Origin of the sequence: Pantoea sp. ICBG 985, assembly GCF_002928365.1 — a bacterium.
GTDB classification, from domain to species: Bacteria; Pseudomonadota; Gammaproteobacteria; order Enterobacterales; family Enterobacteriaceae; genus Pantoea; species Pantoea dispersa.
The window spans coordinates 516,986-572,748 of the sequence record NZ_POWM01000002.1 but is presented as its reverse complement, the minus strand read 5'-3'; the positions used below and the strand labels follow the sequence as shown (position 1 = coordinate 572,748).

The 55,763-nt window shown below is 56.4% G+C and carries 56 protein-coding genes and 1 tRNA gene (2 of these 57 running past the window's edge); 26 read left to right on the top strand and 31 right to left on the bottom strand.

Annotated features, from left to right (window positions below; translation table 11 throughout):
- The 4 genes from C1Y42_RS08685 to gap form a co-directional block, all read left to right on the top strand.
- Positions 1-1,168, top strand: partial view of a TIM-barrel domain-containing protein gene (locus tag C1Y42_RS08685; RefSeq protein WP_104093202.1) — the 3' portion only. Its footprint begins 1,226 nt before the window's first position; only the last 1,168 of its 2,394 coding nucleotides appear in the window; the start codon falls outside the window, past its left edge; the stop codon is at positions 1,166-1,168.
- 419 nt (positions 1,169-1,587) lie between these two features.
- Complete coding sequence (locus tag C1Y42_RS08680) at positions 1,588-1,839, top strand: hypothetical protein (protein ID WP_146068790.1); 252 nt, start codon at positions 1,588-1,590, stop codon at positions 1,837-1,839.
- Positions 1,840-2,217: 378 nt separating this feature from the next.
- Positions 2,218-3,198 carry a GlxA family transcriptional regulator gene (locus C1Y42_RS08675; RefSeq protein WP_104093201.1) on the top strand — a complete coding sequence of 327 codons (981 nt, stop codon included), beginning with the start codon at positions 2,218-2,220 and terminating at the stop codon, positions 3,196-3,198.
- 77 nt (positions 3,199-3,275) lie between these two features.
- Entirely contained in the window at positions 3,276-4,286 is a 1,011-nt protein-coding gene (gap, locus tag C1Y42_RS08670) for a type I glyceraldehyde-3-phosphate dehydrogenase (RefSeq protein WP_058757433.1), read from the top strand.
- A gap of 38 nt (positions 4,287-4,324) precedes the next feature.
- Here gap and C1Y42_RS08665 read toward each other — a convergent pair whose 3' ends face one another.
- Entirely contained in the window at positions 4,325-5,119 is a 795-nt protein-coding gene (locus C1Y42_RS08665) for a helix-turn-helix transcriptional regulator (RefSeq protein ID WP_104093200.1), read from the bottom strand.
- Positions 5,120-5,256: 137 nt separating this feature from the next.
- On the opposite strand from C1Y42_RS08665, the gene C1Y42_RS08660 reads away from it, so the two are divergent.
- Positions 5,257-6,381, top strand: coding sequence for a YbfB/YjiJ family MFS transporter (locus tag C1Y42_RS08660; RefSeq protein ID WP_233210693.1), 1,125 nt, complete (start codon positions 5,257-5,259; stop codon positions 6,379-6,381).
- Positions 6,382-6,386: 5 nt separating this feature from the next.
- Here the strand turns inward: C1Y42_RS08660 and phoA are convergent, their stop codons facing one another.
- A complete protein-coding gene (gene phoA / locus C1Y42_RS08655) occupies positions 6,387-7,793 on the bottom strand; it encodes an alkaline phosphatase (RefSeq protein WP_104093198.1) in 1,407 nt (468 codons plus the stop codon).
- 245 nt (positions 7,794-8,038) lie between these two features.
- Here phoA and C1Y42_RS08650 point away from each other — a divergent pair.
- Both C1Y42_RS08650 and hxlB read left to right on the top strand, forming a co-directional pair.
- A tRNA-Ser gene (locus tag C1Y42_RS08650) sits at positions 8,039-8,126 on the top strand.
- Positions 8,127-8,676: 550 nt separating this feature from the next.
- Entirely contained in the window at positions 8,677-9,237 is a 561-nt protein-coding gene (gene hxlB / locus C1Y42_RS08645) for a 6-phospho-3-hexuloisomerase (RefSeq protein WP_104093197.1), read from the top strand.
- A gap of 160 nt (positions 9,238-9,397) precedes the next feature.
- Here hxlB and C1Y42_RS23705 read toward each other — a convergent pair whose 3' ends face one another.
- The 7 genes from C1Y42_RS23705 to putP all read right to left on the bottom strand — a co-directional run bounded on the left by C1Y42_RS23705 (position 9,398) and on the right by putP (position 17,228).
- Entirely contained in the window at positions 9,398-9,535 is a 138-nt protein-coding gene (locus tag C1Y42_RS23705) for a hypothetical protein (RefSeq protein ID WP_021509915.1), read from the bottom strand.
- A gap of 196 nt (positions 9,536-9,731) precedes the next feature.
- A complete protein-coding gene (locus tag C1Y42_RS08640; RefSeq protein ID WP_199188972.1) occupies positions 9,732-10,739 on the bottom strand; it encodes an XdhC family protein in 1,008 nt (335 codons plus the stop codon).
- A 98-nt stretch (positions 10,740-10,837) separates the two neighbouring features.
- Entirely contained in the window at positions 10,838-11,626 is a 789-nt protein-coding gene (gene phoH, locus C1Y42_RS08635) for a phosphate starvation-inducible protein PhoH (protein ID WP_021509913.1), read from the bottom strand.
- A 574-nt stretch (positions 11,627-12,200) separates the two neighbouring features.
- Positions 12,201-13,481: an iron uptake transporter deferrochelatase/peroxidase subunit gene (gene efeB / locus C1Y42_RS08625; protein WP_104093195.1), complete on the bottom strand. Its 1,281-nt coding sequence runs from the start codon at positions 13,479-13,481 to the stop codon at positions 12,201-12,203.
- Positions 13,482-13,483: 2 nt separating this feature from the next.
- The gene (gene efeO / locus C1Y42_RS08620) at positions 13,484-14,602 is read right to left on the bottom strand and encodes an iron uptake system protein EfeO (protein WP_104093194.1); all 1,119 of its coding nucleotides are present in this window, start codon (positions 14,600-14,602) and stop codon (positions 13,484-13,486) included.
- Positions 14,603-14,653: 51 nt separating this feature from the next.
- The gene (efeU, locus tag C1Y42_RS08615; RefSeq protein ID WP_104093193.1) at positions 14,654-15,487 is read right to left on the bottom strand and encodes an iron uptake transporter permease EfeU; all 834 of its coding nucleotides are present in this window, start codon (positions 15,485-15,487) and stop codon (positions 14,654-14,656) included.
- 256 nt (positions 15,488-15,743) lie between these two features.
- A complete protein-coding gene (gene putP / locus C1Y42_RS08610; RefSeq protein WP_058780697.1) occupies positions 15,744-17,228 on the bottom strand; it encodes a sodium/proline symporter PutP in 1,485 nt (494 codons plus the stop codon).
- A gap of 446 nt (positions 17,229-17,674) precedes the next feature.
- Between putP and putA the strand changes: the two genes are divergently transcribed.
- On the top strand, positions 17,675-21,619 hold the full coding sequence (gene putA, locus C1Y42_RS08605; RefSeq protein WP_104093192.1) for a trifunctional transcriptional regulator/proline dehydrogenase/L-glutamate gamma-semialdehyde dehydrogenase: 3,945 nt from the start codon (positions 17,675-17,677) through the stop codon (positions 21,617-21,619).
- Positions 21,620-21,772: 153 nt separating this feature from the next.
- On the opposite strand, the gene C1Y42_RS08600 is transcribed toward putA, so the two are convergent.
- The 8 genes from C1Y42_RS08600 to C1Y42_RS08565 form a co-directional block, all read right to left on the bottom strand.
- Positions 21,773-22,855 (bottom strand): acyltransferase family protein, encoded by a 1,083-nt coding sequence (locus tag C1Y42_RS08600; RefSeq protein WP_058774543.1) that lies wholly within the window; start codon positions 22,853-22,855, stop codon positions 21,773-21,775.
- A gap of 412 nt (positions 22,856-23,267) precedes the next feature.
- Entirely contained in the window at positions 23,268-24,020 is a 753-nt protein-coding gene (gene tcyN, locus C1Y42_RS08595; RefSeq protein WP_058780700.1) for an L-cystine ABC transporter ATP-binding protein TcyN, read from the bottom strand.
- The gene (gene tcyL, locus C1Y42_RS08590) at positions 24,017-24,685 is read right to left on the bottom strand and encodes a cystine ABC transporter permease (RefSeq protein WP_058757420.1); all 669 of its coding nucleotides are present in this window, start codon (positions 24,683-24,685) and stop codon (positions 24,017-24,019) included. The genes tcyN and tcyL overlap by 4 nt, the downstream gene beginning before the upstream one ends.
- Positions 24,685-25,485, bottom strand: coding sequence for a cystine ABC transporter substrate-binding protein (tcyJ, locus tag C1Y42_RS08585; protein WP_021509903.1), 801 nt, complete (start codon positions 25,483-25,485; stop codon positions 24,685-24,687). The genes tcyL and tcyJ overlap by 1 nt, the downstream gene beginning before the upstream one ends.
- Before the next feature lie 148 nt (positions 25,486-25,633).
- Positions 25,634-26,620, bottom strand: coding sequence for a D-cysteine desulfhydrase (locus C1Y42_RS08580; RefSeq protein ID WP_104093191.1), 987 nt, complete (start codon positions 26,618-26,620; stop codon positions 25,634-25,636).
- A gap of 131 nt (positions 26,621-26,751) precedes the next feature.
- A complete protein-coding gene (fliZ, locus tag C1Y42_RS08575) occupies positions 26,752-27,255 on the bottom strand; it encodes a flagella biosynthesis regulatory protein FliZ (protein WP_031280184.1) in 504 nt (167 codons plus the stop codon).
- A 49-nt stretch (positions 27,256-27,304) separates the two neighbouring features.
- Positions 27,305-28,027 (bottom strand): RNA polymerase sigma factor FliA, encoded by a 723-nt coding sequence (locus C1Y42_RS08570; protein WP_021509900.1) that lies wholly within the window; start codon positions 28,025-28,027, stop codon positions 27,305-27,307.
- 143 nt (positions 28,028-28,170) lie between these two features.
- Positions 28,171-29,139, bottom strand: a complete 969-nt coding sequence (locus C1Y42_RS08565; RefSeq protein ID WP_104093190.1) for an HNH endonuclease signature motif containing protein — start codon at positions 29,137-29,139, stop codon at positions 28,171-28,173.
- Between the two features lie 320 nt (positions 29,140-29,459).
- On the opposite strand from C1Y42_RS08565, the gene rfbA reads away from it, so the two are divergent.
- Genes rfbA through rfbD form a run of 3 tightly spaced genes read left to right on the top strand, consistent with a single transcriptional unit; the run spans position 29,460 to position 31,742 of the window.
- Positions 29,460-30,326, top strand: coding sequence for a glucose-1-phosphate thymidylyltransferase RfbA (gene rfbA / locus C1Y42_RS08560; RefSeq protein WP_021509898.1), 867 nt, complete (start codon positions 29,460-29,462; stop codon positions 30,324-30,326).
- Between the two features lies 1 nt (position 30,327).
- A complete protein-coding gene (rfbC, locus tag C1Y42_RS08555) occupies positions 30,328-30,876 on the top strand; it encodes a dTDP-4-dehydrorhamnose 3,5-epimerase (RefSeq protein WP_021509897.1) in 549 nt (182 codons plus the stop codon).
- Positions 30,861-31,742: a dTDP-4-dehydrorhamnose reductase gene (rfbD, locus tag C1Y42_RS08550; RefSeq protein ID WP_104093189.1), complete on the top strand. Its 882-nt coding sequence runs from the start codon at positions 30,861-30,863 to the stop codon at positions 31,740-31,742. Before rfbC ends, rfbD begins: the two co-directional genes overlap by 16 nt.
- 32 nt (positions 31,743-31,774) lie before the next feature.
- Here the strand turns inward: rfbD and C1Y42_RS08545 are convergent, their stop codons facing one another.
- The 5 genes from C1Y42_RS08545 to C1Y42_RS08525 form a co-directional block, all read right to left on the bottom strand.
- Positions 31,775-32,926, bottom strand: a complete 1,152-nt coding sequence (locus tag C1Y42_RS08545; RefSeq protein ID WP_058757416.1) for a DegT/DnrJ/EryC1/StrS aminotransferase family protein — start codon at positions 32,924-32,926, stop codon at positions 31,775-31,777.
- A gap of 184 nt (positions 32,927-33,110) precedes the next feature.
- Entirely contained in the window at positions 33,111-36,623 is a 3,513-nt protein-coding gene (locus tag C1Y42_RS08540; RefSeq protein WP_104093188.1) for a glycosyltransferase, read from the bottom strand.
- A gap of 170 nt (positions 36,624-36,793) precedes the next feature.
- The gene (locus C1Y42_RS08535) at positions 36,794-37,726 is read right to left on the bottom strand and encodes a flagellin (protein ID WP_058757414.1); all 933 of its coding nucleotides are present in this window, start codon (positions 37,724-37,726) and stop codon (positions 36,794-36,796) included.
- Between the two features lie 240 nt (positions 37,727-37,966).
- Positions 37,967-38,899: a flagellin gene (locus C1Y42_RS08530; protein ID WP_058771165.1), complete on the bottom strand. Its 933-nt coding sequence runs from the start codon at positions 38,897-38,899 to the stop codon at positions 37,967-37,969.
- 199 nt (positions 38,900-39,098) lie between these two features.
- Positions 39,099-40,031: a flagellin gene (locus C1Y42_RS08525; protein ID WP_058757414.1), complete on the bottom strand. Its 933-nt coding sequence runs from the start codon at positions 40,029-40,031 to the stop codon at positions 39,099-39,101.
- Between the two features lie 235 nt (positions 40,032-40,266).
- Here C1Y42_RS08525 and fliD point away from each other — a divergent pair, with 235 nt between their 5' ends.
- The 4 genes from fliD to C1Y42_RS08505 all read left to right on the top strand — a co-directional run bounded on the left by fliD (position 40,267) and on the right by C1Y42_RS08505 (position 43,302).
- Positions 40,267-41,673 (top strand): flagellar filament capping protein FliD, encoded by a 1,407-nt coding sequence (gene fliD, locus C1Y42_RS08520; RefSeq protein WP_021509890.1) that lies wholly within the window; start codon positions 40,267-40,269, stop codon positions 41,671-41,673.
- Between the two features lie 12 nt (positions 41,674-41,685).
- The gene (fliS, locus tag C1Y42_RS08515; protein ID WP_021509889.1) at positions 41,686-42,087 is read left to right on the top strand and encodes a flagellar export chaperone FliS; all 402 of its coding nucleotides are present in this window, start codon (positions 41,686-41,688) and stop codon (positions 42,085-42,087) included.
- Between the two features lie 2 nt (positions 42,088-42,089).
- Positions 42,090-42,449 carry a flagella biosynthesis regulatory protein FliT gene (gene fliT / locus C1Y42_RS08510; RefSeq protein WP_104093187.1) on the top strand — a complete coding sequence of 120 codons (360 nt, stop codon included), beginning with the start codon at positions 42,090-42,092 and terminating at the stop codon, positions 42,447-42,449.
- A 178-nt stretch (positions 42,450-42,627) separates the two neighbouring features.
- A complete protein-coding gene (locus C1Y42_RS08505) occupies positions 42,628-43,302 on the top strand; it encodes a class I SAM-dependent methyltransferase (RefSeq protein WP_058757411.1) in 675 nt (224 codons plus the stop codon).
- 69 nt (positions 43,303-43,371) lie between these two features.
- On the opposite strand, the gene yedD is transcribed toward C1Y42_RS08505, so the two are convergent.
- On the bottom strand, positions 43,372-43,833 hold the full coding sequence (yedD, locus tag C1Y42_RS08500) for a lipoprotein YedD (protein ID WP_104093186.1): 462 nt from the start codon (positions 43,831-43,833) through the stop codon (positions 43,372-43,374).
- A gap of 207 nt (positions 43,834-44,040) precedes the next feature.
- Here yedD and C1Y42_RS08495 point away from each other — a divergent pair, with 207 nt between their 5' ends.
- The 4 genes from C1Y42_RS08495 to C1Y42_RS08480 all read left to right on the top strand — a co-directional run bounded on the left by C1Y42_RS08495 (position 44,041) and on the right by C1Y42_RS08480 (position 47,861).
- A complete protein-coding gene (locus C1Y42_RS08495; protein WP_058771162.1) occupies positions 44,041-45,585 on the top strand; it encodes a methyl-accepting chemotaxis protein in 1,545 nt (514 codons plus the stop codon).
- Between the two features lie 9 nt (positions 45,586-45,594).
- A complete protein-coding gene (locus C1Y42_RS08490) occupies positions 45,595-46,887 on the top strand; it encodes a sugar ABC transporter substrate-binding protein (protein ID WP_058780709.1) in 1,293 nt (430 codons plus the stop codon).
- A gap of 73 nt (positions 46,888-46,960) precedes the next feature.
- Complete coding sequence (locus C1Y42_RS08485) at positions 46,961-47,284, top strand: DUF6388 family protein (protein ID WP_058776037.1); 324 nt, start codon at positions 46,961-46,963, stop codon at positions 47,282-47,284.
- Positions 47,285-47,621: 337 nt separating this feature from the next.
- Positions 47,622-47,861 carry a DinI-like family protein gene (locus C1Y42_RS08480; RefSeq protein ID WP_021509882.1) on the top strand — a complete coding sequence of 80 codons (240 nt, stop codon included), beginning with the start codon at positions 47,622-47,624 and terminating at the stop codon, positions 47,859-47,861.
- Positions 47,862-47,878: 17 nt separating this feature from the next.
- On the opposite strand, the gene C1Y42_RS08475 is transcribed toward C1Y42_RS08480, so the two are convergent.
- Positions 47,879-48,145, bottom strand: coding sequence for a hypothetical protein (locus C1Y42_RS08475; protein ID WP_021509881.1), 267 nt, complete (start codon positions 48,143-48,145; stop codon positions 47,879-47,881).
- A gap of 219 nt (positions 48,146-48,364) precedes the next feature.
- On the opposite strand from C1Y42_RS08475, the gene C1Y42_RS08470 reads away from it, so the two are divergent.
- Positions 48,365-48,955 (top strand): acyltransferase, encoded by a 591-nt coding sequence (locus C1Y42_RS08470; RefSeq protein WP_233210692.1) that lies wholly within the window; start codon positions 48,365-48,367, stop codon positions 48,953-48,955.
- A gap of 24 nt (positions 48,956-48,979) precedes the next feature.
- Here C1Y42_RS08470 and C1Y42_RS08465 read toward each other — a convergent pair whose 3' ends face one another.
- The 3 genes from C1Y42_RS08465 to C1Y42_RS08455 form a co-directional block, all read right to left on the bottom strand.
- Positions 48,980-49,489 carry a hypothetical protein gene (locus tag C1Y42_RS08465; RefSeq protein WP_059009610.1) on the bottom strand — a complete coding sequence of 170 codons (510 nt, stop codon included), beginning with the start codon at positions 49,487-49,489 and terminating at the stop codon, positions 48,980-48,982.
- Between the two features lie 82 nt (positions 49,490-49,571).
- Positions 49,572-49,901, bottom strand: a complete 330-nt coding sequence (locus C1Y42_RS08460) for a hypothetical protein (RefSeq protein WP_104093185.1) — start codon at positions 49,899-49,901, stop codon at positions 49,572-49,574.
- Positions 49,882-50,271, bottom strand: a complete 390-nt coding sequence (locus C1Y42_RS08455; RefSeq protein ID WP_031280179.1) for a hypothetical protein — start codon at positions 50,269-50,271, stop codon at positions 49,882-49,884. Before C1Y42_RS08455 ends, C1Y42_RS08460 begins: the two co-directional genes overlap by 20 nt.
- 141 nt (positions 50,272-50,412) lie before the next feature.
- On the opposite strand from C1Y42_RS08455, the gene C1Y42_RS08450 reads away from it, so the two are divergent.
- The gene (locus C1Y42_RS08450; protein WP_104093184.1) at positions 50,413-51,048 is read left to right on the top strand and encodes a S24 family peptidase; all 636 of its coding nucleotides are present in this window, start codon (positions 50,413-50,415) and stop codon (positions 51,046-51,048) included.
- A 57-nt stretch (positions 51,049-51,105) separates the two neighbouring features.
- Here C1Y42_RS08450 and C1Y42_RS08445 read toward each other — a convergent pair whose 3' ends face one another.
- Entirely contained in the window at positions 51,106-51,354 is a 249-nt protein-coding gene (locus C1Y42_RS08445; RefSeq protein WP_021509875.1) for a hypothetical protein, read from the bottom strand.
- A 243-nt stretch (positions 51,355-51,597) separates the two neighbouring features.
- Between C1Y42_RS08445 and C1Y42_RS08440 the strand changes: the two genes are divergently transcribed.
- Positions 51,598-52,809 (top strand): diguanylate phosphodiesterase, encoded by a 1,212-nt coding sequence (locus C1Y42_RS08440; RefSeq protein WP_058776032.1) that lies wholly within the window; start codon positions 51,598-51,600, stop codon positions 52,807-52,809.
- A gap of 36 nt (positions 52,810-52,845) precedes the next feature.
- On the opposite strand, the gene C1Y42_RS08435 is transcribed toward C1Y42_RS08440, so the two are convergent.
- Both C1Y42_RS08435 and C1Y42_RS08430 read right to left on the bottom strand, forming a co-directional pair.
- On the bottom strand, positions 52,846-53,067 hold the full coding sequence (locus C1Y42_RS08435; RefSeq protein ID WP_058771156.1) for a hypothetical protein: 222 nt from the start codon (positions 53,065-53,067) through the stop codon (positions 52,846-52,848).
- Positions 53,068-53,308: 241 nt separating this feature from the next.
- Positions 53,309-53,536 carry a biofilm/acid-resistance regulator YmgB/AriR gene (locus tag C1Y42_RS08430; RefSeq protein WP_010618634.1) on the bottom strand — a complete coding sequence of 76 codons (228 nt, stop codon included), beginning with the start codon at positions 53,534-53,536 and terminating at the stop codon, positions 53,309-53,311.
- A 574-nt stretch (positions 53,537-54,110) separates the two neighbouring features.
- Here C1Y42_RS08430 and C1Y42_RS08425 point away from each other — a divergent pair.
- From C1Y42_RS08425 to C1Y42_RS23565, 3 genes are all read left to right on the top strand, one after another.
- Positions 54,111-54,311, top strand: coding sequence for a hypothetical protein (locus tag C1Y42_RS08425; RefSeq protein WP_058757398.1), 201 nt, complete (start codon positions 54,111-54,113; stop codon positions 54,309-54,311).
- A 169-nt stretch (positions 54,312-54,480) separates the two neighbouring features.
- Complete coding sequence (locus tag C1Y42_RS23405; protein WP_058785645.1) at positions 54,481-54,666, top strand: hypothetical protein; 186 nt, start codon at positions 54,481-54,483, stop codon at positions 54,664-54,666.
- An 85-nt stretch (positions 54,667-54,751) separates the two neighbouring features.
- Positions 54,752-54,925, top strand: coding sequence for a hypothetical protein (locus tag C1Y42_RS23565; RefSeq protein WP_158251397.1), 174 nt, complete (start codon positions 54,752-54,754; stop codon positions 54,923-54,925).
- 45 nt (positions 54,926-54,970) lie between these two features.
- On the opposite strand, the gene fliE is transcribed toward C1Y42_RS23565, so the two are convergent.
- On the bottom strand, positions 54,971-55,282 hold the full coding sequence (gene fliE, locus C1Y42_RS08420; protein WP_021509871.1) for a flagellar hook-basal body complex protein FliE: 312 nt from the start codon (positions 55,280-55,282) through the stop codon (positions 54,971-54,973).
- A 277-nt stretch (positions 55,283-55,559) separates the two neighbouring features.
- On the opposite strand from fliE, the gene fliF reads away from it, so the two are divergent.
- Positions 55,560-55,763, top strand: the start of a protein-coding gene (gene fliF / locus C1Y42_RS08415; RefSeq protein ID WP_104093183.1) for a flagellar basal-body MS-ring/collar protein FliF. Its footprint extends 1,515 nt past the window's final position; only the first 204 of its 1,719 coding nucleotides appear in the window; the start codon lies at positions 55,560-55,562; its stop codon lies off the right edge, out of view.

Genomic DNA, 55,763 nt, shown 5'->3' with positions numbered 1-55,763 from the left:
GGAAAAAGGCATCGACGCCACCTGGAATGATAACAACGAGTATGAAGTCTGGGACGGCGAAGCGCGCTGCCACGGCTTCGGTACGCCGATTGCCATCAAGCATATTCGCCCGGTGATGCCGCTGCTGATGATGCGCGCCTCGATGGAGGCGCAACAGCGCTTTGCCCCCGAACAGCGACCGTTCCTGATTTCGCGCTCCGGCTGCGCCGGGATGCAGCGCTACGTGCAAACCTGGAGCGGCGATAACCGCACCAACTGGACCTCGCTGCGCTACAACATTCGCATGGGCCTCGGCATGAGCCTGTCCGGCTTGTATAACGTCGGTCACGACGTCGGCGGCTTCTCGGGGGATAAACCCGACGCAGAGCTGTTTGTGCGCTGGGTGCAGAATGGCGTCATGCATCCGCGCTTCACCATTCATTCGTGGAATGACGATCACACCGTGAATGAGCCGTGGATGTATCCTTCGGTCACACCCGCGATTCGGGCGGCCATTGCGCTGCGCTATCGCCTGCTGCCGTATCTCTACACGCTGCTGTGGCAGGCGCATGCGGACGATGAACCGATGCTGCGCCCGACGTTCCTCGATCATGAACACGATGCCCAGACCTTTGCTGAGTGTGATGAATTCCTGCTCGGCCGCGATCTGCTGGTCGCCAGCGTAGTGGAACCTGGCCTGCGTGAACGCCGCCTGTGGCTGCCCGACAACCAGACCGGCTGGTATGATTTCGCCACGCAGCAGTGGTACAGCGGGGGTCAGTGGATCACCTTGCCTGCGCCCCTGGAAACGCAGCCGCTGCTGGTGCGCGCGGGTGCGGCACTGCCACTCAGCGAGCGTATTGCTCACGTCGACGCCGCCGCAGACGATCGTCGCACGCTGCAGCTCTACCCGTTGCAGGGCAAAGGCGTTAGCCACGGCGAACTGTTCGAAGATGATGGCGAATCCTGGGGTTATCAGCACGGCAATGCGCTGTGGCTGCAGTGGGAAATGCGCTGCGAAGCCACAGCCATTCACCTTACGTTGCGGCGCAAGGGTGATTATGAGCCGGCATGGCAAACGTTGCAGATTGCCCTGCCCGCCGGTGAACAGCGTGCGCTGTTTATCGATGGTGTCGCCGCAGGCGCTGCGTCAGCCGACGTGACGCTGGCGCAGATTTCCCGCAGCTGATAAAAGCAAGAGCGCACCGATGTCGGGTGCGCCTGCTTAACTTCACCACAGCCCGCTTTTCTCTCCCTCAGCGGCTTACACCAACACGCTATCTGCCCGTTTTCTGTCCTGACGTTATCGCGCTAATAAATCTATCCGGTTTAATACGCTTATTTCACCGCCCTGCTCACCCGATTAATCCTGGTTGCTTACTAATATAATAGCTGCGCTTAATGCAGGCATAAGCGTTTATTGCTGAGGCGATTGCGTAAAACATGACGACGCACTGGCTAAGCCATCGTAATAATATGCCTTAACACGGAAACGCCGCGGTTTAAGCAATATTCAACTGTGGCGCGCTATTAGTCATTAAGACGACATTAACCGGGTAATTCCCGACTTCTCAAAGGGCCTCTGTGATGAAAAGATTGCTGTTACCGATGATAGCTTTACTTACCAGCCACGCTACCCTTGCCGCCGACGGTCAAATCACGTTCGTCGGCGCGATCGTTGAACCCTCCTGTGATTATGCCGTGACGCGCAGCGTCTCGCTGAACTGCACGCGCGAAGGGATTAAAAAGAGCGAAACCCTGCAGGTTAATGGTGCCGCGCGTGAATTACCTTACGCGCTGGGCACCGCGCGCATTATCCGTGAGCGTGGTTTGACTTTTCTGCAGGTAGAATATAATTGATGGTTTTAAGCCTGATTTACTCAGCTGCTCATTATCGTAGTCATTATCACTGCATGGCAAAGGAATGCTTTATAAAACAGTGTTTCTCTTAACCTATCCTGGCATTTCACTTCCAAAATAACAGGCACCTGATTAATCTGGCATCCAACGCTTCAGTCTGCAGATATTTTTAACTGCACGATGAGGGAAATAAGCATCATTTGCGACATCATGATTTTATATAAATATAGCGCCTGAACCAACAGGCCCGAGCCGATCAGCGCCTGTACGGTGCCGCCGGAAATGCCCAGTCTGATGGCCGCGGCCGGGTATTCAGCTCGCGCGCCTGATAGCCCTTGCTACATTGACTTCTTTCGTGGCGCAGGTACATTTTACGCCATGAAAACCTTTCTGATTATTGTCCCGGACGGCGGCATGCTGTTCGAAGCGGCGGGTATCGCCGACATCCTCATGCACGCCAACCTGCACCTGCCGGTGGGCGTGGCTGGCGCACGCTATCGTATCAGCATTGCAACCACGCAGCCGCACCAGGTGATCCACGGCCAGTCCGGCCTCAATCTGCTCGCCGACCTCAAACTGGCTGAACTCGATCCGCGCGAACGCTGGGACACCATCATGATTACCGGCCGCGGTGATAACCCCGAAGAACGCAACATGGTGGTGGACTGGATTAAGCTGGCTGCCCCACAGGCGCGCCGCGTGGTGTCGATTTGCGGGGCGGCAATGCTGCTGGCGGAGGCGGGATTGCTGGATGGCCGGCGCGCCACCAGCCACTGGCGTCTGCTGGACACGCTGCAGGCCAGCTATCCGCGCGTGCAGGTTGAAGGCGGCCCGCTGTATATTCAGGACGGCCCAATCTGGACCTCCGGCGGCGTCAGCTCCGGCTTCGATCTGACGCTGGCGCTGGTAGAGGAAGATTTTGGTTTCAGCGTGGCGCGCGATATCGCGCAGGATATGGTGATGTATCTGCGTCGTCCCGGCGGCCAGATGCAGTTCAGCCGCTTTCACCCGCAGTCCGTCAGCGAGTCGGGGCCGATTGCTCAGTTGCAGAGCTGGATCGCCGCCCATCTGGCGGAAGACCTGTCGGTGGAGAAACTGGCGGCCCAGGTGGCGATGAGCCCGCGTAACTTTACCCGCGTGTTCAGCCGCGAAACCGGCGTTTCACCGGCGCGCTATGTGGCAGAAGCGCGGCTGGCGGCGGCGCGCGAGCGGCTGGAGCAGACGCGCGAGACGCTGGAACGCATCGCCATCGCCACCGGCTTTGGCAGCAGCATTAACCTGCGGCGCAGCTTCGAGCGCCAGCTGCATCTCACGCCTAACGCATATCGCCAGCGCTTTCACAGCCGCAAAATGGCGTAAAGTGATCCTTTTTTGTCGTTTACGCCAGCGCGCCTCCGGCCTACAGTGACTGCAGTAACTTCACTAAGGAGTCAGTCATGATCAAGGTAGGCATTAACGGTTTTGGCCGTATCGGACGTAACGTATTCCGCGCCGCGCTGGGCAGCAGCGACATCGATATTGTGGCGATTAACGATCTCACCGACAGCAAAACGCTGGCGCATCTGCTGAAGCACGACTCCCTGCTGGGTCGGCTGCCGGCAGAAGTCAGCGCTGGCGACGGCGAGCTGCGCATTGATGGCAAACCAGTGCGGGTGTTCAGCGAGCGCGATCCGGCCAATATTCGCTGGCGTGACGTGGGCGTGGATATCGTTATCGAAGCCACCGGCTTTTTTACCGAGCGTGACAAGGCCGCGGTGCATATCACGCACGGCGGCGCCAAACGCGTGATCATCTCTGCGCCGGGCAAAAATGATGATTTGACGATTGTGATGGGCGTCAACGACCAGCGCTACGATCCGCAGCAGCACTTTGTGGTGAGCAACGGCAGCTGCACTACCAACGGCTTGGCGCCCGCCGCGCAGGTGCTGCATCAGGCGTTTGGTATTGAGCACGGTCTGATGAACACCACCCATGCCTATACCAACAGCCAGGCGCTGCATGACCAGCCAGAGAAAGATCTGCGCGGCGCGCGTGCGGCGGCGCTGTCGATTGTGCCGTACTCCAGCGGCGCAGCTAAAGCGCTTGGCCGGGTGATTCCGGAACTGGAAGGCCGCTTAACCGGTTACTCGCTGCGTGTGCCGGTGCCGGTGGTCTCGGTGGTGGATCTGACGGTGACGCTGAAACGCGACGTGACGGCCGAAGAGGTGAATGACGCTTTTAAAGCCGCTGCTGCTGCGGGTCCGCTGCAGGGTATCCTCGGCTACAGCGATGAGCCGCTGGTCTCCAGCGATTATCAGGGCGATGCGCGTTCATCGATCATCGACGGCTTATCCACGCTGGTGATTGGTGGCAACCTGGTGAAGATCCTTGCCTGGTACGATAACGAATGGGGCTTCTCCAACCGTCTGGTTGACCTCGCGCGCCTGATGGCACAGCGCGGTCTGTAATCTCCCCGGCGGCGTGCGCCCGACCTGCGCACGCCGCGCTAATGCGCCAGATAGAAAATCAGATGCATACCCGGAGCCTGCTCAATTTGCAGTGAGGTAAAGGTATATGTCTGCATCCTGCCTTCGACATCAATCAGGGTTTTATTGCCCGCGCCAATTTTCCCCACATCATGGTCATTCCACAGCGTGCGAAACCCGGCGCTGCGCGCCAGCAAATCTTCGATCACCACCTCGAATTCCTGCGCCTGATTGCTGGCGGCATAACCGGCGCGAAACGCCGACAGCGTATGGCGCGCCGCCTCTTCCCAGCCATGAATGCGCTGCTGGTAGGCTTCACTGATGAACATCAGCTTGAGCGAGTTGCGATCCGCCGGTGGCAGGGCCGCCCAGTCGACAATCAGCGACTGCGCTGCCGGATTCCAGTAGACAATATCCATGTTGGCGCGGCGCACAAATGCCGGATGCGGGTCCAGCGCATCCACCATCGCCCTCACCTCAGGCGGCAATTCATGGCTGAAGGGTTGCGAATGCGCATTACCAAACACCAGCGCTTCAAGATACTCCTGCTCGGTGACCGAGAGTTGTAGCACTTTGCCGATGCGCTGCAGCGCGGCGGGCGAAATACTGATGTCGCGACCCTGCTCGAGCCAGGTGTACCAGCTGACGCTGACCGCCGCCAGCTGTGCCACTTCTTCGCGCCGCAGTCCGCTGACGCGCCGGTTTTGCCGGCTGAAGCCATAGATCTGCGGATCAATACGCGCGCGATGGCGGGTAAGGAAGTTTTTCACATCTTCACCACGCGATTTTACGGCCTGGGTATGACCTGTAGTCATAGAATAAACCACCCCATTTTTAACTGACTGATTGACATTTACTATCACCGGACAGAGTAAGGTATCTCAGCGGAGTAAAGCAAAGTATGTCAGCAGATTCAGTTTCCGCCGGACGGCAAGCAGTCCGGCACCCCCGAGTGAGCCTGATCACCATGCTCACCGGCATGGTGACCCTGATTGTGGTAATGGGTATCGGCCGCTTTTCACTCACGCCGCAGATCCCGCTGATGATCGCCAACGGTCACCTGACGCTATCCAGCGCTGGCGTGCTGGCGGCGATGAATTACATCGGCTACCTGCTGGGCGCACTGCACGTGAGCCGGATCACCGCCCATCACGCGCGCTACCTGAAGGCCGGTTTGCTGGCCACCGCGCTGGTGACTCTGCTCTCCGGCTTTAGTCATGCCTGGGTGCTGCAGTGCCTGTTCCGTATGGTGGCGGGTATCGGTGGTGCCTGGGCCCTGATTATCGTCACCTCCTGGACGCAGATGGTGCTGGCACAGCAGCAGGCCCCGCGCATGTCCGCCGCGGTATTTGCCGGCCCGGGAGCCGGCATCACCCTGAGCGGCGTGCTGGCGTGGCTTATCACCCGGTTAGACCTGAATGACGATCGTGCCTGGCAACTCTACGGCGTGGTAGCGCTGGCTGGCGTGCTGCTGGTGTGGCGCGCGCTGCCCGCGTCGCTCCCAGCCCGGCAGCGGGAAAGTGCGTCGGCGGCTCCGGGTCACGAGGTGAAACGGCTATGGCTGGCCTATACGCTGGCCGGTTTCGGCTACATTTTGCCCGCGACGTTTCTGTCACAAATGGCGCATAGCCTGTTTGCTCAGGGTCAGCTGGCAGCGCTTTTCTGGCCGCTGTTTGGACTTTGCGCAGTGGCTGGTGTGGTGCTAATTATGCTGTTTTCAGCGCGCCTGAATACGCGCCTCAGCCTGGCGTGGATTATGATCCTGCAGGGGCTGGGCGTGGCCAGCGGCGTGCTCATCCCGGGCGTGAACGGGCTGCTGATCTCAACGGTGATGGTCGGGCTGGGGTTTCTTTCGATTATGCAGCTGTCGATGCAGCTGGCGCGCGCCGTCTCCAATATCAGCGTGGCAAAAACCGTGGCGATATTGACGTCAGGCTATGCCACTGGCCAGCTAATAGGGCCGCTGATCTCCGCTGCCAGCGTGCAGATTTTTGCTTCACTGCACCCCGCGCTGCTGCTGGCCGCTGGCGGACTGGTGCTGGGCGGACTGCTGGTGCTCCGCATCCGCCCGCACTGACGCGCTTACTTCAGTGCCATCGCCTGCTTCAGCGTGAAGAACAGGTCGGTCTGATCGGTCAGGCCGACCACATTCGCCGCGTGCGGACCATAGGCCGCGATGCGCAACTGGGTGCCGGTGTGCTCCTGGGAATCCTCTTCCGAGTTACCGTAGCTGATGGTCATCACCGCGCCATCTTTGGTGTTGAGCGCCTGAGTCAGACCCGGCGCTTTGGTACCGTTTTCGACGATCTGGCTGCTGTGCGCGTGATCGGCGGTTACCACCACCAGCGTATCGCCGTGCTCGCGCGCATACGCCAGCGCCACCTGCACCGCCTCATCTAAATCGACGGTTTCACCAATCTGACCGCACGGGTTAGCGGCGTGATCCTGCTTATCAATCGACGCGCCCTCCACCTGCAGGAAGAAGCCGTTGTCGTTGTGGCTGAGCAGGTCGATGGCTTTTTGCGTCATCTGCGCCAGGGTTGGCATTGATGCCGGACGATCTTTGTTGACCTCACAGGTCACCACCGGTTTATCCAGATTACCGTGATAGCTGGCTTTCGGCCCCTGCCAGCGCACCGGCATGTTGCCCTCCGAGAACAGCCCCAGCAGTGGCGTCTGTTGATTCGCCTGCTGTACCGCGTTCAGCGCGGCGAGATTATCGACCAGCTGGAACCCCCGTATTTCGGCCTGCTCGCGCAGGGTTTTGCCCTGATAGTCGCCCGCTTTAGCCCGCTCAGCGAAAGATTTGGCACCGCCGCCCAGCGTGACGTCGGGACGGGTTTGCAGCAGCTGCTCGCTAATCGATCCTTTCCCGCCCTGCTCCAGCGTGTTACCCGGACACAGCTCGCTGGTTTTTTCCGGGCCGTAGCATTTGCGCGAGGTAACGTGCGCCATCAGCGCGGCCGGCGTGGCATCCTGCAGTTCTGCGGTCGAGACGTTGCCGGTGGCTTTACCGGCTGCTTTGGCCAGTTCAAGCAGCGTGACCTGATCTGTGCCGTTGACATCGACGCCAATCGCGCCGTTATAAGTTTTCGTGCCGGTGGCCCAGGCGGTGGCCGACGCGGCAGAATCCGTTACGTAGTTTGGCTTATGCGTTTTCTTGTCCAGCGAGTAATGGGTGTACTGGCCGGTGAGCGGCAGCGCATCAATACCGGGAAAGAAGCCGCCAGCCCCCATGGCCTGATTGCGCGCCGCGGTGATTTCGGAATCGCCCATGCCATCGCCAATCAGCAGGATGACATTCTTCGCCGTGCTATTGCTCAATGAGGCTTTCAGCGCCTCGGTCTGGTCGCCGCTCAGGCGACGCGCGCCGCCGTGCTGGGTAATATCGCCAATGGCGGCGCGTTGATAGCTGGCGCTCTCTGCCAGCGCGGACATGGTGGTGAGTGAAGCCAGCAGAGAGAGGGTGAAAAGAGGTAAGCGTTTCATTTATCAGCATCCTTATCCGTAGATATAACCAAATGTTTCCGCCGACAAGTCTGCGACAGTGCGGTGACACTTTTGTGTCAGTTAAGGAATATTTTGATGACAAAACCGGCAAAGTGGAGAGGCTTAGGGCAATCTGCGCAGAGGTTAAGCGAATAGAAAAAAAGGAGAAAATAGCCCTTGACCCTTATCGCTGAACTCCCTATAGTAGCGCCCCGTTGACCCAGTGCGGTCAGCAAACAAAATGTGGTGAGGTGTCCGAGTGGCTGAAGGAGCACGCCTGGAAAGTGTGTATACGGCAACGTATCGGGGGTTCGAATCCCCCCCTCACCGCCATCATTCAGAGAAGAGCCTGTACGCAAGTACGGGCTTTTTTCATTTATATTCTCCAGGCGTGGGGGGATGAGAATCCCCGATTGGAGGTTCGACAACTGGCGCATGCCAGTTGGACAGCGGAGCATGCGACGCTGCCCGCAGGGTGAGCGAAGTGACAAAACGGCAGGATAGCCGTTTTGCATGGCTGCAAGCCACCCGGAGGGCGAGGCACAGGGATGTGCCGAGTGATATCAATCCCCCCCTCACCGCCATCATTTATATAAAAGTGCCCGGTTAACAGCTGGGCATTTTTATTTGTCTGTTCTCCAGGTGCTTTTGTGCCACAGGACGCATAATCGAAAGATCCCCTTTCGCTGCAATATCGCGTGGGCAGCGGACCGTGTACTCTTACCGGAAATTCTGCAGGGTATCCTTTTCATCCACTGATGATGTCTTTGAATTAAGAGGGAATGCGCGATGACCAGACTGAAAAAGCACCGGCCCTGTTTCGGCCACTCTTTTCGCTGTTTAATGAGTCGGACGAACCATTGCCTGACGGGAGAGCGTTAACATGGCCGTTCAGTCAAACGTATCCCATATTCTTACCGAACTCGCGCACAACGCCCGGCAGATAGACGAGAGCCAGGCGCAGGCATTGATCGCACAGATTCGCAGCGCCAAACACATTTTCCTGCAAGGCGCCGGGCGCAGCGGCATTGCTATCCGCGCGTTCGCTAACCGTCTGTTGCATTTGGGTTTCTCTGTCAGCATGGTGGGTGAAATCTCGTCACCCCACTCCAGACCTGGCGATTTATTGATTATTGGTTCTGGCAGTGGCGAAACCGCGAGCCTGAAAGCGCTGGCGCTGAACGCCGTTGAGCGCGGTGTCGATGTGGCGCTGATTACCCTGAAAGCAGATTCAAACATCGGCAGACTGGCCAAATGCGTGTTGGTGTTACCCGGCAACGTTAAAACCGATAACGCACGCAGCGCCGGACGATTCTCGCAGCCAATGGGCTCGGCCTTTGAGCAACTCTGCTTCATTGCCTGTGACGCCATGGTGCTTGAAATCATGCATCAGTGCGGTGAAACCAGCGAGAGCATGTTCAGCCGCCATGCGGATTTCGAATAACAGCATAACGCGTTCCCGAACGTCGCTGATTTATACGCGGCAAATCTGACACCAAAACCCTGTGTGCTGACACGGTGTCGCCGCTGATACGGGTGTGCAGGTTAGATAATTTATTCTGTTTATATTTAAGCGTAATTGATTTCCCTGGTGCCGGACTCAGTTATTGATGTGGATAAGGCCACGCATGATCGAGGCCGGTTGAAGACAGGATGCCCGTGACGGCCAGCCAGGCGATCACCAGCGCGAAGACAATAATTGCTGTAATTTCAATTGATTTAATCCAATGACGCTTAGCCATAAATACCCCTTCTCAGTTCAGGTGTTTGTACACGCTTCTCTGAAGATAAGATGTTACCGGTAAAGCGCAAGCGTTGATCACATCATGAAACATAAAGCACAGCTTATTGATTATTTGCGGCGCGAAAATTTGGCATAGCCGATTACCCGTCTGCTGGCGTCCTGGTGCATCCGGGTTTTTCGTGGGGTGAGTGATGTTATCCTTCAGACGCTGCGTGCACCGGGCTAAGCGCATCCGTTGCCGCTAACCCATTTTTGTGACGCACAATATCCGCCATGATTGCCAGCGCGATTTCCGCCGGGGTTTTGCTGCCGATATCCAGCCCAACCGGAGCGTGGATGCGCTGCAACTGCGCCGGCGTCAGCTCCGCAATCGCGCTCAGGCGCGCTTTGCGTTTTGCGCTGTTACGCTGCGAGCCCATCGCACCGAGATAAAATGCCGGCAGATTGACCGCTTCCATCATGGTGAGATCATCAATACGCGCATCATGCGTCAGCGAGAGGATCGCCGTGGCGGCATGACAGCCCTCGCGTTCCAGATACACCGCCGGAAACTGCTGCACCAGTTTGACGTCCGGTGCCAGTTCGGCCGCCATATTGCTCAGCACCTCTTCACGGTGTTCACAGACGATGGTTTCGAATCCCAGCGCCAGCGCGAAGTTGGCACAGTAAACGGCGACGCTGGAGAGTCCGGCAAGGATCAGGCGCGGCGCGGCACTCAGGGTCAGAGCGATTTCACCGTCAGTGACCTGGGTGCGGGTGCGGTGGGTATAAGGCGCCGGTTCGAGCGCGTGACACGGCTGCGGCAGCGTCAGGCGTTTGGTGATGGCACGCGCGCCGGTCAGCGCATCCTCCAGCTGCTGTAAATAGCGCAGCGTAGCGGCACCTGCAGGCAACCGTTCGACCAGAATATCCAGTACGCCGCCGCACGGCAGCGCGCGATCAGGCGTATCGCCCCCCTCGCCGTAGCGCACCAGTTGACTGGCGGCAGAGAACGCCTGCTGCTGAACGCGGGTGATAAAATTCTCCTCGACGCAGCCGCCGGAAAGGGAACCGCTGTAGCGCCCATCGGCGCGAATCACCATCATCGCGCCCGGCGGGCGCGGCGATGATCCGTACGTGCTGAGCACGGTACACAGCCACACCGGCTGCGCTTCCGCCCACTGCTGCGCCATCCTTACCACCTGCACATCAAGAGAGTGCATGACTTTCTCCGCTCATCGTTTCCGCCCTTTTTCGTCCCGTAAGCATAGCAATGAAAAACCCGGCCGCAGCCGGGTTGAGATTAGCTATTTTTTTAAGGTTAACTGTAAGCATGCAGCGTGCGCTGGCACAGTGCCGAGCGAACGCAGTCGTCTTTACCGAAACGCACCACGCCAATCATCTCATCCTCTTCGAAGCGCGCCAGCGCATCGGCAAGGCCAGATTTGACGCTGGCGGGCAGGTCGCACTGGGTGACATCACCGTTGACAATCACGGTGACGTTTTCGCCCAGGCGGGTCAGGAACATCTTCATCTGCGCAGCGGTGACGTTTTGCGCCTCATCCAGAATCACCACCGCATTCTCAAAGGTACGTCCGCGCATATAAGCGAAGGGCGCGATCTCTACCTTGGCGATTTCGGGTCGCAGGCAGTACTGCATAAAGGAAGCGCCGAGACGTTTAACCAGAACGTCGTAAACCGGTCGGAAATAGGGAGCGAATTTCTCGGAGATGTCTCCTGGCAGGAAACCGAGATCTTCATCCGCCTGTAAAACCGGGCGCGTCACAATGATCCTTTCGATGTCCTTATTGATCAGGGCCTCGGCTGCTTTCGCAGCGCTGATCCAGGTTTTACCGCAGCCGGCTTCACCGGTCGCGAATATCAGCTGTTTCGTTTCTATGGCGTTAAGATAGTGCGCCTGAGCATCGTTTCTGGCCTCAATTGGTGACCGGTCACGCACATCGCGCGCCATGCCAATTGCATCCAGCCCACCCATCTGCACCAGCGAAGTGACCGATTCTTCTTCACGCTGACGATGACTGCGAGAGTCACTGCGAAGCACTCGGCGGGCTTCACGACGCGCTTTGATCACTGCTTTCTGTCTTCCCATAGTGGCACCTTACAGTTGGTTTCATTTATCGCGGCGGATCACCCGCGGCGATGATTTGAACGCTTTAGAGGTTTTGTTGGCTTCCTTGTAAGCCGTATCGAGCCAGTGAGAAAAGTGTGCAACAACGCCGAAACGCTGCCGCGCACCGGTAAACATCGGAAAAGAATTCGAAGGCGATAAAAGAAAAGTGAAGAGGATTCTCACGCGGGAGGCAATCCCCCGCAGCGTACTGCGCTAGCTGAAGTGTATTTAACTGTCCGTATAAGGACCGGGCCATGCGCGAACTCCAGTGGACTTAGCCACACAACTGACGACGCTATGACTAAAGTTCATCATATTTCCGCCGATTTGCAACACTATTTTTACTTTACGGCAAAGAAAACCCGCGTGGCGCTGCATCAGCCCGGTGCGCTTAAATTAAATTAATATTAATATTCAGCAGGATAGGTAATTCAGCACTTAACAAACTGTTTCAGAAAATTCGGACATCACAGCGAGACAGGAGAAATTTAAGACGGGCTTAACAGCAGCGCCTGGCACCGCGAACGGCGGACAAGCGCTGTACATTAATTAATCAGGCTTCGAGCAACGGCTGCCCCAGATAATGATTTTTGTCCGCCACGCCGGGCAAAACAAAAAAGTATCCGCCGCCGATGGGACGAATATATTCTTCCAGCGCTTCGCCGTTGAGTCGTTTCTGCACGGTAATAAAGCCTTTGCTTAAATCGTGCTGATAACAGACGAACAGCAGCCCCATATCCAGCTGCCCTGCCCCGGTAATCCCCGAGGAATAGCTGTAGCCGCGCCGCAGCATCAGGCTGCTGTCGGTTTGCGGCGTGCGCGGATTGGCGAGCCGGATATGCGCATCCAGTGCGATAATCTCGCCGTCCGGATCGCGGGCGTAATCCGGCACGTCGTGCTCGTGCTGCATCCCCAGCGGCGCGCCGGACAACTTCTCACGACCAAAAATGGTTTGCTGCTCGCCCAGCGGCGTACGGTCCCACATTTCAACGTGAAAACGGATGATGCGTACCGCCTGATAGCTGCCGCCGTGCGTCCACGCCGGTTCCTGCTGTTCTGGTGTCACCCACAGCAGTTGGTCCATCAACTGAGTATTGTGGGTATCCGGATTGGCGGTGCCATCCTTGAAACCCAGCAGGTTGATCGGCGTTTCGCGCCCTTTGCTGCGTGCAGCGTGATCGGCGATAAAGCCGTCGCGCCGCCAGCGCACCGCCAGCAGATCCGGCGTGTGCTTGATGATATCGCGCAGCGCGTGAATCACCGTATCCTGGGTATTGGCGCAGATCTGAATCAGCAGGTCGCCATGACACTGGGCGGCGTCGAGCGAATCGTTGGGAAAGCGTGTCATCGTCTGCAGCTGGCTGGGTTTATGCGCGGCCAGCCCGAAGCGCTCGTCGAACAGTGAATGCCCCACCGACAGCGTCAGGGTCAGGTTATCGGGCGCGATGTCCGCACCCAGGATGCCGGAGTCGAGCGGCGGCAGCTGCGGATTGGGCACCGCCGGCGCCGGTCCGCCCTGGGTGAGAAAGGCAAAGCGCTGCGTCAGCAGCCGCAGCAGGCGTTCCAGTTCGGCTTTATCACCGGCCAGCACATCAAACGCCACCAGCATCATAGATGCCTGCTGCGGCGTCAGGATGCCGGCCTGATGAGCGCCGTAAAACGGTTGCGCCTGCTGGCGCGCGTCGGGTGCTACCGTACCGGGTGAGAAACTCTCTGCCGCGCTGGCGGCATGGAACGGACAGCCGCCGCCCAGTGCCGCCGCGCCACCCAGCATGCCCAATCCCTGTAACAGACGACGACGCGACGGTTGCGCCGCGTCATTTTTTTTACTCATGATTAATCAAGACCTAAAGTGCCGCGCAGCAGGGAGAGATCTTCCGCCAGCGTGGTGATGGGCCCTTTCAGCGCATTACGGTCGCTGGTGGTCAGCTTTTCATAGGAAGCAAAACCGTCTTTGGTGCGGTATTTGCTGAGAATGCCATCCACCTTCTTAAAGTTCGCGTCCACTTTCGCCAGCAGCTGCGGATTGGCTTTTTGCAGCAGAGGACGCAGCAGATCAACGATTTTCTGTGCGCCGTCGATGTTGGCCTGAAAATCGGACAGATCGGTACGGCTGTAGCGATCTTCCTCACCGGAGATTTTGCTGGACGCTACCTCTTCAATCAGGCCTGCCGCGCCACCGACCACTTTCGCCGGCGGGAAGGCCAGCTCGCTGACGCGGGTTTGCAGATCCTGCACATCCTTATACAGCTGGTCAGCGAACGCGTCCGCGCCTTTGGTGGTGTTGTCGGCGAACAGCAGTTTTTCCAGCCGGTGGAAGCCGGTAAATTTCGGATCTTCCGCTTTTTTCTCGAAGTCATCTTCACGCGCGTCAATACTGCCGTCGAGGTCAGAGAACAGTTCGGCAATCGGCTCGATGCGCTCATAATGCACACGCGTCGGCGCATACAGCGCTTTGGCTTTTTCCACGTCACCGGCTTTTACCGCGTCGGTAAAGGCTTTGGTGCCGGCCACCAGCGCGCTCACTTCTGCCATCACGTAGACTTTGTAATCGGCAATCGGCCCGACCAGCTGCAGCACATCTGGCTTGCCGCTGCTGGCGGTTTTGCTGTCACCGCTGACCACCAGCTTGCCTTTCGGATTAGTGAGCAGACCGCAGGTCATGTCATATTCACCCGCTTCCAGGTTGGCGGTGAGCTTCTGGCTGAAGCCGGGCGCGATGTTTTCGCGCTCTTCCACCACCATCACGCCTTTGAGGATTTCCCACTCCAGCGCTTTCTGGCTGTTGTTTTTGATAATGAACTGGGTTTTACCGGCCTGCACGTTGAGCGACATCGGCTCGCACTGCTTGTCAGTGACCGTCACCGTGACCTGCGGTACGGCAGCGGCAGAAGCGGCACCGGACAGCGCCAGCATGGAGAGCAACAGCGCCTTACGGCGGAAGCGAATCGTCATAGTCATATCCCTGTTACATGAAGGTACAGGCGCACGCGCGCCTGCGAAAAGTTAGCGCACCGACCGTGCGGCGCTGGGTGCCGGACGCGCCGGGAAGAAAAACAGCAGCAGCGCCGGGATCAGGTAAATCAGCCATACCGCGACTTCGCTGACGCTCGGCGCTTCCTGATAACCCAGAATGCCTTCCAGCAGCGTGCCAAAGATCGAATGGGTCGAGAGCGTGTTGCTGAAGTCAAACGCGGTCGCCTGGAAGTGGTTCCACAGTCCCGCCTCATGGAAGGCGCGGATCGCCCCCGCCGCCAGACCTGCCGCCACCATCAGGATGAACAGGCTGGTCCAGCGGAAGAAGTGCGCCATGTTAAGCCGCACGCCGCCGTAGTAAATCAGCATGCCGAGCACGATGGCGGTCGCCAGACCCAGCACCGCGCCAATCGGCGGCGCATAACCGACATCCTGGGTGAAGGCCGCCAGCAGAAAGAACACCGACTCCAGCCCTTCACGCGCCACGGCGAGAAACACCATCAGCACCAGCGGCAACCCGCTGCCGCCCGGCTTCTGCAGCGCCTGATCGACGGATTTTTCCAGCGTGGCTTTGATATTGCGCGACACCTTGCGCATCCAGAACACCATCGAGGTGAGGATCACCACGGCAATGACCGCCACGATGCCCTCGAACAGCTCCTGCTGTTTCTGCGGGAACTCACCGGTGGTTTCGTTGATGAAAATACCGAGCGCGAGACACAGCGCCGCAGCGATAAACACGCCGGCCCACATCGCGGGGAACCACTGGCTGCGCTGGGTGCGTTTGAGATAGCTGGCAATCAGGCTGACGATGAGTGCTGCCTCGAGACCTTCGCGCAGCATAATGAGAAAGGGAACGAACATCACCAACCTCTTGAATGTTAAGGAGGGTAAACCTTAGGTAAAAATACGTAAAGTGCGAACGATATCGATTATCATTATCGCGGATAAAAATACAAGTCACCGCGCGAAATTAATTTTGCTTTTGCGGGTCAGGGTGCGATGCGGGAAAGTCAGGGTGGAGTGACAAATTAGGCTATGAATCGTGCGCAGAGGACGTGACACTAACAGTGCGGGGAGCACGGCACTCGCGCTCCCCGCTTTACTCAGGCCATCACCGTTATTTGGTGTTGTATTCCGCTTCGGCAGCAATAAAACGCTGCTGCGCTTCAGCCGACGGTTCGCGACCGGCCAGGCTCACCACGACAATCGCGATGCTGGCAAACAGGAAGCCCGGGATGATTTCATACAGATTGAGCCAGGCGTACTGCTTCCAGATCAGCACCGTGGCGGCACCGATAATCATGCCAGCCAGCGCGCCGTTGCGCGTCATGCGCTTCCAGCACACGCCGAACAGCACCACCGGACCGAATGCAGCACCAAAGCCTGCCCAGGCGTAGCTCACCAGGCCGAGCACGCGGTTCTCCGGGTTAGAGGCCAGCGCAATCGACACCAGCGCAATCACCAGCACCATCAAACGGCCAACCCATACCAGCTCTTTCTGGCTGGCATTTTTACGCAGGAAACCTTTGTACAGGTCTTCGGTCAGCGCGCTCGAGCACACCAGCAGCTGACAGCTCAGGGTCGACATCACCGCCGCCAGAATGGCTGAGAGCAGAATACCGGCGATCCACGGATTGAACAGAATACGTGCCAGTTCGATAAACACGCGCTCGCCGTTTTCGCTCACGCCCGCCGCCTGATCCGGATGGTTCTGGAAATAGGCGATGCCGAAGAAGCCCACCGCGACGGCGCCGGCCAGGCACAGGATCATCCAGGCCATGCCGATGCGGCGTGCGGTACGAATAGAACGGTGCGAGTCTGCCGCCATGAAGCGCGCCAGAATATGCGGCTGGCCGAAGTAGCCGAGCCCCCAGCCGAGCAGTGAAATCACCGCCACGAAGTTGAGGCCCTTCAGCATATCGAGGTTTTCCAGGCTTTTCGCTTCAATCACCGCCAGCGAATCATCCAGTCCGCCGACAGCGATAATCACAATCACCGGCGTCAGGATCAGCGCAAAAATCATCAGGCTGGCCTGCACGGTATCGGTCCAGCTCACCGCAAGGAAGCCGCCCACCAGGGTATAAAGAATGGTTGCTGCCGCGCCGGCCCACAGCGCGGTTTCATAACTCATGCCGAAGGTGCTTTCAAACAGGCGCGCGCCGGCAACGACGCCCGAGGCACAGTAAATAGTGAAGAAGATCAGGATTACCAGTGCCGAGATGACACGCAGAATTTTGCTGTGGTCTTCGAAGCGGCTGGTGAAAAAGTCTGGCAGGGTTAAGGCATTATTGTGATGCTCGGTCTGCACGCGCAGGCGACCCGCAACAATTTTCCAGTTCAGCCACGCGCCAATGGTCAGGCCGATGGCAATCCAGCTCTCAGAGATCCCTGAGAGAAAAATCGCGCCCGGCAGTCCCATCAGCAGCCAGCCGCTCATGTCCGAGGCCCCGGCTGACAGCGCGGTCACCACGCTGCCCAGGCTGCGACCGCCCAGAATATAGTCGTCAAAGTTTTTGGTTGAGCGGTACGCGATAAAACCAATCAACACCATCCCGAGGATGTAAATGATAAATGTCACCAGCATCGGTGTACTTACTGTCATCTGTCTCTCCACTTATTATTTGATCTCTTAAGAGAAATCTTTTTTCCTGCGTTACCGGAACGGGATAACGTCAGGGCTTTACCGCATCCAGAGAAAGCGATTTCTCATAAGGCGCGGTATCCTGCCGCAAAGGTGCGACGCGCACAATGCATTTAACACAGCTGTTACCTGGGTTTCACCTGACTTTGCATTTTTCATGCTCACAGGTTGCGCCTGTTCACATTTTAAGTTGCACCTGATGTCAGCCAGGACGCGTCCTGTTGCGGTGGGTTGCAACTCTGGCGAGATTCTTGCAGCAAGTTCTGTGCCGCTTTTGCTGCGTTAACAAAAAAGCCGGTTAAAAACGTGCAACCGAGGTCACATTTAACACGGTTGCACAAAGTTGCAACATGAGTGATAGTGCAGCCCACGCTGAAGTTGATTCACACTTTGAGGACGAGGAAATCATGGGAACCACCACCATGGGGGTGAAGCTGGATGAAGCCACCCGCGATCGCATTAAACTGGCGGCGCAAAAGATTGACCGCACGCCGCACTGGCTGATCAAGCAGGCAATTTTTAACTATCTCGGCCAGCTGGAAGCGGGAGAAACGCTGGCGGAGATCCCGCTGCAGCTGAATGATGCCGCAGACGATGAGCGTGTGCCGGAAGAGAGCTTCCAGCCTTTCCTCGACTTCGCCGAACACATTTTGCCGCAGTCGGTCAGCCGCTCGGCCATCACCGCCGCGTGGCGTCGTCCGGAGACCGATGCGGTGCCGATGCTGCTGGAGCAGGCGCGTCTCCCTGCCCCGCTGGCAGAGAAAACCCACCAGCTGGCATACAGCCTGGCGGACAAGCTACGGCACCAAAAAGGGGCAACCGGACGCGCCGGTATGGTGCAAAGCCTGCTGCAGGAGTTCTCGCTCTCGTCTCAGGAAGGCGTGGCGCTGATGTGTCTGGCGGAAGCGCTGCTGCGTATTCCTGACAAGCCCACCCGCGATGCGCTGATCCGCGATAAAATCAGCAACGGCAACTGGCAGTCCCATCTGGGCCGCAGCCCGTCGATGTTCGTCAACGCCGCCACCTGGGGCCTGCTGTTTACCGGTCGTCTGGTCTCCACGCACAATGAAGCCAACCTGTCTAAATCGCTCAACCGCATCATCGGCAAGAGCGGCGAACCGCTGATCCGCAAAGGCGTGGATATGGCGATGCGCCTGATGGGCGAACAGTTCGTCACCGGCGAAACCATCGCCGAGGCGCTGGCCAACGCGCGCAAGCTGGAAGAGAAAGGCTTCCGCTACTCGTATGACATGCTGGGCGAAGCGGCACTCACCGCCAGCGATGCCAAAGCCTATCTGATCTCCTATCAGCAGGCGATTCATGCCATAGGTAAAGCCTCCAACGGGCGCGGCATTTATGAAGGTCCGGGCATTTCCATCAAGTTGTCGGCGCTGCATCCGCGCTACAGCCGCGCGCAGTATGAGCGGGTGATGGAAGAGCTTTACCCGATCCTGAAATCGCTGACGCTGCTGGCGCGCTCGTATGACATCGGCATCAACATCGATGCCGAAGAAGCCGATCGCCTGGAGCTGTCGCTCGATCTGCTGGAAAAACTCTGTTTTGAGCCGGAGCTGGAAGGCTGGAACGGCATCGGTTTCGTGATTCAGGCTTATCAGAAGCGCTGTCCGTTTGTGATTGATGCGCTGGTGGATCTGGCGCAGCGCAGCCGCCGTCGTCTGATGATCCGTCTGGTGAAAGGCGCTTACTGGGATAGCGAAATCAAGCGCGCGCAGATGGAAGGCCTTGAAGGCTATCCGGTTTACACCCGCAAGGTGTACACCGACATCTCCTACCTCGCCTGTGCGCGTAAATTGCTGGCGGTGCCTAACCTGATTTATCCGCAGTTTGCCACCCACAACGCCCACACGCTGGCGGCGATCTACCAGCTGGCGGGCAACAACTACTATCCTGGCCAGTACGAATTCCAGTGCCTGCACGGCATGGGCGAACCGCTGTACGAGCAGGTGGTGGGCAAAGTGGCCGATGGCAAGCTGAACCGGCCGTGCCGGATTTATGCGCCGGTCGGTACCCACGAAACGCTGCTGGCCTACCTGGTGCGTCGCCTGCTGGAAAACGGCGCCAATACCTCGTTCGTCAACCGCATCGCTGACAACACGCTGCCGATTGACGAGCTGGTGGCCGATCCGGTGGCTGCAGTGGAAAAAATGGGTGTCGCAGAAGGCGCCATTGGCCTGCCGCATCCGAAGATTCCGCTACCGCGCGATCTGTATGGCGACAAGCGTGTTAACTCTGCCGGTCTGGATCTGGCCAACGAACACCGCCTGGCGTCGCTCTCCAGCGCCCTGCTCTCCAGCGCCAGCCAGCCGTGGCAGGCTCAGCCGATTATTGATGGCGAGCTGGGTAGCGGCAGCAGCCGCGCGGTGATCAACCCGGCCACGCCGGCGGATATCGTCGGCAGCGTGCGGGAAGCCACCCCTGAAGAGGTCTCCTGTGCGCTGGATGCCGCGGTGAATGCCGGACCGATCTGGTTCGCCACGCCGCCGCAGGAGCGCGCCGCGATCCTTGAGCGTGCCGCCCAAGCGATGGAAGACCAGATGCAGCAGTTGATCGGTTTGCTGGTGCGTGAGGCGGGTAAAACCTACAACAACGCCATCGCCGAAGTGCGTGAAGCGGTCGACTTCCTCTACTACTACGCCGGCATGGTGCGTGACGATTTCGATAACGAAACCCATCGCCCGCTCGGTCCGGTAGTGTGCATCAGCCCGTGGAACTTCCCGCTGGCGATCTTCACCGGTCAGATTGCCGCCGCCCTGGCAGCAGGCAACAGCGTGCTGGCAAAACCCGCCGAGCAGACGCCGCTGATTGCCGCGCAGGCGGTGCAGATCATGCTGGATGCCGGCGTACCGGCCGGCGTGCTGCAACTGCTGCCCGGCCAGGGCGAAACGGTGGGTGCGCAGCTGACCGGCGACGAGCGGGTGCGCGGCGTGATGTTCACCGGCTCAACCGCAGTCGCCACCCTGCTGCAGCGCAACCTGGCTGGCCGCCTCGATCCGCAGGGTCGCCCGACGCCGCTGATCGCCGAAACCGGCGGCATGAACGCCATGATCGTTGACTCTTCAGCACTCACCGAACAGGTGGTGGTGGATATCGTGGCGTCCGCGTTTGACAGCGCCGGCCAGCGCTGCTCGGCGCTGCGTCTGCTGTGCATCCAGGACGATGTGGCTGACCACACGCTGAAGATGCTGCGTGGTGCCATGGCCGAATGCCGCATGGGCAATCCGGAGCGTCTGTCGACCGACGTCGGTCCGGTGATCGATGCTGAAGCCAAAGCCAACATCGAGCGCCATATCCAGGCGATGCGCAATAAAGGCTTTACCGTGTATCAGGCGGTGCAGGAGCATCCGCAGGACAGCAAAGAGTGGCACAGCGGTACCTTTATCAAACCGACGCTGATTGAGCTCGATCATGTCAGCGATCTGGATAAAGAGGTGTTCGGTCCGGTGCTGCACGTGGTGCGCTTTGCGCGCAACAACCTGCCGCAGCTGATTGAGCAGATCAACGCCTCGGGCTATGGCCTGACGCTTGGCGTGCATACCCGTATCGATGAAACCATTGCGCAGGTGACGGCCGGAGCGAAAGTCGGCAACCTGTACGTTAACCGTAACATGGTGGGCGCGGTGGTCGGCGTGCAGCCGTTCGGTGGCGAAGGCCTGTCGGGCACCGGTCCGAAAGCCGGCGGTCCGCTCTATCTCTACCGCCTGCTGGCCCATCGTCCGGACGGTGCCCTGCGCATCACCTTTGATCGTCAGGATGCCGAACGGCCGGTGGACAGCAGCGTGCGCACCACGCTGCTGAGCGCGCATCAGGCATTGCAGAGCTGGGCACAGGATAAGCCGGAGCTGCTGGCGCTGTGTCAGCGTTACGATGCGCTGAGCCAGGCCGGGACCGTGCGACTGCTGCCGGGCCCGACCGGTGAGCGCAACACCTTTACGTTGCTGCCGCGCGATCGGGTACTGTGTATCGCGGACAATCAGCAGGATGCGCTGATTCAGCTGGCGGCGGTCACCAGCGTCGGTAGCCAGGCACTGTGGCAGGATGACGAGCTGCATCGGACGCTGCGCCAGTCGCTGCCGGCCGCGGTGCAGGCGCGCATCACGCTGGCGAAAGATGTGCTGGCGGCGGAGTTTGATGCGGTGATCTATCACGGCGATGCCGATCAGCTGCGCAGCCTGTGCGAACAGATTGCCGCCCGCGAAGGCGCGATTGTGTCAGTGCAGGGCTTTGCCCGCGGCGAGACCAATCTGCTGCTGGAACGTCTGCTGATTGAGCGCTCGCTGAGCGTCAATACCGCGGCCGCCGGCGGCAACGCCAGCCTGATGACCATTGGTTAAGTAAAGCAGGATCGCCATGGATGGCGTAATGGAGATCGATGAAGGACACCGCAAGTTGCAACAAGGCCGTAGCGGCGCCATTCATTGTGCGATGAATCGCGCTGCTACGAAACGTGCCCTCGTTTATACCAATTTAAAGCTTACCAGCGAACATCACGCCACCGACTTACTGCGTTTCAAACCAATCAGCGTCGGGAACACAAACAGCGACTGCCCCAGCCCGCGGTTGGTCAGCGACCACACCGCCACCGAACACAGCGAACAGATGCCGACAATTGCCAGCGGATAGAAGCACGCCCACAGCAGCGCGAACCACGCCTGCTCAAACAGATGATGGCGCTGCGCAAACAGAATCGCCGACATGCCGAAGAACTCAATAAAAATGCGGTGGATAACGTAGATCTGCAGCGTGTTGCGGCCAATCCAGTTGAAGTAACGCATGCTGAAGTGCGCGTTGAGCCAGCGGCACGCCGCCACGCTCACCAGCACCGCGATGATGCACATGAACAGGCTCTTATCGAGGCCAAAAATCACGTGCAGGCCGGACAGCGCGGCCAGCGCGGCCCACGGCAGAAGGTTCTCGCGGCGCAGCTGACTCAGGCGCAACATCAGCGGGCTCCAGAACGCGCCCAGCAGGAAGAACAGGAAATACTGCGCCACGCTCTGCGGTCCCCAGTAGGGAATGATCTTCTCCACCGCCAGATAATTCAGCACCACCGCCGCCACCAGCAGCGCCACTTTGTGCTGACGGAAGATTTTGGCGCACAGGAAGTAGATCGCCAGACCGTACAGGTACCACGAGGTGCTCATCGCCAGGAAAGTCAGCTTAAGGAACTCCAGCAGCGAACCGGCGTAAGCCGCGTTGAGGTTCTGCGAGATACGCTGGCCGGTGATTTCAGTCGAAATGCCGACAATCGACCACCACTGAATAAAGCCCCACAGCACATAGAGATAGAACAGATTGGTAATGCGGCTGGTAAATACCTGTTTCCACGGCCGGTTGAGAATGCCGTTGGTGGCAAGCAGGCCGGAGACGAAGAAAAAGGCGGGCATACGCAACGGTGATAACACCGTATTAAACTGCACCCATATTTCCGCCGGGATCCAGCCGGCGCTGAGATATTTAACCGTGCCTTCAAAGCCGGGTAATACGGTGTGATACAGTACCACCAGCAATATGCACACTCCTTTCAGGGTATTCACCCATGCAATATCTTCTTTCCTGGCGTTATTCATATTTTTGACTCCTGCTGCGGTGTAGGTCTTAAAGGAGAAGAATGAAGAATCAGGCAGTGAAGCCTTTATGGTTATTCAACGATTATTCAACAAGCAGCAGGGACTGACTCTAGCGAAACTCCTAAAACTTTTTCGCTGGTCCTGATATAACAATACTTTACAGTACCAGAGATAAATTGACCGCCCGGATTTTCGCCCGTGAACGACTGTTATTTAAGCATTCATGGCGTAATTTGACGGTGCGCCGCGCACGTATTGCCGCACGGAAATTAAGAACATTCCGCAGCGGAGTAAACCAGCATTAATTATATCGCCGGAAAATAAATTTATTAATGCGTCAAAAAGGTAAGCGCGGTATTTAATATTTTGCTAGATGGAAAATAATTCGGGCCAGCGAACCGGCCCGGAGAGATTATTGATTGAGAAACTTGTCGAGAAATTGCCGGGTGCGTGCCTGCTGCGGATTGCTGAACAGCGCTTTAGCCGGGCCCTGCTCCACGATACGCCCCTGATCCATAAAGATGGCGCGATCGGCGACGTCGCGCGCGAAGCTCATCTCATGCGTGACGATCACCATAGTGCGTTTCTCCTGCGCCAGCGCGCGGATGGTGCTGAGCACCTCGCCCACCAGTTCAGGATCCAGCGCCGAGGTTGGCTCATCGAACAGAATCACCTGCGGACGCATCGCCAGCGCCCGGGCAATTGCGACGCGCTGCTGCTGACCGCCGGAAAGCCGGCGCGGGAAACTCTCTTCCTTACCGTGCAGACCGACCTTCTCCAGCAGCGTGCGCGCGCGCGCAATGGCTTCCGCCTTCGCTTCGCCTTTGACGATCACCGGCCCTTCAATGATGTTCTCCAGCACCGAACGGTGCGGGAACAGATTGAAGTTCTGGAACACAAAGCCGACCTGCTGGCGCAGCTGCCGCACTTTATCCTTCTGCTTGTGCAGGCCGAGGCTGGCGTCGATGCTGATGTCACCGACTTTGACCAGGCCGCTTTCCGGCACTTCCAGCAGATTAATACTGCGCAGCAGCGTGGTTTTGCCCGAACCGCTCGGACCGATGATCGCCACCACTTCGCCGGGCGCGACATCGAGATCGATACCGTGCAGCACCGTCTGGCCGTGAAACTGTTTCACCAGCTGACGGACTTCAATTGCACTCATCTTGCCTCCCGATCCTGACGATTGACGTGCGCTTCCAGCCGGTTTTGCAGCGCCGACAGCACCGTAGCCATCACCCAGTAAATCAGCGAAGCCGCCAGATACATGGTGAACACTTCCAGCGTGCGCGAAGTGATCAGCTGCGCCTGCCGGAACAGCTCCGGCACCTGAATGGTGGCCGCCAGCGAGGTATCTTTCACCAGGCTGATAAAGCTGTTACCGAGCGGCGGCAGCGCGGTGCGCGCCGCCTGCGGCAGAATAACGCGACGCAGCGTCTGCCACGGCGTCATGCCGATGCTGGCGGCCGCTTCCCACTGACCGCGCTCAATAGCCGCAATCGCGCCACGCAGCGATTCCGAGGCATAGGCCGCGGTGTTGAGCGACAAACCAATCATCGCCGACGGAATCGGGTCGAGCTCAATGCCAAACTGCGGCAGACCGTAGTAGATCATAAACAGCTGGGCGATCAGCGGCGTGCCGCGAAAGATCGACACATAGAAACGCGCCAGCCAGTTGACCGGCCAGAAGCGTGACAGGCGCATCAGCGCCAGCACGAAGCCGAGTATCAGGCCGAAGAACATCCCGCCGATACTCAGCTGCAGCGTGAACAGCGCGCCTTTCAGCAGAAAAGGTGCTGAATCCAGCACCAGCTGTAAACTTTCCTGCATTATTTCGTGACGTCCGCGCCGAACCACTTCTCAGACAGCTTGCTCAGCGAGCCATCTTTCTGCATGTCGGCAATCGCACCATCAATCGCTTTCAGCAGCGATTCATTGCCTTTGCGCAGCGCCACGCCCGCTTCCAGACGGGAGAACGCCGGGCCAGCCACCGCCATGGTATTGCCGGTTTTTTTCACCAGATCCAGCGCGGCTAAGCGGTCGACCAGAATGGCATCAACGCGGCCTGAACGCAGATCCTGATACTTGGTTGGGTCATCATCATAGGTACGGATATCCACGCCTTTGACGTTGTCGCGCAGCCACTGCTCATAGTTAGAACCGAGACCCACGCCGACTTTCTTGCCGGACAGATCTTCCGGTTTGGTGATGGAGCCCGCGTTCTTCTTCAGCGTCAGCGCCTGCACGCCGGAGATGGTGTACGGCGTGGAGAAGTCATACTTCTTCTTGCGCTCGTCGGAGATGGTCACCTGGTTGATCACCACGTCGATACGTTTGGAATCCAGCGAGGCCAGCATACCGTCCCATTTGGTCGGTTTGAGATCCGCCTTAACGCCGAGGTGTTTTGCCAGCTCCTGAGCAAACTCGACTTCAAAACCGGTCAGCTTGCCGTTTTCATCCTGGAAGCTGAACGGCGGATAGGTGCCTTCCAGCCCGACGCGCAGCTCACCTTTGCTCTTGACCTGCGCCAGCAAATCTTCTGCCGCAAAGCTTTTTACGTTCACGCCCGCCACCAGTGCGACCGCCATCATTCCCATCACCAGCTGGCGACGAATCGGAGAGAAAGCCATGTTTACCCCATTATTGTGATGTGTTGTGTGCTTATGGTTAATTAACGCTCATTTTGGGCGCGGCGCTTTATCTCGCAATAAAGGGTGCCGCTCCGGCATGTGCTCTTTGTAATAACCGCTGGATTATAAACCTTTTTTTGCTGCTGTCTCATACCGAAGGATGATAAGCAAATAACGCCGGTGCGCCGCCGGTATGCACAAACAGCAGCGGCCCTTCCCGGCGGAAACGGTTCTGGCTGATGCCATCGATCAGACCCGCCATCGCTTTGCCGGTGTAGACCGGGTCGAGCATAATGCCCTCCAGCCGCGCCAGCAGGCGCACTGCTTCCATGCCTTCGTCATTGGGTTCGCCGTAGCGCGGCGCAAAATAGTCATCCCACAGGGTTACCGGCGCACGCGCTTCCAGCTCCAGCTGCTGTGCCAGCGCGCTGCGAATGCGCTCCACCACCGGCAGCTGCGCCTCGACCTTGCGCGACACCGTCACGCCCACCAGCTCGCTATTCGGCAGCAGTTGTTCCAGACCGACCGCCAGCCCGGCATGCGTCCCGGCACTGCCCGACGCCACCACCACCGCAGCGAAATCCACCACGCCTTCGCTTTGATGGGCAATCTCCTGCGCGCATTCGACGTAGCCGAGCGCGCCAAGCGCATTCGAGCCGCCCACCGGCACAATGTAAGGCCGGAAGCCCTGCGCTTCCAGCAGTTCCGCCTGCTCTGCCAGCTGCTGCGGTGGATTGTGCAGCGCATCAACCATCACGACCTCAACATCCATCAGGTCCAGCAGCAGGCGGTTGCCGTTGCTCAGGTAGTTGGCGGCGTCGGTGCCAATCGGGTTCTCCAGCAGCGCCACGCACTTCAGGCCCAGACGCGCCGCCACGGCTGCCGTCTGGCGCACGTGGTTGGACTGAATCGCGCCGGCGGTCAGCAGCACATCGGCGCCTTCCCGCAGCGCATCGGCAGCGAGAAACTCCAGTTTACGCAGCTTGTTACCGCCCAGCGCCACCGGCGTGACGTCATCACGTTTAATAAAGATATCGCGTCCGAGGTAATCAGACAGGCGTGGCAAATGTTCTAACGGCGTCGGTGCGCCAAGCAGTTCAAGACGGGGAAACTGGTGCAGAAGATGTAAGGACAATGCAGCCTCCATTCGGGCAATGTGCAGTTATCCCTACAGTGTTGCAGAAGATGAGAAAAGTCGCATCCGGAATTGATCGCGACGCACCCCGGTTGCTGGCATGCTCACCAGTAACCGGGGTTGAATCACCCTTAGCCGCGCTGCCAGCCTAAGAACTGGTCATATTTGCGCAGTGCAATACGGTAGTTATTGTTGCCCGCATCGGGCAGATCGTTTTGCAGACACTCATGCCAGCTGTTGCCCCGTAACCTTTCTGCCGGGAAATTTTTCGCTTTCAGCATGTCATCAAGACGACGCAGACGCACCACATATTCACGAATGGTACTGTGACTCATCTCGGTCTGCTCAAACAGATATTGTTTGAACGCCATGATATCGAAGTAATTCGGATGGGTATTACAAAAAATATCGCTGCAGAAACGGCACAGCGCCGTCAGTTCCGGCTGGAGTTTCATCCATACCTGATCGTCAATCATCTGGTCCATGCGTGCGATGGCCTCTTTATTGATGATCTGGCCGCGGAACACTAACGCCATACGGTCTAAAACTTTGCCACAGTGTGAACAGTTGCTTTGGCTGTGTTTGTAGTCTTTAAGGTAGCGACTTAACGGTCTGGCTTTAACTTTGGCTCCCATTGCTGAGTCCCCGGTTTTTTTATTTTTGGTTCCCCAGGAACTGAGTCTGTTAGCGCGCTCCCGTCAAACGGGCCCGCAGGCGTTTGATCGCCTGACTGTGCAACTGGCTGACGCGGGATTCCCCCACTTCCAGCACCGCGCCAATCTCTTTCAGGTTCAGTTCTTCCTGGTAGTACAGTGTGAGCACCAATTTTTCGCGTTCAGGCAACGCCTCAATCGCTTCAATCACGCGTTCACGCAGGTTTCCTTCCATTAACTGATGCAACGGGTTGGCTTCCTCATGCCCCTCCGTGACCAGTTCCGCACTGTCGCCGTGTTCTTCCCGATACTCGTCGTACGAGAAAAGCTGGCTGTTATTGGTATCCAGCAGAATCTGCCGGTACTCTTCCAGCGAAACATTCAACCGCTCAGCCACTTCCTGCTCGGTAGCCGCGCGCCCCAACGCTTGCTCTACCTGATGCATAGCGCCGGCCACCTCGCGCGCATTACGACGTACGCTGCGTGGTGCCCAGTCGCGGCTGCGCAGCTCATCCAGCATTGCGCCCCGGATACGCTGCACGGCGTAGGTGGTAAAGGCGGTGCCCTGCAGCGCGTCATAGCGCTCCACGGCATTCAGTAAGCCAATACCACCGGCCTGCAGCAGATCGTCAAGCTCAACGCTGGCTGGCAAACGCACCTGCAGGCGCAGCGCTTCATGCCGCACCAGAGGAACGTAGCGCTGCCAGAGCGAATGTTTATCCATCACGCCATCGGCGGTATAGAGATCGTTCACGTTGACTACCCTGCGTTAATAAAGTTATCGGCATGATTATCCAATTCTGTAGCGGTTTCGATTGGCAGAATAGGCAGGCAAAAGCGAGGTTATTTCAAATTTGTTATGGATGGCGGTGGATCGCACCGCCATTGTGCGCAGGTTCAGCGCAGATTACGCAGCCGCTGCCTTGTGCCAGGCGGGACGGCGTCCCACAGCGCACAGGTTTTGCCCTCAAGCGCCTGATAAAAAGGGCTAATGGACTCGTCGCATTCCAGCGCGGAATTAAACAGCACCTGCCCGGTTTCTGCGTCAATGCTAATCATTTTGTTGATAAACAGCCGCTGCAGGTCGCTGCGCAGGAACAGGCCATTGTCGACGCTGTTATCCGCCAGAAAGCCCTCTTCATTCTCCTGGGTGTCGATATGGCAGGCTTCCACCCACGGCCAGCTGTGGCGCTCGGTTAAGCGCGTGCCGGTAATAATGCAGGCACCATAGCGCGCTTTCACCGCCGCGCTGAACTCCGCCTGGCTGGCGCGCTGGAACACTTTCGCCTTGACGCGCCGCCCCACTTCAGTACCCGGCATCACCGCGCTGGGCATTTTCTGCTGCGGCGTGCTGAGCACCACCAAAAACTGGATCTTGCGCGACAGCGGGAAACAGGGATGCGCCTGCGGATCAAACAGCTGCCAGTACTCATCCTCTTCGGTCTGACGCATCAGTACCAGCTTAAAACCGCGGCTGTTGAGCAGGTTTTGCGCTTCTGCCGAGCGGGGATCGAGCATCGCGTACACCCGGGTTTCGCCGATCACTTTCCAGCGTCCGCTTTTACGCGCTTCATCGTTACGACGAAAATAGAGAAACGCCTGCTGGTTTTTAAGGTAATGCTCGAAGCGGCGCAGGTAGTTTTTGCGCTCGTTATCGTCGGAGACGAACAGCAGATCCTCCAGCGGACTGTTCAGCTCCTTCTGCGCAAACAGTGCGCGGATCACCAGGTTGCGGTAGCTGGTTGACGGGCTGAGCAACCCGCGGGCGGTGAGCTCCTTCTCATCAGGATGCTGCTGCGCATAGCGCAGCGCGATCTCATCGAAGGTCAGTTGCTCACCCGGTAACAAGTCATAATTGAAGCGCATAGACACCCCAGAAACAGGAAAAATAGAGCTTAAAAATTGGAATGATTCTGAAGAGGGTTATCGGCAGTTCTCACCCAGGCTGTAACAGGATGGTTACTTTTTTGAGGTTATGATGCGCAAGGGGAAATCGTCTGCCGTGCAAGAGCCCAATTTGATTTAGCTCAGCAGGAATGCCCACGCGCTGCTTTTCTCTCCTTCCGCTTATCCCCGGCAATGCCCGCTTTTTTATCGGTTATTCGCGCCATCAATTATTCCTGCGCGCTCGTATGCTCACAGCATGACTCTGTGGAGAGCAGAGACGCGTAATAAGGAAGGCAATGATGAAAGGTATAGTGCTGGCGGGCGGGACAGGTTCCCGCCTGCATCCTGTAACCTGCGGCGTATCGAAGCAGTTGTTACCGGTTTATGACAAACCGATGATTTACTATCCACTTTCGGTGCTGATGCTGGCAGGCATTCGTGACATCCTGGTGATTACTACCGCTGAAGATCTGGCGGGATTCCAGCGTTTGCTGGGCGACGGCAGCCATTTCGGCGTTAATCTGCAGTTCGCGGTGCAGCCATCGCCCGATGGCCTGGCGCAGGCGTTTATCATCGGTGAGTCTTTTATTGCCGGTGAGCGCTGCGCATTAGTGCTGGGCGATAACATTTTCTTTGGGCAAAGCTTTGGTAAAAAGCTCGAAGACGTTGTTGCGCGGCCGCAGGGCGCTACGGTATTTGGCTATCAGGTGATGGACCCCGAGCGCTTCGGCGTGGTGGAGTTTGATAAGCAATTCCGCGCGCTGTCCATTGAAGAAAAACCGCCACAGCCAAAATCGAACTATGCCGTCACCGGCCTCTATTTTTACGATAAAAACGTCTGCGCCATGGCGCGGGAAGTTCGCCCTTCTCCCCGCGGCGAGCTGGAAATTACCACCCTCAATCAGATGTATCTCGACGATGGGTTGCTCAACGTCGAAGTGCTGGGACGTGGCTTTGCCTGGCTCGACACCGGTACCCACGAGAGCTTACTCGAAGCGTCACACTTCATTCATACCATTGAAAAGCGCCAGGGCTTCAAAATTGCCTGTCTGGAAGAGATCGCCTGGCGCAAGCGCTGGATCGGCAGCGAATCGCTGCTGCAGCGCGCCGCCTATCTCGGCAAAACGCAGTATGGTCACTATCTGAAGATGCTGGTGGAGGAGTGAGATGGAGGTCATCACCACGAAAATTGCTGATGTAAAAATTATCCAGCCTAAAGTGTTTGGCGATGCCCGCGGCTTCTTCCTCGAAACCTTTGAGAAGCGGCGTTATCAGCAACTGCTGGATATCGACCTGGATTTTGTGCAGGACAACTACTCCCGTTCGGCGCGTAACGTGCTGCGCGGGCTGCATTTTCAGAAAACCCAGCCGCAAGGCAAACTGGTGCGCGTGGTACGCGGCGCGGTGTTTGACGTTGCCGTCGATATCCGTGCGGATTCGCCCACCTTTGGCCAATGGACCGGGCTGGAGCTGTCTGAAGAGAACAAAACCCAGCTGTGGATCCCACCGGGTCTGGCACATGGTTTTGTGGTGCTCTCCGAGGTCGCTGACTTCGAATACAAATGTACTGATTACTACAACCCACAGGATGAAGCCTGCCTGATGTGGAATGACGCTGAAATTGCGGTGCAATGGCCGGTAGCGACGCCTCTGCTATCGGTAAAAGATCAACAAGGACTCTCCCTGCAGGAGTTAGTGCAATGCGCGTTTTGTTAACCGGTGCTTATGGCCAGCTTGGCCGTTGTTTACTGGATCGGGTGCCGGCAGAGTGGGTGCTGCTGGCCTGTGGCTCTGCCGAGTTAGATATTACCGACCGCCCGGCGGTGGAACGGGTGGTGAAGAAATTCCGTCCCGATGTGATCATCAATGCCGCCGCGTATACCGCGGTCGATAAGGCAGAAACCGACCGTATCCGCGCCATGAAGGTCAACGCCATCGGCCCGGAAAATCTCGCCATCGCCGCTCACCAGCAGGGCACCCGCTTGATTCATCTCTCCACCGATTATGTGTTTGATGGCAGTAAAAAAACGCCTTATACCGAAAGCGATCTGCCCTGCCCGATTAATTTCTACGGACTGAGCAAATGGGAGGGTGAGAAACGTGTATTCTCCGTGCTGCCGGACGCCGTAGTGATTCGCACCTCATGGGTGTTCAGTGAGTACGGTGCAAACTTTTTCAAAACCATGCTGCGGCTGGCAGAAACCCGCAGCGAAATCAGCGTGGTGAACGATCAGTCCGGCTGCCCGACCTATGCCGGCGATCTGGCACAGGCGATTATCACCCTGGCATCCCGCGCGGAAACCGCCGGCGTTTATCACTACTGTGGCGATGTGGCGGTCAGCTGGTGCGAATTCGCCCAGGCGATTTTTGTGGCCGCGCAGCGGGATGTGCTGGTGAAAGGGATTGGCAGCGCGCAATATCCGATGGCTGCCGCAAGGCCGGTCAACAGCGTAATGAATACCGCGCGGATAGCGGCGCTGGGGGTTGAGGCATCGGACTGGCAAAATCGCGTGCAATCCGCCTGCTTAGCCGGTGATTCAGCCACCGTTCAGCCCGTTCCTGATATCACCGCCCTGCAATAAATATAAAACAAGGCGTCTCAGACGCCTTGTTATTATCCCACCAGAGGTAACGCGCGGCTTGTTAGCTTTTGCTCAGCCAGGCGGTGAATGATTTGCACAATATTGTCAACTTCGGTCAATGCTAAGCCAGGATAGACCGGCAAACATAACACGCGCTGAGACATTTGTTGTGCAATCGGTAAGGCCGCTTCATCAGCACTGGGTAATCCACGATACATCGGGAAACTGGTAATCAGCGGATAGAAATAACGACGGGCAATAATGTTGTGCTCACGCAGATGCGCATAAAGCTCATCACGACTCAGCGGAAAATCTTCCGTTACCATCACCGGCAGATAAGAGTAGTTCCATTCAACATCAGCCGGAATATGCGGCAGCGTAATGCCATCGATTTCCGCGAGCAAATCATAATAGTGCGCCTGAATACGCGCCCGCTCCGCTAATGCCTGGTCGATGTGCTTTAACTGCAGCAGGCCAAAGGCCGATTGCACCTCGTTCATTTTGCCGTTAATGCCGGTCGCCACAATGGTGGTTTCATCTGCAAAGCCAAAATTCTTCAGGTAATCGATGCGCTTTTTGGTTTTAGCATCCGGGCAGATAATTGCGCCACCTTCAATGGTATTGAAAACCTTCGTTGCGTGAAAACTTAAAATCGACAAGTCACCATAATTCAATATGCTGTTGCCGTTTTTACGTACGCCAAAGGCGTGAGCAGCATCGTAAATGACTTTCAGCCCGTACAGGTCAGCGATGCGCTGAATATTCTCCACGTCGCACGGATTGCCATAGCAGTGCACCGGCATAATGGCTGTGGTTTGCGGTGTAATGGCCTGCTCTATTTTGGAGGCATCAATATTACAGCTTATCGGGTCGATATCGACAAACACCGGGGTTAACCCATTCCACAACAGAGAATGCGAGGTGGCGACAAAAGAATAAGGTGTGGTGATGACTTCACCGGTAATACGCAACGCCTGCAGCGCCGTCAGCAATGCCAGCGTGCCATTGGTAAATAAGCAGAGATGCTCAACACCTAAATAGCGTGCCAGTTCCTGTTCAAGTTGCTGATGGAAGGGCCCGCCGTTGGTCAGGACTTTATTCTGCCAGATCTGTTCAAGGTAAGGCATGAACTCTTCCAGCGGTGGCATAAGCGGGCTGGTTACATACACAGGTTTATTATTCATAATCGTTCACCTCAGCAGAGTGCCTTTTCACACCAACTCACCTTTGAAGGTTGATAGCCGGGTCATTCCCTGCAGAACAGGTATTCGCCTCAGCCAGTGATGAGGCGGTGAATGACCGCAGAGTGTGGTGTTATCCAGATAGATTGAAACTGCATTGACCCGCTGCGGTGCAGCAGGTCAAAAATTAACGCTTCAGCGTCCAGGCTTGTGACCAGCTTTGCAGGTTCTCGCCTTCCAGCATCCAGTCCTGGCGAATTTCCTGCTGCAGCCTGGCGCCCATTTGGGCACTCGCTGCGGGGTCCAGCAGATGCATATTGATAGCGTCCACCCAGTCTTTGTGGCGGTTCTTCACGCGCGTGACGGTTAAATCACCGCGATAACACGCCACATCACTGCAAATCACCGGAATGCCGCAGGCACCATATTCCATCAGGCGCAGATTACTTTTACAGGTGTTGAAAAAGTTATCTTCGACAGGCGCTAACGCGAGGTCGAGATTAAGCGAGGCCAGTTTGGCCGGATAACGCTCAATTTCTACGCCGTGGTGATATTCATGAATAAAAGGCCGCAGCTTTGGCGGGCACATGCCAAAAAACACCCATTCAACGTCATTAGCAAAATGGCGCACCACATCGACAATCATTTCCAGATCGCCGGTATGACTGGATCCCCCGGCCCAGCCAACGCGTGGTTTTTTCCCCTGATTGCGCAGCGACTGCAGCTTGCCCCACCAGTCATGCGAAAGACGGTTTTTACGCACCACAATATCGTGGTGCATATCCGCGAACGCTTCGGCTAAAGGTTCAGTGGATACGACAAAGCGATCCATATAACTCAGGCTGCGCCGCATCAGTTTTTTAACATCGTTGCCAAACTGTGAGCGATGATGGTTTTTGAGCGGAATATTGGGCAGGTAGTCGTCGAGCTCATAAATTTTGAACGCCTGCGTATGCTTACTGACTTTCTCCAGCCATTCATGGAACTCCGCGTCAATCCGGCGCTGGAAAATCAGGCTATCAGGCGCGAAGCGATTGAGCTCGGCAACATTTATCAGCGTGGAGGATAGTTTGCCATCCACCAGGCCGGCATCGCGCATCGCCTCATAGGGCTTGATGATGCGATAGTAACCACAACCGGCAAAATCAGCCATGAAAGGCATAACCACCGGCAATGGCCGCCACGAAAGCGGACGCCATGTCAGTTCACTGTCGGAGGACACGCTAAAGTTGATGTTATTGAGCGTCAGGTTGGGGTTATACGCCGGATCCTGGGTCACGATGGCCTGCCATTTCTGCAGCTGACGATCTTCCTCCTGGCTTCGACTCTGCGTGTCGATCGTCAGTTCAGGATTAACCTGCCGCAGCATACGCACGTACGGTGTCCAGACCGTCATCAACCCGGCTTCGCGCACGCGCAGACAGAAGTCGACATCGTCGAAATGCTGCAGCGTCTCATCCAGACCCTCAACGGCGCGAAACACCTCGGTACGCACCATCATCAGATCGCCTGACACCGCGCTGTAGTTCTGGTCGGCTTGCAAACGCGCCATGTGTCCCGCGGTTTCATGGCTCTCACCATAGAACGGCTCACCTACCAGGCCGTTAATCCCCAGCACATAACCGGCGTGGCGTACCTGACCATTTGCGTAGATTTGCCGGGCGCCAACAATAGCGACTTCCGGACGTTGGGCATGGTTAAGCAGGTTTTCCAGCCAGCTGTTATCAAGCATGGCCAAATCGCTACTCAGCAGCAGCAGGTAATCGCCTCTGGCCACAGCGGCGGCGGCATTGACCATTCTGGCGCGATGAAAACCGCCCTCAATCTGCAATGTGCGAATGCGTGCCGGGTCGATCTCAGCGATACCGCGCAGCCATTCGTCCTGGGCGGCACTTCCGCCCTGAGCAGAAACCAGGAGCAATTCATAATTCTGTGAGGCAGTTTTTTCCATCAGCGAGGTGACGCAACTCACCAGATTCGCCAGGTGATTACTCACCAGGACGATGATGGAAACCGGGGCCGACTGCGGGTGACCATAATGCAGCTGATACACATTGTGTGGACTCAGGCTGACATCGGCCTGTGCGTAGCCGCGGTGCTGCAGGTGGTTGCGGATGAGGGCGCGCTCTTCATCCACCGGCTGTCGTAATGAGGCAGTCTGCACTAACGGCTCAGCCAGATGCCCAATCACATTAAAAGGCTGGCTTTCGATGGTGCGCAGAATCACGTCCAGTTCAAAACAGCCCGGCCAGTGCGTGGCAAACCCGCCAGTCTGTTGTAAAAATTCGCGGCGGAACAGCCAGTGGTAGGCCATTCTTGATGGGTTACTGAGCAGCAGGTCAAGGTTAAAGTCAGGGCGGAAGGATGCGCCAACCGGACGGCCATTGACCGGATACACCTCATCGGCATAAATCAACTGGCAATGACCGACCTCCGGCAGCACCGTTCCCAGCGCCTGCAAACCTGAGGTATACAACTGACTGCCGGCCCGTAATACTATCAGCCAGTCGAAATGTCCCTCTTCGGTCAGCGTGTTGAGCGCAGCGACTACCTGATTGTCGCGCACATCAATACGCTGCACAGAGGCCGGAATAAACGATTGATACGGTGCCGCCAGCACCACCGGCAGCAGGCTCAGGCCGGCCACAGCGACATCCAGGCTGGCCTGTGTCAGCAGCCACTCGGTCTCAGTCGCGTCGCGCACATCAATCACCACGGCAATACGTGCGACCGGCTGACTGGCAAGATGCTGTGCAATCAGCTGTTGTTCGATGGGCCGCAGTGTGCGTTGACGGAACCACTCGGCAAAATGGCTCTCTACCCGCGCATTCTGCAGCGCCGTTGTCAGGTCAAACGGCTGGAAGTCCTGCTGGCTGCGCAGCGTGGCGTGACGAATCCAGCCCTGCGGCAGCTGCTCATCATACCAGCCCAGTTTTTTGATCTCTTCCGGAAAGCGCTGGTGAGACTGACTGGCTATATTGCCATCGAGGCGCGCTTCCTGACTGGTTTGCTCACGCGAGATACGAATCTGCGCCAGCACCTGCGGTAAATAGACCAGATGACCATGACGTAACAAGCGCAGGTAAATCACCAGATCGGCAATGAACGGTAGCCCTTCATCGATCAACGCATGCAGCTCGCGCGGTTCGTCCACCAGCTTGCGCAGCGCCGCGCTGCGCACCAAAACGGCACTGGGTTCACCGATAAAGTTGTTCAGGAAATCAGCCTGCCAGCGGGCCATATCCTGACCATGAAAAATCGTGTCTTCTAATACCGGCGATACACTGTAAATCTCGTCTGCCATCGCCTTACCGACGGAATCAATGCGATTACGTCTGGCTGTTGCCATCACCGCTTGCGGTACCTGCGACAGCGCCGCGACTAATTGCGACACGGCCTGCGGCAGAAGTACATCATCATCATAAAGGAATTTTACGTATTCGCCTTTGGCGCGACGTATTGCCTGACTGAGGTTGGCGATTTCGCCCAGCGCGGGACGATGACGCTGGTAGTGGATAGGAAACCGACTGGTTTCCTGACAGGCAGTGACAATATCCTCGATTTTTGCATCAGGACAATCATCGCCAATGATGATTTCACAATGAGGGTAATCCTGTGCTAATGCACTTTTCAGCGCCAGTTCAAACCAGGTGGCTTTATAAGCAGGAATGATTATGCTTACCAGTGCGTTCGCGTTCATTGTCGGTTGTATCCTCAGCCTCGGCGATAACTCACGTCTGTGTGACGTCTCTTTCAGCTCAGAATACGCGGCGCGCCTGGAAACAATCGCGCCATTATCCAGTAAAAAAGCGGTTAATCCCGCCCATAAAAAAGGCCCCCAGTTGGGGGCCTGATCTGCGTAAGAAAGAATTAACGCAGCAGAGACAGCATGGTCTGTGGCACCTGGTTGGCCTGCGCCAGCACCGAAGAACCTGCCTGCTGCAGGATCTGCGCGCGCGACATGTTCGACACTTCTGTCGCGTAGTCAGAATCCTGAATACGGCTGCGCGCAGCTGACAGGTTGTTCACGGTGTTGTTCAGGTTGGTGATGGTTGACTCAAAGCGGTTCTGTGAGGCACCCAGCAGGCTGCGCTGTGAGTCAACAGATTTGATGGCCGCATCGATGTCTGCCAGTGGCGTGGTGCCGGACGCTGCGCCAGACGCGCCGCCGGTGACTGCGCCTTTCAGCACGTCAAAACCAACGGCTTCAGTAGAGCGCGCGGTACCGTTAACGGTATCGCCTGAGGTCATCGCTCGGGTGTTCAGCGCGGTGCCGCTGGTGCCGGCTTTCGCCAGGTTATAACCATCGCTGGAGCTGATGGTGATGGCGATGGTTTCGCCATCTTTTGAACCCACCTGGAAGCTGTAGTCGGTAGAGCCGGAACCGGTGTTCAGCACTTTGATGCCGTTGAAGTCGGTCTGCGACGTTACGCGGTTGATCTCTTCCATACGCTGGTTAACTTCAGCCTGGATGGAGTCGATGTCTGAAGCCGAGTTGGAGCTGTTCTGCGCCTGCACGGTCAGGTCACGCACACGCTGCAGGTTGTTGTTGATCTCGGACAGCGCGCCTTCAGCGGTCTGAGCCAGTGAGATACCGTCGTTGGCGTTACGGGCAGCAACGGTCAGGCCGTTGATGTTAGAGGTGAAGCGGTTAGCAATCGCCTGACCTGCAGCGTCATCTTTTGCGCTGTTAATACGCAGACCAGAAGAGAGACGCTCAATAGCGGTACCCAGAGAAGCCTGAGATTTTGACAGGTTGTTCTGAGTCGTCAGCGACAATGTGTTGGTATTAATCACTGCCATAGCAAGTTTCCTTTATTAAGAGAGATAATTCAGCCCTTCAGGCCTGCGGTTCAACACCGTATTAAAGTTATCGACAGGCTGCGCAAAAACTTCACTCTTTTTAATAGTGATTTTGTCGTCTTTGCAGACAAAAAATAGATGTTAATAATCAGAAAATTAGCAACGCGGCTGTGGCTACCCTCTTCCGGAAATAAAAAAAAACGGAGCCAGCTGGCTCCGTTGAAGTCTGCGCGTTTGCGATTAACGCAGCAGAGACAGCATGGTCTGTGGCACCTGGTTGGCCTGCGCCAGCACAGAAGAACCTGCCTGCTGCAGGATCTGCGCGCGCGACATGTTCGATACTTCTGTCGCGTAGTCAGAGTCCTGAATACGGCTGCGCGCCGATGACAGGTTGTTAACGGTGTTGTTCAGGTTGGTGATGGTGGACTCAAAGCGGTTCTGAGACGCACCCAGCAGGCTGCGCTGTGAATCGACGGCTTTGATAGCGGAGTCGATGTCTGCCAGAGGCGTACTACCGGTAGCTGCACCAGACGCGCCGCCGGTGACTGCGCCTTTCAGCACGTCAAAACCAACGGCTTCAGTAGAGCGCGCGGTACCGTTAACGGTATCGCCTGAGGTCATCGCACGGGTGTTCAGATCGGTACCGCTGGTGCCCGCTTTCGCCAGGTTGAATTTGTCGCTTGAGCTCAGGGTGATGGCGATGGTTTCGCCATCTTTCGCACCGATCTGGAAGCTGTAGTCGGTAGAGCCGGAACCGGTGTTCAGCACTTTGATGCCGTTGAAGTCGGTCTGCGACGTTACGCGGTTGATCTCTTCCATACGCTGGTTAACTTCAGCCTGGATGGAGTCGATGTCTGAAGCCGAGTTGGAGCTGTTCTGCGCCTGTACGGTCAGGTCACGTACACGCTGCAGGTTGTTGTTGATCTCGGACAGCGCGCCTTCAGCGGTCTGAGCCAGTGAGATACCGTCGTTGGCGTTACGGGCAGCAACGGTCAGGCCGTTGATGTTGGAGGTGAAGCGGTTAGCAATCGCCTGACCTGCAGCATCATCTTTGGCGCTGTTAATACGCAGACCAGAAGAGAGACGCTCAATAGCGGTACCCAGAGAAGCCTGTGACTTGGACAGGTTGTTCTGCGTGGTCAGCGACAAGGTGTTAGTGTTAATGACTGCCATGATGTTTATTCCTTAACTGATGATGAATTCAGGTCGAAAACCCGTGGCGTTCTCGCCGTCGCCAAAATTTATCGGCAGCCGCTGCGTAAGCTTTAATGATGATTTCATTAAAATTAAGCGGTAAGTAACGATCGAAGAAAATCTCAGCAGCAGAAATAAAAAAGGGCCCCATGCGGGGCCCGGTCTGTGCGCGAGAGAATTAACGCAGCAGAGACAGCATGGTCTGTGGCACCTGGTTGGCCTGTGCCAGCACCGAAGAACCTGCCTGCTGCAGGATCTGCGCGCGCGACATGTTCGACACTTCTGTCGCGTAGTCAGAATCCTGAATACGGCTGCGCGCAGCTGACAGGTTGTTCACGGTGTTGTTCAGGTTGGTGATGGTTGACTCAAAGCGGTTCTGTGAGGCACCCAGCAGGCTGCGCTGTGAGTCAACAGATTTGATGGCCGCATCGATGTCTGCCAGTGGCGTGGTGCCGGACGCTGCGCCAGACGCGCCGCCGGTGACTGCGCCTTTCAGCACGTCAAAACCAACGGCTTCAGTAGAGCGCGCGGTACCGTTAACGGTATCGCCTGAGGTCATCGCTCGGGTGTTCAGCGCGGTGCCGCTGGTGCCGGCTTTCGCCAGGTTATAACCATCGCTGGAGCTGATGGTGATGGCGATGGTTTCGCCATCTTTTGAACCCACCTGGAAGCTGTAGTCGGTAGAGCCGGAACCGGTGTTCAGCACTTTGATGCCGTTGAAGTCGGTCTGCGACGTTACGCGGTTGATCTCTTCCATACGCTGGTTAACTTCAGCCTGGATGGAGTCGATGTCTGAAGCCGAGTTGGAGCTGTTCTGCGCCTGCACGGTCAGGTCACGCACACGCTGCAGGTTGTTGTTGATCTCGGACAGCGCGCCTTCAGCGGTCTGTGCCAGAGAGATACCGTCGTTGGCGTTACGGGCAGCAACGGTCAGGCCGTTGATGTTGGAGGTAAAGCGGTTAGCAATCGCCTGACCTGCAGCATCATCTTTGGCGCTGTTAATACGCAGACCAGAAGAGAGACGCTCAATAGCGGTACCCAGAGAAGCCTGTGACTTGGACAGGTTGTTTTGCGTGGTCAGCGACAATGTGTTGGTATTGATAACGGCCATGATAAATTCCTTGAGTCAATGAGTTGAGATTCTATCGGGCTTTTGGCCCGGGGCCATTCAGCTTGCTTTGGTTATCGTCGGTGCCTGAGAAAACCTTAGCTATTTTTTTAAACCCCGAAAACAGGCCCCTATCCCTTCTTTATTTGCCTCATTGTTTTTTTATATTTTGTCTAATATTTTTCCGCTCACTGCCGATACCCTCCTCAGTGATTATCCACCTATAAAGGATTACAACATGGCAAGTGTAAGTAACCTCAATGCTGGTAATAGCCTGGGTTTGAGCGATCTGTATGACCAGCTTGAAACGGCAGAAAAAGCCAACCTGACGCCAATTACAAATCAGCAAACCTCTTATAAAGCCAAGCTGACAGCATGGGGCGTCGTGCAAACGGCACTGGCGAAAGTCCAGACAGCTGCCGCAGCGCTCAAAGACACATCTGCAATTGCCTCAACAAAAGTCAGCAGCACCAACACCGCGTTCACCGCCACGCTGGCCAATGATGCGGCGGCCGGTAACTTTTCGGTAGAAGTCACCCAACTGGCTAAAGCGCAGTCGCTGCTGTCGAAAAGCGCGACCAGTAAAGATGGCGATTTAGGCGATTCCAGCCTCGCCTCGCGCACCATCACCATTACGCAACCGGGTCAGAAAGACCCAATGACCATCACGCTGAGCAAAGATCAAACCAGCCTGACGGACATTAAAGATGCGATTAACAAACAGCAGGGCAGCGTTACCGCCAGTATTATCAAGTCCGATGACAATACCTATTATCTGGCCCTGACCTCGCGTGATACCGGCACCACCAACGAGATGACGGTTTCTACCGATGACAGCGCCCTGGCGCAGTACATTGGTTTTACCAAAGGTGGCAGCAGCAATGGTATGACGGAGCAGGTGGAAGCAGCCGATGCCAAACTGAGCATCAATGGCGTCGCCATCACCCGCAGCAGCAACACCATTACTGATGCGCCGGAAGGCGTCACGCTGAACCTGACTAAAACCAACACTGGCAGCCCGGAAACCTTATCCGTCACCAAGGATAATGCGCCGATGATCGCCGCGGTGCAGGCTTACGTTGACGCGTACAACTCGCTGCAGACCACCATCAGTAACCAGACCAAATACACCGCCGTGGATCAGGGCAGTACCTCGCAGGACTCCAGCAATGGCGATCTGTTAGGTGATGGCACGCTGCGTAACATTCAGACCAGCCTGCGCTCCAAGCTGTCCACCAGTGCCCAAAGCGGCGGCAGTATTTCCCTGCTGTCACAGATCGGCATTACCCAGGATGTGAATGGCAAGCTGACCGTCGACAGCACCAAACTTAACAAAGCGCTGGATGAAAAATCGGCGGATGTGGTCAGTTTCCTGTCCGGTGACGGCAAAACCACCGGCTTTGCGACGCAAACCAGTAACTATCTGGATCAGATTTTAGGCAGCAATGGCTCTGTACAGAACGCCACTGACGGCATCAATAAAACGCTGAAGAAACTGTCTGACGATTACGATCGGGTAAACGCACAGATTACCGCCACTATGGCGCGCTACAAGACCCAGTTCACGAACCTGAATACGCTGGTCTCATCCATGACCCAGACCCAGAACTATCTGACGCAGCAGTTCGCGAACATGAGCAGTTAACAGGAGTTAAATATGTACGCTAAATCGGGAACGCAGGCCTACGCACAGGTCGGTCTGGAAAGTGCCGTGTTAAGCGCCAGCCCACATCAGCTGGTGGTTTTACTGTTTGATGGCGCACTCAGCGCCATGAAGAAAGCCACCATTCTGATGGATCAGGGCGACATTCCCGGTAAAGGCCAGGCGCTGTCGAAAGCCATTAATATCATTACTAATGGCTTACGCGCCGGGCTGAATCATGAAGCCGGTGGAGAGATTTCTGCCAATCTGGATAATCTTTACGAGTACATGACCCGCCGTCTGCTGGAAGCCAACCTGCACAACGATCCGGCAGCGATTGCGGAAGTCGAGCGCTTGCTGAGCAACATTGCCGACGCGTGGAAACAAATTGGTCCACACGCCGTTCAGGAAGCGTAACCATGACTTCAGATAGCGACCTGCTGCAGGGGTATCAGCGTTTGCTCAGCCTGAGTAATCAGATGTTGAAACAGGCGCGCCAGGGGCACTGGGATGATTTAGTGGCCAGTGAGGCAGCTTACGTGAGCAGCGTTACGCACGTAGCGCGCGACCGTGATACCTCCGCCCTGCCTGCTGCGCTGCGTGTCCAGTTACGGCCCATGCTGAAGCAGGTGATGGACAATGAGCTTGAGATTAAGCAGTTGATGGCGACCCGCATGGAAGAGCTGCGTTCGCTGGTCCAGCAAACCACGCAGCAACAGAAAGTCACCAACGCTTATGGTCGTTTTTCCAGTCAGGTGCTTTATCCCAGCGATTTATAATCCTATCTGTCAGGGAGACGCTGTTCTCCCTGGATTCTTACCGCCCCCGCCATGCTAAGCGTTTAATTACCCCCTTAAACTGAGCCTTATTACCGCCTTGAATGATGGCAACTGTGGCACATTTAACGCAGACCTTTTCAGCCTTGCCGGCTGTATTCTCTCTTTATAAGGCAACGACATGCTCGATATCGCGGATTTAAAAGTTTTTTTTCAGGAGCCTGAAATACAGCAGCTCATCGATGACACCTGGGATAAGGTCGGTGATGCTCTGGCACAGGCGCAGGCAGAATTACCGGCAGAACTGGCCATGGCGCGCCGTGAGCTCTCTTTCCATAGCCATGTAAAATGCCTGGGTTATCTTTGCTGGTTACTCGAGCATAATAATGTAGCGGGTGACATCATTGAAATCGGCGTGTGGAAAGGGAAATCGACGGCTTTCATGAATGAGATTTGCCAGCATAAACGTCGCATTATCAGCATCGATCCCATGGAGCTGGCAAATCAGGAAAGTGAGCTGCGCTTTTATCACGAAAAGCTGTTTCCCCAGGTTAATCTCATCCGTGGCTACTCTGAATTAAGTATTGAGCGGGTGCAGGCCCTTAATCCGCGTACCGTATTACTGCATATTGACGGCGGACACGAAGGCCGCCATGTATTGCTCGATTTCCTGTTATATTCGCCCACCCTGGTGCAAGGCGGCTTTATCGTCTTTGACGATTATCGCGATCACCAGTATTCACCGCAGGTCGGTCCTGCTGTGGATTTATTACGGGCGGGTGGCTATTTTAATGGGTTCGATGTGATTGGCAGTTTGCCCGGCTTTGAAAACAGCTATTTATTGCAGAAGCGATAACCGTTCCAGCCTGATGAAATGTCCTCTCCCGCAGTCGGGAGAGGAAGAAAAGCATTTCAGCTCTGTCCCTTATTTCTCTGCCGAGACCGGCCTGAGAATCTGCGGCTCAATATCCTGAATCACCGCATCGCCAGGGCGCTTTGCCACTTCGTCCAGCGCCTGCTGGCACTCGACGGTTGGGCGTTCCACTTTACGCAGCGTCAGGCCATCGTAGTGCAGCTCACCGTTTTCCAGCGTGAGCGGCATCACGCGCGCCTGACGGTTAACGTTAACCCAGTCATCATCCAGGCGCGTCAGCTTGCCTGGTTTGGCAATCACCCGCTGCCACTGGCGGCAGTCAAGGGTAGTGCCATCAGCGCTGACGATCAGGCTGGCCATAGCCTCGCTGCTGATCAGCTTGCTCTGCGGCCCCATCGTCTGCCAGTTACCCTGCAGTTCCAGCGGTGCCGGGGTTTTTACCGCTTCGTCATAACTGTTGATTTGCGCACAGCCGCTCAGCGCCAGCGCGGCCAGTACCATCCACTTTTTCATCTTCGGTCCCTACACTCGCATCAATGGCGGCTACGTTATAATGTTTTCCCGGCGTGACGCAAGGTATCTGCGGTGGAATCCCCCTTCTCTTTCTCCGGCGCCCTCAAGCTGTTCAACTCTTCGCCGATAACCTGATGTGAAGTCTAAAGCACCTGCACCCATAACAATATTGACGACTTACTCACCCTGGTTTCGGAGAACGCTGTTATGCGATTGACCCTTCGCGCACGTCTGGCTGCGATTGTCAGCCTGCTGTGCCTGTTACTGATTATTGCTGCCGTCTGGGGAATTATCGGCCTGCGCGCTGCCGATCAGCGCGCGCAAAATGCCTATCAGAACGAGCTGCTTCCGCTGCAATACTCCTCACGCCTGTACCGCATGGTGCAGGAGCAATCCGCTACCCTGTTCGATGCGCTGCGCTACTGGACCGACAGCAGTGAAGTGGAAAAACGCCTGGCGCGCATTGCGCAGTACGGTCAGCAAATCAACGCCGATCGCCATACCTGGCAGCAGCTGGCGTTTGATGCGCAGACCAAACCGCTGAGCCAGCGCTTCCTGACCCATCTCGACGGCTGGCAGGGTGCGCTGCATGAAGCCGGTGAGCTGCTGAAAGGCGGTAACCCGTCCGCCGCACTGGTGGTCATCGAAACCCGCCTGCGCAGCGGCAGCCAGTTGCTGCAGCAGGACATTGACCAGCTGGATGCGCTGATGCGGCAGCATGCGCAGACGGCCTGGCAGCAGGGCAACCGCGACTACCTGCTGGCACGCAATAGCCTGATCGCCATCCTGCTGTTGGGTCTGAGTCTGGCGCTGGTCTCCGGCTGGCTGCTGATCCGCTCGATTAACCGTTCCATCGCCCAGGCGCGCGAACTGGCGGATGCCATTGCCGGCGGCGAGCTCAATCACCGTATCGGTACGGTAACGCGCGATGAGATGGGTGAACTGATGCAGGCGCTGCTGCGCATGGATGTGCGGCTGGCGGAGATCGTGCGCGAGGTGGGCGAAAGTGCCCATGCACTGAGCGATGCGGCACGCCAGATGGCGGATGGCAACGACGACCTGTCGGAGCGCACCCACGCGCAGGCCAGTTCGCTGGAGCAGACTGCGGCCAGTATGGAGCAGATGACCGCCACGGTGAAACACAACGCGGACAACGCCGCGCAGGCCAATGAGCTGGCAAGCGATGTGCGCCATCAGGCCGAGCGCGGCAGCGGTGTACTGCGCGACGCGGTGAGTGCGATGGAGGAGATTGAATCCTCCAGCAAGCGCATCGCGGATATCAACCGCGTGATTGATGAAATCGCCTTCCAGACCAACCTGCTGGCACTGAATGCGGCGGTAGAAGCGGCGCGCGCCGGGGAACAGGGACGCGGCTTCGCGGTAGTGGCGTCAGAGGTGCGACAGCTGGCGCAGCGTTCGGCCGGTGCCGCACAGGAGATCAAGGCGCTGATCGATGCCAGCGTGGGTAAAGTCGAAGCCGGCAGCGCGCTGGTGCAGCGCTCTGGCGAGATGCTCAACGACATCAACCACGGCGTGGCGCGCATGGTGGATATCGTTGGTGAGATCGCTGTGGCCAGCCGCCAGCAATCCAGCGGCATTGAGCAGGTGAACACCGCAGTAATCCAGATGGACGGTGCCACCCAGCAGAATGCATCGCTGGTGCAGCAGGCCAGCGCGGCCAGCCAGACGGTGAGCCAGCATGCCGGTTTGCTGGTGGAAAAAATGGCGTTCTTCCGCCTGCAGCAGCCATAAGGAGCCGCCATGAAGCGTACCATAATTGCGCTGCTGGCCGCGCTGCCGCTGCTCAGCCAGGCCGCCACCACGCTCAATATCGCCACCATTGCCAATGGTGACATGACTATCATGCAGCAGCTGTCGAGCCGTTACGAACAGCAGCATCCGGACGTGAAACTGCAGTGGCACGTGATGGATGATGGCGCCCTGCGCCAGGCGGTGCTGGCAGCCATGAACAGCGGTGACGCAAAATTTGATGTGATTACCGTGGGTACCTATGAAGCGCCGCTGTGGGGTAAAAAAGGCTGGCTGGCGCCGCTTAATAACCTGCCGCCAGAGTATGACAGCGACGATCTGCTGACGCCGGTGCGCAAAGCACTGTCCTGGCAGCAAACGCTGTACGCGCTACCGTTTTACGGGGAAAGCAGCATGACCTATTACCGCAAAGATCTGTTTGCGGCGAAAGGGCTGACCATGCCGGACGATCCCGACTGGACCGACATCAAAAATTTCGCGGCGAAACTCACCGATCCTCAGCACGGTATCTATGGCCTGTGCCTGCGCGGCCAGCCCGGCTGGGGCGATAACGTGGCCCTGCTCACCACCATGGCCAACGCCTATGGTGCGCAGTGGTTTGACGATCGCTGGCAGCCGACGCTGAATTCGCCAGAGTGGCGCGAGGTATTGACCGATTATCTGGCGATGGTGAAACAGGACGGTCCGCCGGATACGGCCAGCAATAGCTTTGGCCAGATCCTGCGTCTTACCGCACAGGGAAAATGCGCGATGTGGATCGACAGTACCGTCGCCGCCGGGCTGCTGATTAACCCGCAGATTTCGCTGGTAGCGGACAAGCTGGCGTTTGCGCCGGCGCCGGGCGGCATTACGCGCAACGGCTCGCACTGGCTGTGGTCGTGGGCGCTTGCGGTACCGGCTAACTCACCGCAGCGCGCTGCCGCCGTGGACTTCATCAGCTGGGCGACCTCGCGGCAGTATATTCAGCAGGTTGCGGATACCGTCGGCTGGGGAGCGGTGCCACCCGGCAGCCGCAACTCCACCTACCAGCAGCCAAACTACCAGCGCCTGGCGCCTTACGCCGCTCAGGTGCGCAGCGCGATTGAATCCGCCACCGTCGATCAACCGACATTGAACACCGTACCTTACACCGGTGTGCAGTACGTCAGTATTGCTGGCTTTGATCAGATGGGTAACGCCGTCGGGCAGAATCTGGCGGCGCTGCTGCAGGGCAAGCTGACGGTGGACCAAACGCTGGAAAAAAATCAGCAGGACGTGACGCGCCTGCAAGCCGCACAGCAGTAAACATTCGGGGTTCCTGACAAGTCGCCGTGTGCGGGTTACACTAACGCGCAATTTGACCGGCAGGAACCCCCGAATGAAAACCCCTGAAGAGTATTACGCCCTGGCCCGCAGCCTGTTTTTCACCGCCCACCCTGATTTTCAGTCCGCGCTGGATGAACTGAGTGAGAGTGATGCGCGCGCCGCCAATATGTCCCTGCGTGAACTGCGCGCGTGGCACGCCGAGCGCATCTATGCCGCGTTTCTGCGTCAGAAGAAGCTCGACGGCATTCTGTTCTCCATCCAGCTGGCGGAACCGGATAAAGCAGTTGCTGCACAAGCGATTGAAACCTATCTGAAATCTCACGCGGAAGCGTTAGGTATGACGTGGGAAGAGTTCTGTATTAAGAACGAGTTATAAGCGATGCACTGATAAAAAGGCGATCGGAGAGAAATTTCCGGGGAAAAAGTTGTACAAGATGGGAAAAGTTGTATAACTTAATACTCACGACGACTGTCGTCGATTGTCCTTGAACGAAAGGTGCTATTGCACCGCCTCTGGAGGTGTTGCTGGATTTCCACCTCCAGAGGTTCGATTTTTTGCGTAGGCCCTCTGCTTTTGCCCGCTTTGTTCCCCTGTCGTTGCATCTTTACGCCGCGCTGTTTCACCCGTATGAAAATAATTGCCGCCATGCCGCTTGTCACTGGTTTTATTTACAGTAATATGACGCTCCCACTTTGATTACTGGAATGCCCTGATGTTTGTGGAGCTGATTTACGACAAGCGCAACGTAGCCGGTTTACCGGGCGCGCGCGAAATGATTTTGCAGGAGCTGGAGAAACGCGTGCAGCGCGTCTTTCCGGATCTGGAGGTGCGGGTTAAGCCGATGGAGCGTAATGCCATCGAAACCGATATGAGTAAAAACGACAAGGCGACGATTGCGCGTATTGTTGAAGAGATGTTCGATGAAGCCGAGATGTGGCTGGTGGCCGATTAGGCCACCAGCTGCCGCGTTTAGCTTTCCTGCTCGCTGTGATTGATGGCGATTTCCAGATCCTGAATCGCCTGATCGATATCATCCAGCAGCTGTCCCTGCTTGTTGATCAGCGCATCGAAACGCGTGGCGTACTCTTTATCCTTATACTCCCCGGCATCAAAGGCCAGCCAGTGGCTGGAAAGCGTCTCAGTGTTGGTCTGCGCATAGTGACGCATCTCTTTTAGCTGTGAGGTGACATCACGCAGGTAGTCAGTTTTGGTTTTGATTGCCTCTGTATCACTCATGCTATTTTCCTTTTTGCTGATAAAGCCAGTTAAAATAACGCCTGAGCAATTAAAGTTAGCAGATAATAGCGAAGCCGCCTGCAGAATTATCTTAACTTAGTCTCCATTCGTGGCTGATTGCGATGAATTGACGTCAGATTTAGCGCTTTTCTTTCGCTACAGACTGTTGCCTTCGCACCTATAATGGCACCCCAGCCCCGATCATCCGGAGAATGCACTGTGTCGACTGAACCTTTCAATCCTGGTTATTACACCGAACATGAGCTGAACAGTTTCGGCTTTAAACACGTCGGCAGGCAGGTCATGGTGGCAAAAAACTGCACCATTATTGGCCTGCACAATATCACCCTTGGCGATCACGTGCGCATCGACGGATTCTCGACCCTCGTGGCTGCCGGCGACGGGTATCTGACGCTTGGCTCCTACATTCATATTGGCGGTTACTGCGCCGTACTGGCGGGTGCCGGTGTGGAAATGGCGGATTTCTCGGGGCTTTCGCAGGGCGTAAAAATCTACTCGAAAAGTGATGACTACAGTGGGGAATTCATGACCAATCCCACCGTGCCTGCCCACCTGACCGGCGTCACCTCGGGGAAAGTGGTGCTGGGCCGACATGTTATCGTCGGTTCGCAATCCATTATTATGCCAGGCCTTAGGCTGGCAGAGGGAACGGCGGTAGGCGCCAATTCACTGATAACGCGCGATACCGAAGCGTGGTCGATCTACTTCGGCTCGCCCGCTAAAAAGATTAATAGCCGGCAGCGAAATCCGCTGGAACTGGAAAGGCAGATCACGCGACCGAACGGGTGATCAGGGCATCCCTGCCCGTCTGAATTACAGATACTTCTTCGCCAGCGCAATCAGTTCATCCTTTGCGGCGCTGCCCAGCTTCAGCACGCCCTGTTCAACAAAGCTGAAAGCCTGGACAAAGTCCTTCACCCCGGCGCTGATATCCTGCGCCACCGCATCACTGGCGGCAGTAGCAGTAACTGGCGCGTCGGGGACAGCAACCGGTGCGGCGGCCTGCGCGTTGCGCACGCCAGGCGTGGCGGCCGCTGAGGCGCCTGCGCTGGCCGAGCCGTTCGCCAGCGTATCCTGCGTTGCCAGCTGCTGATCGAGATCGACCGGAGCATCCGCATGAAACGGTTGCTCAGCGCTGGCTGGCGCTGCCGGTTGCGCGGCTGGCGTTGCGGCTGCCGGCGGCGTTGCTGGCTGGGCAACGCTGTCAGCTGCGCTGTCAGCGGCAGCTGGCGCGCTGGCCGTTTCGTTGGCAAAACTCTCCAGCGGTGACAATTCCTGTTGCGCCGCAGCGCTGGTTGGGTTGATGACAGTTTGATCGCTCATAATTTTCTCCTTATTGCTAAATAAAGACCGCAGTTGATGCAAACGGACTGCGATCCGCTCGGTAATACGCATCAGGTCCTCCTTAGCGCCGCTGCTGTGGCGCGGTTTGCTGCCCGGCCGGCGGCGTGGAGGGCGTTGTGGTGTGGCTGGCGCTGCGCGGCGGCTGAGCATCCAGCTTTTTCTGCAGCTCAACCAGCTGGCTGGTCAGTTCGGCGACCTTTGCTTCGCGTCGATCGGAGATCGCCCGGTACTGCTGGCGAATCTCCTCCACGCGCCGGTTGGCGTCGTTATTGACGTAAAGAAACAGAATGGTCATCGCCACACACAGCAGCGATAACAGCATCAGCAGGCCACCCAGCATCAGATGACGGCGGTGGCTTCGCACCAGCAGTTCACTGTTTATCTGCACCATCGCGGTTCTCCTCCAGAGTGGTGATCAATTGATTAATCTGGCTGCGAAACTTATCGCTGTGCTCGGCTTCGGTGGTCGCCAGCAGGATACCGAGTGCGTTCTTAATCAAACGCAGATCGGTCTCCAGCGATGAGATACGCCGCAGGTTTTTGTCGTGACGGATACGCAGTTCATCGTTTTCCTGGCGCATCAGCGCATGGCTCTCCTTGAGAAGCAGCACCTGCTCTTTGTAGCTGGTGATGATCTCGCCGCCCGCGCGATTGCTGGTAACGATTGACGCGATCCCCGCCATCAGGGGTTTCCAGAACACCGCTGCCGCGCCACCGCCAAGCAGCAGTGCGCCTACGCTGGTGACCAAACTACTCTCCATGCCCTACCTCTCTCACCTGGCGAGGGTTAGCCGGACACCCCGCTGACCTCCCTCGCCAGTATCACGGCCAGCGGCATATTTAAGTTTACTTTAAATAATGATTTTAAGTATACTTAAGACAAGCCTGGAGGAGTTGTCAAGATGATGAAAAAAGAATCTGGTGGTGAGCGCATTCGCCAGCGCCGTAAGGCACTGAAATTAACGCAGCAGGCGCTGGCCAATGGCATTGGCGTGTCGCACGTTGCGGTTTCGCAGTGGGAGAAAGAAGAGACGGTGCCGCGCGGTGAGCATCTGCTGCGGCTGGCGGAGTTGTTGCAGTGTAGCGCGGCGTGGATTATTGATGGCGACGGCCAGCCGTTTGCCAATACGCACGCTTCCCCCGCTCTCACTGCCGTGCCGCTGGTCACGCTGGTGCAGGCCGCGGACTGGCTGAATGAGCAGCGACTGCAGTGGCAGCAGGAGGCTGTCCGCTTTCTTTACAGTGACGAAGCGCTGAGCGACAGTGCGCTGGCGGTTACGCTGGAAGATGACGCCATGAACCCGGCGTATCGCGCCGGCGACCGGTTGATTTTTGATCCGCAACGCGTGCCCCAGCCGGGCGATGTGGTGCTGGCGCGGGTTGACGACGTCGCGATGGTGCGACTTATTCGGATGCACGACGAGCAAATTTTCTCGTTACGGCCGCTGAACGAAGATTTTCCCGTGCAGCAGAGTCAGAAAAGTTCGCTGGAACTGATTGGCACGCTGGTGGAAATGCGGCGGCGCGGCAGCCGCTGAAGCAGCAAAAAACCCGCCACGCGGCGGGTCAAATCCAACAAAAGACTACGGCAAAAATCACAACGTGTCGGTGAGATGATCGACGATCACCCTTCCCTCGGGATCGGTTTGCGTTATACGGTAACTAACGCGATAAGAGCGACGGTTACTCAGTTTATCGAACAGCGCCACGCTGCCCTTTTGCTCACCGTTGGCACCGACAATGTGCCATTCGGTGACATCTTCCTGTCCACGGTTATGCAGGCGTAACAAGCTCTGCTCAACTAAACGATCGCTTTCATCAATCTTCAAATAATCACGCAACATCTTTATCACCTCCGGTTAACCCGGCTAACGATACGCTTTTCATTTATCCTTTCAATCGAATTTATTTATCGTTAACCTCGCTGAACAGCGGTTGAGTAAAAATTCCACCTGAAGTGCCCTGCCAGCCGCTTCGGTTAAGTGGAATTTAATAAAATAGTTAACGATTACGCGTCTCAGCGCTGGACAGATCCTGCCGTCTGGCTGTTAATGTAAGGCAAAATAACGATAGCGCCGGACAATCTCATGCTGACTACCATCCTTTACCGCAGCCACCTCTATGATCACGTTCCCATCAAAACGCTGGAGGATATGGTTGGCAAAGCCAATAAGAAAAACGAAGTTTCAGATGTCACCGGCATTCTGTTGTTTGATGGGCGACATTTCTTCCAGCTGCTTGAAGGACCCGATCAGGCCGTTCAGGGCATTTACGACCGTATCTGCCGCGACGCCCGCCATCACAATCTGGTGGAACTGATGCATGACTTCGCGCCAGCCCGGCGCTTTGGTAACGTCGGTATGGAGCTGTTTGACCTGCGCGAGCATGACAAATCCAGCGTGCTACAGGCGGTACTGGATAAAGGCACTTCGCGTTACCAGCTCACCTATGACGACCGTGCACTGCAGTTCCTGCGTACCTTCGTTGAGGCGCGGGAAAAAGAGAACTATTTCGAGATCCCGCCGGCGAATACCTGGGAATTTATCACTGATGCGGAAAGCCAGCGTCAGCTGGAGAGTCTGCACCATTATGTGCAGGATTGCCGGTTTGCGTTTCAGCCGATTGTTGATCCCTTCTCACGGCGTATTACGGCCTATGAAGCACTGATTCGCACACCGGACGGCGGTTCACCGCAGGAGTACTTCTCTGCGTTTGGCGGTGATGCGATTTACCATGCTGATATTCAGTCCAAAAGTCTGGCCTTCAACCTGGCGAAAAATCTCGGCCTCGGCGAGCAGACGCTGACCATCAATCTGCTGCCGATGTCGCTGGTCACCGTCCCGAATGCGGTGGATTTCCTGCTGCAGGAAATCGCGGCCAACGGTCTGGTACCGGAGCAGATCGTGGTGGAAGTGACGGAGAATGAAATCATCTCGCGTGCTGAAGAATTTACGGCAGAAGTAAGAAAACTTAAGGCGGCCGGTATCAGCCTGGCGCTGGATGACTTTGGTGCCGGGTTTGCGGGGTTGTCGCTGCTGTCTAAATTCCAGCCGGATAAGATCAAAATCGATCGGGAAATCATCAGTGACGTGCACAAAAGCGGCCCAAAACAGGCGATTGTACATGCCATTATTAAGTGCTGCGCTTCGCTGGAGATCGCGGTGATTGCTGAAGGCGTGGAGAAAGCCGAGGAGTGGATGTGGCTGGAAGCGGTCGGTGTCAGTCAATTCCAGGGCTATCTGTTTGCCCGCCCACAGTTTAATGGTTTCCCGGCAGTAGCCTGGCCGGAGATTAAGTAACCGGCAAAGCTGACCGCCGTAACGGCGGTCACAGGCTTAACACTCAGTCTCACGCGCCGGTTCTTCCAGCCGTTCACTGAGCACTACGTACTTCATCATCTCAAAGGTACGCTGCGTCATTGGCACCGCGCTGCACGGGCGAAACCAGCCAAACTGCTTCTGGTACAGCCACACTTCCGGATGACGCTCGCCATCTTTAATCCAGTAATAACCATCATTCATAGGTTTGCCCAGCGGCCTGCGCCGCGAATCAGACATTCATGCGTGCCCGATAAAGTGATACGCCCTCTGGCGTAATGAGTAACCCTGCTTGCATGAAAGCTTACTCCAGCTAAATACTGTAGCAGAGAATAGAGGCAATTGTGCATTTCACGCTGGGCTTATTCAGGCAGGAAACGAGACGCGAAGAGAATAAATGCCCCTAAGCTAAGGGGCGAAACAAACAGGCAACTAAACGTCCGTGTTTCGGCAATGGAGTGGAGTACGACAGACACAGGTTTCAGGAAGCGATATCGTCAGGCGTGCGCTGAACAATAAGTTCCAGTGCCTGGCGATAAATATCCAGCTGAACCACGTCATGTTCAGACTCTAATCGCTCCAGCAGCGCCAGAATAATATCTTTATTGCTCACGCGCAGTTTCACCGCCGCCAGCTGTTTGTAAATCAGCGCGATGATCTCTTTTTCACTGGCATATTCTGAGCCGGCGTGCTGAAAATATTCTGACAATTGAGACTCTGTTGACGCCAATGCATTCTGTTCCATAACAAGCCTCATCGGGTGAGCTGCAGTGCAAACTGCAGTGATTAATCGGTTACTCAGGTTAAATTTTTGAATCAGCACAGGTAAAAAAGCAGCCTCTGAAAGTGGAAATCCACAACACCTTCAGAGGCGATGCAAAGCATCATTCGTTACGTGTGACTGACTGCCACAAGCAAGAAGTTATACAAAGACGGAAAACTTGTACAACAATTTAGTTAGCATTTCGTGTGGTCAGAGGAGATTTGCACAATAATTTCGCCATTCTCTTCAACAATAAATCACCATTTTCGCAGGAAAAATCATGCAGTTAACCTGAATAAAATATCAGGCGCTGTGCTAAGCCTCTCTTTCTGCTCAACAAAATTATTTTTACTCCTTGCTGACGTGTGCACTTCTATACAGCCCCCATAAACTTGTACAACTTTGCAAAACTGTACAATTTAGCCGTTCTGCGTGTAGAGTGTGAAAACGATTACGGCCGCCAGAAACGGCCAGCGATCAGCTAAAATTCATCACAACAAAACCCCTGCTGGAGAGAAAGATGAAACAACACGAGACCAACAAGGAGCGTAAAAACGAGGGCGAGGTACACAAGGGTTTACCGGAAGCCGCGCCGCATGCAGGTAATGCTTATGAGGAAGATGATCATCCAGCCCATGATGATGCTCGTGAGCACGGCGAAATCCCGCGTACACGCGATGACAGTCAGGATGACAAAAAAGATCCTTATCAGGATCAGTAAAATACCTTCGATGATATCTGGACCGACCCACCGGATGTTATTTTCGTGGCCGCTGACTGCTGGCGTTAATAAGCGAAGCGGCAACCGAGATTGATCATTGAGTTTAATTAAGACATTATTTTGCGGAAATTAGAGAAGGCGTGCCTTCATTCATTTCTGGAGAGCACTGATGGATACGGGTTTTTACTGGGTAGGCAGCAGCACAACTGAGCCTGAGGTATGGTACTGGGATGCTGGACGCGGTTTTTATCGCCCGATGGAGCCGATACCGCTTTCTCTGCCTCGTTTTAAATCTGCCGGTTTTAAACTTCTCAGTGGCAAACTGATGCCACCGGAAGAGGTGCAATCTGCTTAGGTTTTCGTCTGCAGGTGAGAATATTGTCAGTTACGCTGTTAAGCGCAGCGTAGCTGAACTATATTCCTGTGAGGAGGACATGATAATGCAGGAAGGATTTTATTGGGTGCAGCGCGGCGCAGAACAGCCAGAAGTCTGGTTTTTCTCAACCAGTGGAGAAGGTGCCTGGTTTGAACCCACCAAAAACGATGCCATCAGCAAGCAACGCTTCGCTGAACAGGGCTACAGGACGATCAGCGAAAAACTGTCACTGCCCTGACCCTGACGAAACCGCCTCTCTCAGGCGGTTTTTTATTGCGCGCCGCTAGACCTGCATGCTCATGATCTCGCTGTAGGCATTCACCAGCTTGTTACGCACCTGAATCCCCATCTGCATCGAAATCGACGATTTCTGCAGATCGACCATCACATCATTCAACTGGATGCCCGGTTTACCCAGCTCAAAATCCTGCGCCTGACTGCGCGCAGCGGTCTGGGTGGCGCTGATTTTATCCAGCGCGGCTTTCATGGTGGCACCAAAATCGAGCTGACTGGCGGACTCGGTCGGTTTGCCACTGGCCTGCAGTGACGTCAGCTGCAGCTGCTGCAGTACGCCATCTATTGCCTGAATTGACATTGCCTGTACCTCATAGATGAAGGGTTCTTTTTTTCACGGAGGAAAAGTTAACACACTGTCAATAGGACAAAGGCGCTAAATGACTGCAAAAAACCCGGCTTATCCAGCCATCGAAGTGACACGATTCATCAAATAATGCCAGGCATTAGATTGGAATTTCATTTTTTCCCCTACCCCGTCGGCCAGCTACACGGCATCAACGGGCGGGGATGCGTATCAGGGAGTCAGTTTTGTCACCTACATACACCCGGTCAATTATGTCAGGCAGGAATTGGTCATGAATGCGAGTGCAGCCGCCACACAGGATACAGCAAAGAAAGGCTTTAATGACCTTCTCGCCCGCCTGCGCGCAAATCCGCGTATTCCATTAATCGTTGCTGCCGCGGCCGCTATCGCCGTGGTTCTGGCGCTGGTGCTGTGGGCCAAAGCGCCCGACTATCGCGTTCTCTATAACAACCTCTCTGATGAGGATGGCGGCGCG

What these genes read in the sequence shown, in the direction of transcription:
- putP (WP_058780697.1), bottom strand. Translation starts at nt 17,228, where the DNA reads ATGACAGTAAGTACACCGATGCTGGTGACATTTATCATTTACATCCTC.
- C1Y42_RS08435 (WP_058771156.1), bottom strand. Translation starts at nt 53,067, where the DNA reads ATGTCTGATTCGCGGCGCAGGCCGCTGGGCAAACCTATGAATGATGGT.
- C1Y42_RS08665 (WP_104093200.1), bottom strand. Translation starts at nt 5,119, where the DNA reads ATGACTACAGGTCATACCCAGGCCGTAAAATCGCGTGGTGAAGATGTG.
- C1Y42_RS08485 (WP_058776037.1), top strand. Translation starts at nt 46,961, where the DNA reads ATGAAAACCCCTGAAGAGTATTACGCCCTGGCCCGCAGCCTGTTTTTC.
- C1Y42_RS08525 (WP_058757414.1), bottom strand. Translation starts at nt 40,031, where the DNA reads ATGGCCGTTATCAATACCAACACATTGTCGCTGACCACGCAAAACAAC.
- C1Y42_RS08535 (WP_058757414.1), bottom strand. Translation starts at nt 37,726, where the DNA reads ATGGCAGTGATTAATACCAACACATTGTCGCTGACGACTCAGAACAAC.
- C1Y42_RS08565 (WP_104093190.1), bottom strand. Translation starts at nt 29,139, where the DNA reads ATGCGCTTCAATTATGACTTGTTACCGGGTGAGCAACTGACCTTCGAT.
- C1Y42_RS08455 (WP_031280179.1), bottom strand. Translation starts at nt 50,271, where the DNA reads ATGGAGAGTAGTTTGGTCACCAGCGTAGGCGCACTGCTGCTTGGCGGT.
- phoA (WP_104093198.1), bottom strand. Translation starts at nt 7,793, where the DNA reads ATGAAACGCTTACCTCTTTTCACCCTCTCTCTGCTGGCTTCACTCACC.
- C1Y42_RS08640 (WP_199188972.1), bottom strand. Translation starts at nt 10,739, where the DNA reads ATGCACTCTCTTGATGTGCAGGTGGTAAGGATGGCGCAGCAGTGGGCG.
- C1Y42_RS08440 (WP_058776032.1), top strand. Translation starts at nt 51,598, where the DNA reads ATGCTGACTACCATCCTTTACCGCAGCCACCTCTATGATCACGTTCCC.
- gap (WP_058757433.1), top strand. Translation starts at nt 3,276, where the DNA reads ATGATCAAGGTAGGCATTAACGGTTTTGGCCGTATCGGACGTAACGTA.
- C1Y42_RS08475 (WP_021509881.1), bottom strand. Translation starts at nt 48,145, where the DNA reads ATGAGTGATACAGAGGCAATCAAAACCAAAACTGACTACCTGCGTGAT.
- fliD (WP_021509890.1), top strand. Translation starts at nt 40,267, where the DNA reads ATGGCAAGTGTAAGTAACCTCAATGCTGGTAATAGCCTGGGTTTGAGC.
- phoH (WP_021509913.1), bottom strand. Translation starts at nt 11,626, where the DNA reads ATGGGAAGACAGAAAGCAGTGATCAAAGCGCGTCGTGAAGCCCGCCGA.
- C1Y42_RS23565 (WP_158251397.1), top strand. Translation starts at nt 54,752, where the DNA reads ATGCAGGAAGGATTTTATTGGGTGCAGCGCGGCGCAGAACAGCCAGAA.
- C1Y42_RS08495 (WP_058771162.1), top strand. Translation starts at nt 44,041, where the DNA reads ATGCGATTGACCCTTCGCGCACGTCTGGCTGCGATTGTCAGCCTGCTG.
- fliE (WP_021509871.1), bottom strand. Translation starts at nt 55,282, where the DNA reads ATGTCAATTCAGGCAATAGATGGCGTACTGCAGCAGCTGCAGCTGACG.
- C1Y42_RS08465 (WP_059009610.1), bottom strand. Translation starts at nt 49,489, where the DNA reads ATGAGCGATCAAACTGTCATCAACCCAACCAGCGCTGCGGCGCAACAG.
- rfbC (WP_021509897.1), top strand. Translation starts at nt 30,328, where the DNA reads ATGGAGGTCATCACCACGAAAATTGCTGATGTAAAAATTATCCAGCCT.
- C1Y42_RS08675 (WP_104093201.1), top strand. Translation starts at nt 2,218, where the DNA reads ATGAAAACCTTTCTGATTATTGTCCCGGACGGCGGCATGCTGTTCGAA.
- C1Y42_RS08540 (WP_104093188.1), bottom strand. Translation starts at nt 36,623, where the DNA reads ATGAACGCGAACGCACTGGTAAGCATAATCATTCCTGCTTATAAAGCC.
- tcyJ (WP_021509903.1), bottom strand. Translation starts at nt 25,485, where the DNA reads ATGGCTTTCTCTCCGATTCGTCGCCAGCTGGTGATGGGAATGATGGCG.
- efeU (WP_104093193.1), bottom strand. Translation starts at nt 15,487, where the DNA reads ATGTTCGTTCCCTTTCTCATTATGCTGCGCGAAGGTCTCGAGGCAGCA.
- fliZ (WP_031280184.1), bottom strand. Translation starts at nt 27,255, where the DNA reads ATGGGAGCCAAAGTTAAAGCCAGACCGTTAAGTCGCTACCTTAAAGAC.
- fliS (WP_021509889.1), top strand. Translation starts at nt 41,686, where the DNA reads ATGTACGCTAAATCGGGAACGCAGGCCTACGCACAGGTCGGTCTGGAA.
- C1Y42_RS08680 (WP_146068790.1), top strand. Translation starts at nt 1,588, where the DNA reads ATGATAGCTTTACTTACCAGCCACGCTACCCTTGCCGCCGACGGTCAA.
- rfbA (WP_021509898.1), top strand. Translation starts at nt 29,460, where the DNA reads ATGAAAGGTATAGTGCTGGCGGGCGGGACAGGTTCCCGCCTGCATCCT.
- C1Y42_RS08505 (WP_058757411.1), top strand. Translation starts at nt 42,628, where the DNA reads ATGCTCGATATCGCGGATTTAAAAGTTTTTTTTCAGGAGCCTGAAATA.
- C1Y42_RS23705 (WP_021509915.1), bottom strand. Translation starts at nt 9,535, where the DNA reads ATGGCTAAGCGTCATTGGATTAAATCAATTGAAATTACAGCAATTATT.
- C1Y42_RS08490 (WP_058780709.1), top strand. Translation starts at nt 45,595, where the DNA reads ATGAAGCGTACCATAATTGCGCTGCTGGCCGCGCTGCCGCTGCTCAGC.
- efeO (WP_104093194.1), bottom strand. Translation starts at nt 14,602, where the DNA reads ATGACGATTCGCTTCCGCCGTAAGGCGCTGTTGCTCTCCATGCTGGCG.
- rfbD (WP_104093189.1), top strand. Translation starts at nt 30,861, where the DNA reads ATGCGCGTTTTGTTAACCGGTGCTTATGGCCAGCTTGGCCGTTGTTTA.
- C1Y42_RS08450 (WP_104093184.1), top strand. Translation starts at nt 50,413, where the DNA reads ATGATGAAAAAAGAATCTGGTGGTGAGCGCATTCGCCAGCGCCGTAAG.
- tcyN (WP_058780700.1), bottom strand. Translation starts at nt 24,020, where the DNA reads ATGAGTGCAATTGAAGTCCGTCAGCTGGTGAAACAGTTTCACGGCCAG.
- C1Y42_RS08600 (WP_058774543.1), bottom strand. Translation starts at nt 22,855, where the DNA reads ATGAATAACGCCAGGAAAGAAGATATTGCATGGGTGAATACCCTGAAA.
- hxlB (WP_104093197.1), top strand. Translation starts at nt 8,677, where the DNA reads ATGGCCGTTCAGTCAAACGTATCCCATATTCTTACCGAACTCGCGCAC.
- fliT (WP_104093187.1), top strand. Translation starts at nt 42,090, where the DNA reads ATGACTTCAGATAGCGACCTGCTGCAGGGGTATCAGCGTTTGCTCAGC.
- efeB (WP_104093195.1), bottom strand. Translation starts at nt 13,481, where the DNA reads ATGAGTAAAAAAAATGACGCGGCGCAACCGTCGCGTCGTCGTCTGTTA.
- C1Y42_RS08445 (WP_021509875.1), bottom strand. Translation starts at nt 51,354, where the DNA reads ATGTTGCGTGATTATTTGAAGATTGATGAAAGCGATCGTTTAGTTGAG.
- C1Y42_RS08545 (WP_058757416.1), bottom strand. Translation starts at nt 32,926, where the DNA reads ATGAATAATAAACCTGTGTATGTAACCAGCCCGCTTATGCCACCGCTG.
- tcyL (WP_058757420.1), bottom strand. Translation starts at nt 24,685, where the DNA reads ATGCAGGAAAGTTTACAGCTGGTGCTGGATTCAGCACCTTTTCTGCTG.
- putA (WP_104093192.1), top strand. Translation starts at nt 17,675, where the DNA reads ATGGGAACCACCACCATGGGGGTGAAGCTGGATGAAGCCACCCGCGAT.
- C1Y42_RS23405 (WP_058785645.1), top strand. Translation starts at nt 54,481, where the DNA reads ATGGATACGGGTTTTTACTGGGTAGGCAGCAGCACAACTGAGCCTGAG.
- C1Y42_RS08530 (WP_058771165.1), bottom strand. Translation starts at nt 38,899, where the DNA reads ATGGCAGTCATTAACACTAACACCTTGTCGCTGACCACGCAGAACAAC.
- C1Y42_RS08425 (WP_058757398.1), top strand. Translation starts at nt 54,111, where the DNA reads ATGAAACAACACGAGACCAACAAGGAGCGTAAAAACGAGGGCGAGGTA.
- yedD (WP_104093186.1), bottom strand. Translation starts at nt 43,833, where the DNA reads ATGAAAAAGTGGATGGTACTGGCCGCGCTGGCGCTGAGCGGCTGTGCG.
- C1Y42_RS08480 (WP_021509882.1), top strand. Translation starts at nt 47,622, where the DNA reads ATGTTTGTGGAGCTGATTTACGACAAGCGCAACGTAGCCGGTTTACCG.
- C1Y42_RS08460 (WP_104093185.1), bottom strand. Translation starts at nt 49,901, where the DNA reads ATGGTGCAGATAAACAGTGAACTGCTGGTGCGAAGCCACCGCCGTCAT.